Genomic DNA, 55,331 nt, shown 5'->3' on the forward strand with positions numbered 1-55,331 from the left:
CGAGGATGCGCCGACTCGAGGCGCTGGTGGTGCGAGGATGCGCCGACTCGGCGTGGGCGGTCAGGCCCAGGCGACAGCCTTGTCGACGTCGACACGAGGAAGCCGGTCGAACCAGGCGCCGTCGCCCGGGTGACCGATGTTGACGACCATCAGCGTGGTCCAGTCGCCCTCGGGGAAGAACGCGGCGTCGATGGCGTCCTTGTCGTAGCCGGCCATCGGACCGGCGGCGAGGCCGGCGGCGCGGACGGCGAGGATGAACGCGCCGGCCTGGAGCGCGGCGGAGAAGTTGCCGGCGCCGTGACGGGCGGCCTCGTCGGAGGCGAAGTAGTCCTTCATCTCCGGACGGATCGGGAAGACGTTGGGGATCTCCTCGTGCCAGTTCTGGTCGTAGGCGACGATCGCGGTGACCGGGGCGGACGCGGTCTTGGCGCGGTTGCCCTCGGCCATGTGCTCGACGAGCCGGTCCTTGCCCTCCGGCGTACGCACGAAGACGACGCGCATCGGCTGGGTGTTGGCCATCGTCGGGGTGAAGCGGGTCAGCTCCCAGATGTCGCGGAGCTGCTCGTCCGACACCGGCACGTCGGCGAAGGTGTTCACGGTGCGGGCGTGCGTGAAGACGATCTCGCGCCCGCGGGCGTCGAGCGGCTCGAGGACGATGGGGCTGGTCGTGGACGCAGTGGTGGCGGTCATGCTGCTCTCAACTTCCGGGTCGCTCTGGACATTCCCGTAACTACGGAAATAAAAGTGACCCGGAATATCGGGGCCACGCCGTACGCTCTTCAGTCATGACCGCCGGTGACGTCCGTCACGAGACCCGAGAGTGTGCCGGGGCCCTGGCGCGCGCCTTCGGCTTCCTCGGCAAGCGGTGGAACGGCGTCCTCCTGGGGGTGCTACTCGGCGGCCCGGCGGGGTACGCCGAGCTCAAGCGCGCCGTACCCGGGATCAGCGACTCCATGCTGTCCGAGCGGCTCTCCGAGCTGACCAGGGCCGGGCTCTTCGAGCGCACCGTCGATGCCGGCCCGCCGGTGTCGGTGACCTACCAGCTCACGCCGTCGGGCCAGGCGCTCGCGCCGGCCTTCGAGGCCATCACGACGTGGGCCGAGGAGAACCTCGCCTCCGGCGAGTGCGCCCAGTAGCACCGATCACGGCACCCGTTCCCGGCACCGGCGAGACGCCCGGCGCGAGGCATCCGGTCGGCCCACTAGGCTGGCGGGCGGTCCCACCGACCTCACCGACCTAGGAGTGCATCAGTGTCTGCGATCGAAGCTGTCGGCGCCCGCGAGATCCTCGACTCGCGCGGCAACCCCACCGTCGAGGTCGAGGTCCTCCTGGAGGACGGCACCTTCGCCCGTGCCGCCGTCCCGTCCGGCGCCTCCACCGGCGCGTTCGAGGCCGTCGAGCTGCGCGACGGCGGCGAGCGGTACGCCGGCAAGGGCGTCGAGAAGGCCGTCGAGGCCGTCGTCGAGACGCTGGCCCCCGTCGTGGAGGGGCTCGACGCCGACGACCAGCGGCTGGTCGACCAGGCGATGATCGACGCGGACGGCACGCCCAACAAGGCCAACGTCGGCGCCAACGCGATCCTCGGCGTCTCGCTGGCCGTCGCCCGCGCCGCGGCCGACAGCTCGGGCCTTCCGCTCTACCGCTACGTCGGCGGGCCGAACGCCCACCTGCTGCCGGTGCCGATGATGAACATTCTCAACGGCGGCGCCCACGCCGACACCAACGTGGACATCCAGGAGTTCATGATCGCGCCGATCGGCGCGCCGACCTTCCGTGACGCCGTCCGCTCGGGCGCCGAGGTCTACCACGCGCTCAAGTCGGTCCTGAAGGCTCGCGGCCTGGCGACCGGCGTCGGTGACGAGGGTGGCTTCGCACCCGACCTGCCGTCGAACCGCGCGGCGCTCGACCTCATCGCCGAGGCGGTCGGGAAGGCCGGCTACGAGCTCGGCAAGGACGTCGTCCTCGCGCTCGACGTCGCGGCCTCGGAGTTCCACGCCGACGGGGGCTACACCTTCGAGGGCGCGTCCAAGACTTCCGACGAGATGATCGCCTACTACGCCGACCTGGTTGCGTCGTACCCGATCGTGAGCGTCGAGGACCCGCTCGACGAGGAGGACTGGGACGGCTGGAAGGCCATCACCGACTCGCTCGGCAGCAAGACCCAGCTCGTCGGCGACGACCTGTTCGTCACCAACGTCGAGCGCCTCGCCCGCGGCATCCAGGGCGGCCAGGCCAACGCGCTGCTGGTGAAGGTCAACCAGATCGGATCCCTGACCGAGACGCTCGACTCGGTCGAGCTGGCCCACCGCAACGGCTACCGCTGCATGATGAGCCACCGCTCCGGCGAGACCGAGGACACCACGATCGCCGACCTGGCCGTCGCGACGAACTGCGGCCAGATCAAGACGGGTGCCCCGGCACGGTCCGAGCGCGTCGCGAAGTACAACCAGCTCCTCCGCATCGAGGACGAGCTCGCCGAGGCCGCGCGGTACGCCGGTCGCGGCGCGTTCCCGCGCTACCAGGGCTGACGCTCTCGGGACGTCATACGGGCTGGCTGCTCAAACAGCCGGACCGTATGACGTCCCTGCGTTTCACTCCCCGGATCGGGCAGGGGCATCGGGGAGAATCGGCCCATGGCCGATCAGCGACGCAGCTCCACGCGGGGGCCCCGCGGTCGCACCGGCCCAGGACGTACGCCGGCAGCGCGCCGCGCCGCGGAGGCCCGTGCGGCTGCCGCGGCCGCCGCTGACCGGATCGCGAAGATCGACCCCCGGTCCCATCCCAAGCTGACCGGCCGCGCCGCCGTGCTCGTGCTCGTCGTCGCCGTGCTGGTCGTGTCGTTCGCGTCCTCGCTCAAGGCCTACCTGCAGCAGCGCGACCACATCGACGCGCTCCGGGCCCAGATCGCCCAGCGCTCGCAGACGATCGACCAGCTCCGGACCGAGAAGGAACGCTGGCAGGACCCGGCCTTCGTCGAGAAGGAGGCGCGCCAGCGGTTCGGCTACGTCATGCCGGGGGAGACCTCGTACGTCGTCCTCGACGCGAGCGGCAACCGCATCCAGCCCGAGTCGGAGCTGACGTCGCCTGACGCGATCGGCTCGCACAAGCCGAAGGCCTGGTGGGAGGATGCGTGGGCGTCGGTCCAGCTCGCCGGTGACCCGCCGGCCCTCGACGAGCGTGCGCCCGCGCGGAAGATCAACGGACTGAAGGGAACGCAGTGATCGATCCTGCCGACGAGGCGGCCGTCGCCGCTCAGCTCGGTCGGCTGCCCCGGGGCATCCACGAGATCGGCCACCGCTGCCCGTGCTCGTTGCCGGACGTCGTCACGACCGAGCCTCGACTGCCCGACGGCACGCCGTTCCCGACGACGTACTACCTGACCTGCCCGCGCGCCGCCTCCCGGATCGGCACGCTCGAGGGCGAGGGCGTCATGAAGGAGATGCAGGACCGGCTCGGCACCGACCCGGAGCTGGCCGCGGCCTACAGCAACGCGCACGAGCGCTACCTCGCCGCACGGGCCGAGCTCGGCAGCGTCCCCGAGATCGACGGCATCTCCGCCGGCGGGATGCCCGACCGCGTCAAGTGTCTGCACGTGCTGGCCGGCCAGGCCCTCGCCCAGGGTCGCGGGGTCAACCCGCTCGGCGACGAGGTGCTCGACGCGCTGGGCGCGTGGTGGGACAGCGGGCCGTGCGTCGACGTCTCCCAGGCATGAGGGGATGACGGTCGTCGCCGCGATCGACTGCGGCACCAACACGATCAAGCTGCTCATCGGCAGGCAGGAGCCGGAGGGCCTCGTCGACCTCGTGCGCGAGGCCCGGATGGTCCGGCTGGGCCAGGGCCTGGACGCCTCGGGCGTCATCACCGAGGAGGCGCTCGGGCGGGCGTTCGCCGCCATCGAGGAGTACGCCGGCCTCATCCGTGACCACCGTGCCGAGCGTGTCCGCTTCGTGGCCACGTCGGCCACCCGGGACGCGGAGAACTCCGGCGTGTTCACCTCGGGCGTGCGCGACCGGCTCGGGGTCGAGCCGGAGGTCGTGTCGGGGGCCGAGGAGGCCGCGCTGGCCTTCGAGGGCGCCGTCCGGCACCTGCGTCACGAGCCCGACCTCCCGGTGCTCGTCGTCGACATCGGGGGCGGGTCGACGGAGCTGATCCGTGGGGCCTCGCTCACGGCGCCGCCCTCGGCCGCCCATTCGATGGACATCGGCTCGGTCCGGCTGCACGAGCGGCATCTGCGCTCGGACCCGCCGACGATGACCCAGGTCGCGGCGTGCGTGCGCGACATCGACGACCACCTCGACCAGAGTCCTGTCACGCCGACACGGGCGGCCGCGGTCGTCGGCGTGGCCGGCACGATCACGACGCTGGCGGCGGGGGTGCTCGACCTGCCGGCGTACTCCCGTGAGGCCATCGACCAGGCCGTGCTCGCCGTCGGCGACGTCCATGCGCTCGTCGACCGGCTGGTCGCGATGACGGTCAACGAGCGGCTCGCCCTGCCGTGGATGCACCCGGGGCGCGCCGACGTGATCGCCGCCGGCGCGCTGATCCTGAGCCGGGTGCTGCGCCGCGCCCCCGTCGAGCACCTGGTCGTGTCCGAGAGCGACATCCTGGACGGCATCGCCTGGTCGCTCCTCGACGAGGGCCCCCACTAGCCTCGGGGCGTCATACGAGTCGGCGGTCAGGGCAGCCGTACCGTATGACGCCCTGAGGCCCCCGTATCCCAATCGGCAGAGGAAGCCGCCTTAAAAGCGGTTCAGTCTGGGTTCGAGTCCCAGTGGGGGCACCTGGATCGATCGATGATCGATACAAAAGTCAGATCTTTCTCGGCGTGGGGGCGGAACGTCCCGGCCCGACCGGACGTTCCACCCCATGAGAGGTGCCTAGGATGGCGCCATCAGGTGTCGTCAGAGCGACGGCCCTCGGCCTCCAAGGAGAGACCATGCAGAGCAACAACCCGGTGTTCCGTCGATCCGAGGGCTTCAACAAGAACGCCTACGGCAACGCGACGTACGCCGGCAACGGGCAGGCCTACTCGGGCTACGGCTCGGGCTCCGGCTACTCCGACCCCAGCACGTGGGGGACGGGCACGCCGGGCGCACCCGCCCGTGTCGGCGGCCCCATGACCATCGACTCCGTCGTCCAGAAGACCGCGATCGCACTCGGCGTCGTCATCGTGACCGCCTTGGTGACATGGATCCTGACCCCGTCGCTCGACGCCGCGACCGTGAACCTCGGCCCGATCATGGCGGCCGTCACGATCGGCTCGCTCGGCGCCTTCGCGCTGTCGATGGTCAACTCGTTCAAGCGTGTCATCAGCCCGGCGCTCGTCATCGCGTTCGCGGCGTTCGAGGGTGTCGCGCTCGGCGGCATCAGCAAGCTGTTCGACGCGACGTACGGCGGCGGCGTCGTCTCCGGCGCCGTCATCGGCACCTTCGCGGCGTTCGCCGGCACGCTGGCCGCCTACAAGTTCTTCGACATCAAGGTCGGGTCGAAGTTCCGTACGTTCGTCATGGCGGCTGTCTTCGGCCTCATCGGCCTGTCGCTCATGGAGCTGGTGCTGAGCCTGTTCAACGCCGACCTCGGCCTCTTCGCGGTCAGCGGTCTGGGCATGCTCACCGCCGTCGGTGGTCTGGTGCTCGGCATCTTCATGCTGATCCTCGACTTCGACTTCGTCGAGCAGGGCGTCCGCAACGGTCTCGACGAGCAGGAGTCGTGGCGCGCGGCGTTCGCGATGACGGTCAGCCTGGTCTGGATCTACACCAACCTGCTGCGGATCCTCGCCTTCTTCAGCGACAACTGACATCAGCGACGAGCGGCCGCCGGGACTCCCGGCGGCCGCTTCGTCGTCTGCGGCCGCCGACCGTCTCGGTGATACTCCCGTGCGCCGCCCAACTATCACCGTGACACTTCGAGCGGTCGGTGATAGATCGCAACTATCACCGGTCGCGCGAACTATCACGGTGATACTTGGGCGCCCCCGGTGCAGCCCGGACACCGGTCGCGCCAACCATCACCGTGACACTTCGAGCGGTCGGTGATAGATCGCAACTATCACCGGTCGCGCGAACTATCACGGTGATACTTGGGTGCCCCCGCTGCAGCCCAGGCACCGGTCGCGCCAACTATCACCGTGACACTTCGAGCGCTCCCAGCCGAGACCGGCCGGACGGGCAGCCGCCTCAGTCCGCCGCGGCCTCGACCTCGGGCGCCTCGGGATGTACGGCGCGGCGCCGGCGCCGGCGCAGAGTGACCCACAGACCCCGTACGCCGAACCGGCGCGGCGGCATCTCCGTCGGGTCGAGCTCGGTGCCCTGCCGGTTGACGGCGCGCAGCGCAGCGGCCGCGATCGGAAGGACCACCCGGCCTCGGATCACCTCGAGGTCGGCCTCCTGGTCGCCGACCAGGCCGATCGCGGCCAGCGTCGAGGGCACCAGCACCGCCGCGAGCGCCGCGTAGCCGTGCGCGCTGGGATGGAACTTGTCCGGTCCGAAGAAGAAGCCCGGCTGCGCGCGGAACTCCGCGCCGAGGATGTCGGCGAGAGACAGGGTGCGACCGCCCGCGCGGATCGTGTGCACCGTCTGCTCGGCCGCGATGCGTCGCGACCAGGCACGGGCGATCTGGCGCAACGGGGGCAGGATCGGCTGGATGGTGCCGAGGTCGGGGCAGGTGCCGACGACGACGCCGATGCCCGCCTCGCGCAGCCGGCGCACACCGCGTGCCAGGTGGCGGACGGACACGGACGGGCGCTTGAGCCGCACGACGTCGTTGGCGCCGATGAGGATGACCGCGACGTCGGGCTTCAGCGCCAGCGCGCGGTCGACCTGCAGGTCGAGGTCCGCGGAGAGGGCGCCGACCACCGCGATCTCGTCGAGGCGGACGGGTCGCCCGGTCTGCTCGGAGATGCCGCCGGCGAGCATGGCGCCGGGCGTCTCCTTGACGTCCTCGAGCCCGTAGCCGGCGGCGGAGGAGTCACCGAGCAAGGCGACCTTGATCGGCGTGCCACGCCGGCCGTGGCCGTACCACCCGGTCGCGTCGGGGGGCGGCTTCATCTCGACGGCGTGCACGGTCGCGTGTGCGAACTTGGCCTCGGCGGCCAGCAGCGCGACCAGCCCCACGGCGGTGGCACCGAGGCCGCCGGCCGCAAAGGTGGCGGCCTTGGTGGGGAGGCCTCGGCTGCGTGAACGCACGTCCACACCATAGGAGAGCGCGCAGATGGGCCTGGCAGGGGCCCGTCGCCGTACGCTGGCGATGTGGAGTATGTGAACTCGCTCATCGACCTCATCGGCAACACCCCGCTGCTGAGGCTCGGACGCACCCTCGACCTGCCGTCCGGCGACACCCAGGCCGGCCCGCTCGTCCTCGCCAAGGTGGAGTACCTCAACCCAGGTGGCTCCGTGAAGGACCGGATCGCCACCCGGATGATCGAGGCCGCCGAGGCCTCGGGTGCGCTCCAGCCAGGCGGCACGATCGTGGAGCCGACCTCGGGCAACACCGGCGTCGGCCTCGCCATGGTGGCCCAGCAGAAGGGCTACAAGTGCGTCTTCGTCTGCCCTGACAAGGTCAGCGAGGACAAGCGCAACGTGCTGAAGGCGTACGGCGCCGAGGTGGTCGTCTGCCCGACGGCCGTCCCCCCCGAGCACCCCGACAGCTACTACAACGTCAGCGACCGGCTCGCGAGCCAGCCCGGTGCGTGGAAGCCGGACCAGTACTCGAACCCGAACAACCCGCGCTCGCACTACGAGGACACCGGTCCGGAGATCTGGCGTCAGACCGAGGGTCGGATCACGCACTTCGTCGCGGGCGTCGGCACCGGCGGGACGATCAGCGGCATCGGCCGTTACCTCAAGGAGCAGAACCCGGACATCCAGGTGATCGGCGCCGACCCGGCCGGCTCGGTCTACTCCGGCGGCACGGGCCGTCCCTACCTGGTCGAGGGCGTCGGCGAGGACTTCTGGCCGGAGACCTACGACCGCGGCGTCGCCGACCGGATCATCGAGGTCTCCGACGCGGACTCGTTCGCCTTCACGCGGCGGCTCGCGCGGGAGGAGGCGCTGCTCGTCGGCGGCTCGTCCGGCATGGCGGCGTACGCCGCGAAGCAGCTCGCCCACGAGCTCGCCGCGGCGGGACGCACCGACGCCGTGATCGTCGTGCTGCTCCCCGACTCGGGGCGTGGCTACCTGACCAAGGTCTTCAACGACGCCTGGCTGGCGCAGTACGGCTTCCCGACGGGCGGCGAGACCCCGTCCCAGACGGTGGGGGAGGTGCTGCGCGGCAAGAGCGGCCAGCTGCCCGACCTGGTGCACACGCACCCGAGCGAGACGGTCGCGGAGGCGATCCACATCCTGCAGGAGTACGGCGTCAGCCAGATGCCCGTCGTCCGTGCCGAGCCGCCCATCGTCGCCGCCGAGGTCGCCGGCTCGGTCTCCGAGCGGAGCCTGATGGACGCGCTGTTCACGGGCAACGCGCGGCTCACCGACTCGGTCGACGAGCACATGTCGCCGGCGCTGCCCACCATCGGCTCGACCGAGGACGCCGGCGCCGCGGTCAAGCTGCTCGAGTCCGCCGACGCCGTGCTCGTCCACGAGGACGGCAAGCCCGTCGGCGTACTCACCCGGCAGGACCTGCTGGCCTTCCTCAGCGCCAAGTAACGACCACCCACAGCGGGCCGCAGCCGATCGGCTGCGGCCCGCTGTTGCGTTCTGCCATCAGTGGCTGACGAACAGGTACGCCGTGTAGGCGAGGCCGAAGAGGAAGCCGGTCAAGGCGAGGCAACCCACGAGAGCACGCCACCATCGTGGTGCCTGCGACAGGGTGAATGATGCGATGAGAGCCACCGCAAACGTGCCGCCGAACGGCATGCTCCAGGTCAGCAGCGCGAACACGGCCAGGAACCCGAGGACGACGGCGTGACCGCCCGCGCGCGAGTCGTTGCGCGGACCGGCGGCGGGTTCGGCTGAGGACTTGGGGATCGGTTGCATCGACATCACGCCAACTTCTTCGAGCCGTCCCAGTACCCGACGATGCCCATCCGGTAGGTGTACGACTGAATGCAACCCACTTTGCCAACGAGGTTGTGGCACAGCTTCACCTTGAACCAGGAGATGTGTCCCCATCGCGGATACTGGGGATGTGTCTTGCCGTCCGGCCCGGCTGATGTGTACCGCGCGTCCGAGTCGATGATCTCCCAACCCCATGCGGCCGCTCACCTGCCCAGTTGTGGGCGGACTGCGAGGCTCGAGTAAGACCCGAGCCGGGCGCCCGATGTGCAGACGCCGCTGGCGGCGTCGGCATGTGCGCGTGGACTCAGGCACGCGGCGCCTATCAGCGCGAACGCGAAGAGCGCCATCGCAAGGACGGACCTCATCTCTCGACTCCGATTCTCCTCATGTGTGAGCAAGTCGACCGAGTGGCCGCTCGCTCGTCATGATACCCAATCAATTGGGTTGGAGGCTGAAGGACAGATAGAGGGCGAAGATCGCTGCGGGCGAGCGGGCCGGCGCACGGGGCGAAGGCGTGCCGACGTTGCGCCCAAGTCGGCCTGAGCCGGCATGGGCCGGCTGCCGGTCTCACGTGCTTGTGAAGAGATTCACAAAGTGACTATAGTCCCACGGATCGAGGCCCTTTGCGTCCTTGTGAATGGATTCACAAGGAGTATCGTGCCCCGAGTGGACAGCGTCTTGGATCTCGCGCGGTGGCAGTTCGGCATCGTCACCGTCTATCACTTCTTCTTCGTCCCGCTCACGATCGGGCTCAGCTTCATCGTCGCCCTCATGGAGACGCTCTGGCTGAGGACGAAGCGTGAGGAGTGGCTCCGGATCACGAAGTTCTTCGGCAAGCTCTTCCTCATCAACATCGCGATGGGGGTGGTGACCGGCATCGTGCAGGAGTTCCAGTTCGGCATGAACTGGTCGGACTACTCCCGCTTCGTCGGTGACGTCTTCGGGGCGCCGCTCGCCATCGAGGCGCTGCTGGCCTTCTTCCTCGAATCGACCTTCATCGGCCTGTGGATCTTCGGCTGGGACAAGCTGCCGCGCGGCCTGCACGCGGGGTGCATGTGGATCGTGCACCTCGGCACGCTCGCCTCCAGCTGGTTCATCCTGGCCGCCAACTCGTGGATGCAGCACCCCGTCGGCTACCGCTACAACCCGACGTCCGGGCGGGCCGAGCTCACCGACTTCTGGGCCGTGATGTTCAACAAGGTCCAGCTCGGCACGTTCCCGCACGTCATCGGGGCGGCGTACATGACCGGCGCCGCCTTCGTGATCGGCGTGAGCGCGTGGCTCTACGTCCGCGGGCGTCGCGACGACCAGTCGCTGCACCGGCGCTCGACGCGCCTGGGCGCCTGGGTGCTCCTCGGCTCGGGTCTCGTCGTGGTCTTCACCGGCGACGTCCAGGGCAAGATCATGACCGAGGTCCAGCCGATGAAGATGGCCGCCGCAGAAGCGCTCTGGAACACCTCCGACACGTGCGCGCCGTTCTCGCTCTTCACCATCGGCACCCGGGACGGCAAGGAGAAGAAGTGGGCGCTCGAGGTGCCCTGCCTGCTGTCGTTCCTGGCCACCGGCCACTTCGACGAGAAGGTCGACGGCATCAACCAGCTGAGTCAGCAGTACCGCGAGAAGTACGGCTCCGACCCGAACGCCCGCACCTACTCCCCGGGCGACTACACCCCGATCATCCCTGTCACGTACTGGTCGTTCCGCTGGATGATGGGGCTCGGCTTCGCCGGCGCCGGCGGAGCGGCGCTGATCCTGTGGCTCACCCGCAAGGGGCGTACGCCGACGTCGCGCTGGTTCCCGGCGCTCACGATCTCGGTGCCGCTGTTCGTGCTCCTCGCCAACTCCGTCGGCTGGATCTTCACCGAGATGGGGCGGCAGCCGTGGGTCGTCTTCGGCCTCATGACGACCCGCAACGCAGTGTCGCCGGGCGTCTCGGCGGGCGAGGTGTGGACCTCGATGCTGTCCTTCACGCTGCTCTACCTGGTCCTCGCCGTGATCGAGGTCGGGCTGCTGATCCGTGTCATCCGCAAGGGACCGGAGGAGTTCGTCGAGCCGCCGTCACCGAGCCTCCGGCCACCGGAGGACGACGCCGACCGCCCCCTGACCTTCGCCTACTGAGGAGACTGACCCGTGTTCGGACTCGACCTGTCCACCGTCTGGTTCTGCCTCATCGCCGTCCTCTGGATCGGCTACTTCACCCTCGAGGGCTTCGACTTCGGCGTCGGGATGCTGCTGCCGGTGCTCGCCCGTGACGACCGCGAGCGCCGCGTCATGATCAACACGATCGGCCCTGTCTGGGACGGCAACGAGGTCTGGGTGCTCACCGCGGGCGGTGCCACCTTCGCGGCCTTCCCTGAGTGGTACGCGACGCTCTTCTCCGGCTTCTACCTGCCGCTGCTGCTCATCCTGCTGGCGCTCATCGTGCGCGGCGTCGCGTTCGAGTACCGCCACCAGCGGCCCGGCGCGACCTGGGCCGGCTGGTGGGACCGGGTGATCATCGTCGGGTCGTTCGTGCCGTCGCTGCTGTGGGGCATCGCCTTCGCCAACATCGTGCACGGTGTGCCGATCGACGCCGACAAGGAGTTCACCGGCAACCTCTGGACCCTGCTCAACCCCTACGCGATCCTCGGCGGACTGGTCACGCTGACGCTCTTCCTCACCCACGGTGCGATGTTCGTGGCGCTCAAGACGGAGGGCGACATCCGGCACCGTGCCCGCGTGTTCGCGGTCCGTGTCGGCCTGGTCGCCGCGCTGCTCGCGGTGGTGTTCCTGGCCTGGACGCAGGCGCACACCGGCGACGGTGGCTCGGCCGTGCTCTTCGTCGTGGCGGCCCTGGCGCTCGTCACCGGCCTGCTGATGGCCACCCGCGCCCGGGAGGGCTGGGCCTTCCTCGGCACCTTCGTGGCGATCGCGTGCGCAGTGGCGGGCCTCTTCGTGGCGCTCTTCCCCGACGTCATGCCCACGACGTTGGCCGACGGCGTCTCGCTGACCACGTCGAACGCCTCGGCGACCGACTACACCCTCAAGGTGATGACGATCGTCGCCCTGATCTTCACTCCGCTGGTGCTCTGCTACCAGGCCTGGACCTACTGGGTCTTCCGCCGCCGCATCGGTGTCCACCACCTGCCGGACGCCGACCTCGAGCACGGCGAGCTGCGGCCGAAGCCTGCAACCGCATGAGGCCGACCGACCCCGCCGTACGCCGGCAGCTCGCCGTCGCCGCCCGGCCGCTGACCGTCGTCCTGCTCTGCGGGGTCGCGGGCGCGCTGCTCCTCGTCGGGCAGGCGTGGGCGGTGACCGAGCTGGTGCTCGCGGCTCTGGCGTCCACCTCGCTGACGGGCTGGGCCGCGGCGGTCGTGGCCGTGTTCGCGGCCCGGGCGCTGGTCGGCTGGGTCTCCGACGTCGCGGCCGCGCGGGCGGCGGCGCTGGTCGGAGCCGACGTACGCCGGCGGGTCGTCCGCGCCGCCCTCCGCGGTGAGGTCTCCGGCTCGTCGGGTGCCGTCACCGCGCTGGCCACGCGCGGTGCGGCGGCGACCGAGCCGTACCTCACCCGCTACGTGCCCGCGCTCGTGCTCGCCGGCGTGCTGCCGACGCTCGTGGTGGTCGCCATCGCGGTGCTCGACCCGCTCTCCGGCCTCATCGTGCTCGCCACCCTGCCGCTCATCCCGGTCTTCGGGATCCTGGTCGGGCTGGCCACGCGCGAGCGTGCCGAGTCGCAGTGGCGGGCGATGGCCGATCTCGCGGGCCACTTCCTCGACGTCATGCGCGGACTCCCGACGCTCGTCGCGTTCCGCCGGGCGCGGGCGCAGTCGTCGGTGATCGCGGCGGTCACCGACCGCTACCGCCGTCGCACCATGCGCACGCTGCGCATCGCCTTCGCCTCCTCGGCCGTCCTCGAGCTGGTCGCGACCCTGTCCGTGGCGCTCGTGGCGGTCACCGTCGGCCTGCGGCTGGCCGGCGGCTCGCTCTCACTGCAGACCGCGCTCGTCGTGCTCCTGCTCGCCCCCGAGGCCTACTGGCCGCTGCGCCGCGTCGGTGCGGAGTTCCACGCGGCCGCCGAGGGAGCCGCCACCTTCGCCGAGACGTCGATCCCCACGGCCCGAGAGGTCGATCCCCACGGCTCGAGAGGTCAATCCCTCGCGGTCGTCGACGCTGGCGTCACCTATCCCGGACGGCTCGCACCGGCCCTCGCGCCGATCTCGCTCGATGTCCCCGCCCGCGGCGTCACCGCCATCGTCGGCCCGTCCGGCTCCGGCAAGTCGACGCTGCTGGCGGTGCTGGCGGGTCTCCTCCCGCCCACCACCGGGTACGCCGACCTGCCGGCGCCCGACCGGATAGCACTGCTGCCCCAGCGTCCGGTGTTCCTGGCCGGCACCGTGGCGGACAACCTCCGACTTGCTCGCACGGACGCGACCGACGACGAGCTGAACGCGGTGCTGCGCCGGGTCGCGCTCGACGACCGGGTCGCCCTCGACGACCAGCTGGGCGAGGACGGGCTGTCGCTGTCCGCGGGGGAGCGGGCGCGACTGGCGCTGGCTCGGGTGGTGCTCTCGGACCGGCCATGGGTGCTCCTCGACGAGCCGACGGCGCACCTGGACGGCGACACCGAACGGCTCATCGCCGACACGGTCGCCGAGCTCGGGCGGTCGCGGGCCGTCGTACTCGTCGCGCACCGGCCGGCCCTCGTCGCCCTCGCCGACAACGTCGTCGAGCTGGCGGCCGCGCGTGTCACGCGCCCGGAGAGGTCACCCCGGATCGACGTCTCGGGCCGTGGGGATCGACCTCTCGCACCGGACGGATCGACGTCTCGGGCCCCACGGATCGACGTCTCGGCGGTGGTCGGGGGGCTGGCGAGCACGGCGGGGGTGGCCCTGACGGCGACCGCGGGATGGCTGATCGTGCAGGCGTCGTACGAGCCCGCCGTGCTCACCCTGCTGGTCGCGATCGTGGCCGTGCGGGCGTTCGGGATCGCCCGGCCTGCGCTGAGGTACGCCGAGCGGCTGATCTCCCACGACCGCGCGCTGCGGCTGCTCGCGGCGCGGCGGGTGCAGGTCTACGACGCGGTCGTGCCGCTCACGCCGGGGCGGCTGGGCAAGCGGCGCGGTGACGTGCTCGCGGCGATCGTGGACGACGTCGACGCCGTGCTCGACGACGAGCTGCGGGTCAAGCTGCCGGTCCGGTCCTTCCTCGTGATGGGGGCTGTCGCGGTCGGGGTGACGGCGCTCCTCGACCTGCGAGCGTCCGCGGTCGTGGCCGCACTGTGCGCGGTCGGCGGGCTCGCGTTTGCGATCGCCCGGGTCGGCGCGAGAAGGGCCGAGCAGGCGGCGGTGACCGGGCGCGCCGCCGTGTCCGAGCGGGTCGCCGAGGCCGTCCAGGCAGCGACCGAGCTCCGCGTGTGGCAGGCCGAGGAGCGGGCGGTCGCCGGGATCGACGAGGCCGGTCGGGAGGTCGCGGCCGCGACCGTCGCCACTGCGCGCCGGCTCGGACTCGCCCGTGCTCTGGTCCTGCTCGCCGCCGGCTTCGGCGTCGCGGCCGTCGCCAGCCTCGCCGCCGGCCACGTCAGCGGACCGGTCCTCGCCCTGCTGATCCTCACCCCGCTCGCGCTGGCCGAGCCGGTCGGGACGCTCGCCGACGCCGGCGCCCTGGCCGCGCGCACGGCCGCCGCGCAACGCCGCCTGCACGACCTCGAGACCCGCGAGCCGGCCGTCGCCGACCCGGTCGAGCCCGAGCTCGTCGACGGCGCGAGGGTCGAGGCCACCGATCTGACGGTCAGATGGGGGGACCGGCACGTGCTGGGCGGGCTCGACCTCAGCCTCGCCTCCGGCGATCGGGTCGGCGTGACCGGCCCGAGCGGCTCGGGCAAGAGCACGCTGGCCGCCCTGATGCTGCGTTTCGTCGACCCGGACGCCGGCGAGGTCCGGCTCGGCACGCGCCCGATGCCGGCGCTCGCGCTGGACGACGTACGACGCACCGTCGGGCTCGTCGACGACGACCCGCACGTCTTCGCCTCCAGCGTGGTCGAGAACATCCGCCTCGCCCGGCCGGCCGCGGACGACGCCGAGGTCGAGGCCGCGCTGCGCCAGGCGCACCTCGGCGACTGGCTCGACGACCTCCCGGACGGGTTGGGGACCCGGCTGGGCGACGGTGACGCCCAGGTCTCCGGCGGTGAGCGGGCCCGGCTCGCGGTCGCGCGGAGCCTGCTGGCCGACCACGACGTCCTGGTGCTCGACGAGCCGACCGCTCACCTCGACACCGCGACGGCGGATGCGCTCGCCCGCGAGGTGCTGCAGGCAGACGGCCGGAGCGTCCTCTGGATCACACACGACACGGCCGGGCTCGACATGGTCGATCGTGTGGTCGAGCTGGCAGGGGCGCGAGAGGGGCGATGATCAGGACCGCCGAGTCGGCGCAACCTGGCGTTCTAGGACCGCCGAGTCGGCGCAACCTGGCGCTCTAGAACCGCCGAGTCGGCGCAACCTGGCGTTCTAGGACCGCCGAGTCGGCGCAACCTCGCAGGCTTGCGTGCGAGGATGCGCCGACTCGGCACTCTCACGGTGCGAGGATGCGCCGACTCGGCACTCACGGTGCCAGGGCAGCACGCGGCGCTCAGTCCCGCGCGAGACGCCGCCGCTGCACCTGCTCGGCCATCAGCGCCCGGCGCAGGTCACGTGCCTGCGGCTCGCTGAGGTCGAGCACCACGACGACGTCGGCGGCCGGGTCGCCGTTGGCGCGCTCGCTCGGCCAGCTGCGCAGCACGGTTCCCTCGACGTCGAACCGCTCCTGCCGGATCTCGAACACCGCCGAGACACTCGACCCGGCGGGGCACGCTTCGGCCTCGCGCGGCGCGACGCGGACGCGCAGCGCCGCCTCGCTCACGTCGACGAGGTGGCCGTCCAGGACCCCGCCGACCGCGCCGGCCACGGTCAGAGCGACGTCCCCGTCGAGCGGGAGCCGGAAGTGGGCGCGCCGCTGGGCGCGGGTCGTCTCGCCCTGAGGTGTGACGACCCACATCGCGACGAGCCCTTCGCGGACCGTCTCGACCAGCTGCGTCGGCAGGCTGTAGGCGCCGCCCTCACACGTCCAGGTGACCTCGATGGTGGCTCCGGGCGCGGGTCCGTCCTCCAGCGGGAGGTCGAACGGGCGGGCGACGGTCAGCGCGTACGGGTCGATCGCCTCCGCCCGGCTCTGCCAGGTGCGTCCCTCGACGTCGCGCAGGACGAGCAGGGAGTGCAGAGGAGGAAGCATCGGTGTCATCTGGCGATCGTCGGAGGGGATCGGACACTCGATTGTCCGCGATCGGGGCACGCCGCGCTGGGGAAGGGACCAGGAGAGGACCATGGGCCCAACCCGGTCAGCCCAGGTCGCCGTCCACGTAGACCCACCGCCCGGCCCGCTGCTCGAACCGGCTCCGCTCGTGGAGCTCGCCGGCCCCGCTGCGGGACAGGTACGCCGCGCTGAACTCCACCCAGTCCTCGCCGTACCCGTGGACCTCCAGCCCGGTCCAGGTCAGCTCCGGATCGAGGGTGACGTCCTCGGGCCGGGTGCGGGGATGCCAGGTCGCGAAGACGAAGCCCGGGTCGCCGACGGCGTACGCCGAGTAGCGCGCCCGCATCAGCTCCACCGCGGTCCCGGCCTGCGCGGCCCCGCGATGCAGCCGCCCGCAGCACGCGTCGTACGTCGCTCCTGAGCCGCACGGGCAGGTCTGGCCGAACACGCCGGAGACTCTATCCGCTTGCGCGCCGGGCGTAGCGTGAGACCGTGCCCGAGACCCCCACGCAAACCACCCTCGGAGAGCTGCGCGCGAGCGGCCACGTCCACCGCACCCTGCGCCAGGAGATCCGCCACAACCTGCTCGCGAAGCTGCGCAGCGGAGAGGATCCGTGGCCCGGCCTGCACGGGTTCGAGGACACCGTGATCCCGCAGCTCGAGCGCGCGCTCATCGCGGGCCACGACGTGGTCCTGCTGGGCGAGCGCGGCCAGGGCAAGACCCGGCTGCTGCGCACCATGGTCGGCCTGCTCGACGAGTGGACGCCCGTCATCGCCGGCAGCGAGCTCGGCGAGCACCCGTACGATCCGATCACGGTCCCGTCGCGCCGGCGCGCCGCGGAGCTCGGTGACGAGCTGCCGATCGAGTGGCGCCACCGCGACGAGCGGTACGCCGAGAAGCTGGCGACCCCCGACACCTCGGTGGCCGACCTGATCGGCGACGTCGACCCGATGAAGGTGGCGGAGGGCCGCTCCCTCGGCGACCCGGAGACGATCCACTTCGGCCTCGTCCCGCGCAGCCACCGCGGCATCGTCGCCATCAACGAGCTGCCCGACCTCGCCGAGCGGATCCAGGTCGCGATGCTCAACGTGATGGAGGAGCGCGACATCCAGATCCGCGGCTACGTGCTGCGGCTGCCGCTGGACGTGCTGGTCGTGGCGAGCGCGAACCCCGAGGACTACACCAACCGCGGCCGCATCATCACGCCGCTCAAGGACCGCTTCGGCGCCGAGATCCGCACCCACTACCCGGCCGAGCTCGAGGCCGAGGTGGCCGTGGTCAGGCAGGAGGCCGAGCTCGTCGCCGACGTGCCCGACCACCTCGTCGAGATCCTCGCCCGCTTCACCCGCAACCTGCGGGACTCCTCGGCGGTCGACCAGCGCAGTGGTGTGTCGGCGCGGTTCTCGATCGCGGGCGCCGAGACGATCGCGGCCGCCGCGCTGCACCGTGCGACGGTGCACGGCGAGGAGCCCGTCGCCCGCGTCGTCGACCTGCACACCGCGGTCGACGTGCTCGGCGGCAAGGTGGAGTTCGAGTCGGGAGAGGAGGGGCGTGAGGCCGAGATCCTCACCCACCTGCTGCGCACGGCGGTCGCGGAGACGGTGCGCATGCACTTCCGCGGCCTCGACTTCGCGCTGCTGGTCGACGCGATCGAGAGCGGCGCCATGGTGACCACGAGCGGTCGCATGACGGCGCTCGACTTCCTCACGGGCCTGCCGCGGCTGGGGGAGTCGGACATCTACGACCAGGTCTGCGACCGGCTCGGCGCGACCAACGACGGCCAGCGCGCGGGCGCGATCGAGCTCGCCCTCGAGGGCCTCTACCTGGCCCGCAAGATCGGCAAGACGGAGTCGGACTCCGGGTCCGACGGCGCCGAGGTCGTCTATGGCTAGGTACAGGAAGTACGCCGGCGGCGACCCGCTCGCTCCGCCCGTCGACCTCGCCGAGGCACTCGACGCGATCGGTCAGGACGTCATGGCCGGCTACAGCCCCGAGCGGGCCATGCGGGAGTTCCTCCGCCGCGGCGGCCGCGACCAGCAGGGGCTCGACGACCTGGCCCGCCGGGTCGCGGCGAAGCGTCGCGAGCTGACCCAGCGGCACAACCTGGACGGCACGCTCCAGGAGGTCCGCGAGCTGCTCGACCGCGCCGTCCTGGAGGAGCGCAAGCAGCTGGCCCGCGACGCCATGATGGACGACGCCGACCGTGCCTTCCGGGAGATGCGCCTGGACTCGCTGTCGCCCAACACCGCGGCGGCGGTGACCGAGCTGTCGTCGTACGACTGGCAGAGCCGGGAGGCCCGCGAGGCCTACGAGCAGATCAAGGACCTCCTCGGCCGGGAGATGCTCGACCAGCGCTTCGCCGGCATGAAGCAGGCGCTCGAGGGCGCCACCGACGAGGACCGTGCGGCCGTCAACGAGATGCTCACCGACCTCAACGGCCTGCTCGAGAAGCACGCGATGGGCGAGGACACCCCCGAGGACTTCGCCGACTTCATGGACAAGCACGGTGACTTCTTCCCGGAGGACCCGCAGGACATCGACGAGCTGCTCGACGCGCTCGCCCAGCGCTCCGCCGCCGCCCAGCGGATGCTCAACTCGATGTCGCCCGAGCAGCGCGCGGAGCTGATGCAGCTCTCGCAGCAGGCGTTCGGCTCGCCGGCGCTGATGGAGTCCCTCGCGCGGCTCGACTCGAACCTGCAGATGCTGCGGCCCGGAGAGGACTGGGGCGGCTCGGAGGAGTTCGAGGGCCAGGAGGGGCTCGGTCTCGGCGACGGCACCGGCGTGCTGCAGGACCTCGCCGAGCTCGACCAGCTCTCCGAGCAGCTCTCGCAGTCGTACGCCGGCAGCCGGCTCGACGACGTCGACCTCGACGCGCTCGCACGGCAGCTGGGCGAGGACGCTGCGGTCGACGCCCGCACGCTGGCCGAGATCGAGCGCGCCCTGCGTGACACCGGTCAGCTCGAGCGCGGCTCCGACGGCGACCTGCGGCTCACCCCGAAGGCGATGCGTCAGCTCGGCAAGGCCCTGCTGCGAGACGTCGCCGAGCGGATGAGCGGGCGGCAGGGTCAGCGCGACCTGCGGCGCGCCGGCGCCGCGGGCGACCTCTCCGGTGCGACGCGGCAGTGGGCGTTCGGCGACACCGAGCCGTGGGACGTGCCGCGGACGATCACGAACGCCGTGCGGCGTACTGCCGGGGAGGGCGGGCTCGGCGCCGGGGTCAGGCTCACCGTCGACGACATCGAGATCCAGGAGACCGAGGACCGCACCCGGGCGGCGGTGGCCCTCCTGGTCGACACGAGCTTCTCGATGGCGATGGACGGACGATGGGTGCCGATGAAGCGCACCGCTCTGGCGCTGCACACGCTCATCCGGTCCCGGTTCCGCGGCGACGACCTGCAGCTGATCAGCTTCGGTCGTGCCGCCCGCACGATGGAGATCGAGGAGCTCACCGCCCTCGACGCCATGTGGGACAAGGGCACCAACCTGCACCACGCGCTGCTGCTCGCCAACCGGCACTTCCGCAAGCACCCGACCGCGCAGCCGGTGCTCCTCATCGTCACCGACGGTGAGCCGACGTCACACCTGGAGCCCGACGGCGAGGTCTTCTTCGCCTACCCGCCGCACCCGCTGACCATCGCGTACGCCGTCCGCGAGCTCGACAACGCCCGCCGGCTCGGTGCCCAGACGACGTTCTTCCGGCTCGGCGAGGACCCGGGCCTGGCGCGGTTCGTCGACTCGATGGCCGCGCGGGTCGAGGGCCGGGTCGTCGCGCCGGAGCTCGACGACCTCGGCGCGGCCGTGGTCGGCTCCTACCTCGGCTCGCGCTCGGACCGCCCCGGGTTCGACGGGTACGGCGGCTGGGGCGGCCGCGGCTGGTGGGCCGGCTAGCCGGACGTCATACGAGCCGGCTGTTCTGACGACCACCCCGTATGACGTCCGGCTCGCCCATGAGCACATCGGAGCATCACTCCGGCAGCGGCTGCATGATCCGGAACGAGTTGCCGGACGGGTCCCGGAAGCCGGCGTCGATTCCGTACGGCCGACGCTCCGGCAGGTCGGTGAACTCGACACCCTTGGCCGACATCTCCTCGTAGGCCTTCTGCACGTCGTCGGTCTCGAGGAAGATGCCGCCGGAGTGCCCCTTCGCGAGCAGCGACTTGATCTCCGCGACCGTCGAGTCCGGGAAGACCGGCGCTCCGGGGATGTCCATCAGCACCAGCGTCGGGAAGTCCTGCCCGGGGGCTCCGACGGTGACCCAGCGGAAGCCGCCCAGCTCCGGGAAGGACGCGTCCTCGCGGATCTCGAAGCCGACCTTCTCGGTCCAGAAGGCCACCGCCTCGTCCTGGTCGAGCACCCACACCTGGGCGGTGTTGATCTTGATCATCTGCCTGCTCCTCACGTGTTCTCGGACCCGGGCGGGTCCGTCGTGGACGACGCTACGGACGCGGCGGGGGCACCGTCTTCTCGAAACGTGCGCCGTTGCGGACGGCCGTGCACCCGTACGACGCAGCTCGGCAGCGTCACCCGGTCGGCGATCGCCGGGTACGCCGCGCGGTACTCCGTCGGTGTGCTGCCGAACATGCGCTTGAAGCTCGTCGTGAAGCTCCCGACCGAGGCCAGGCCGACCAGCATGGTGATGTCGGCCACGCTGCGGTCGGTGTTGCGCAGCAGCGCGGCGGCCCGCTCGAGCCGCCGCGTGAGCAGGTAGCCGTGCGGGCTCTCGCCGAACGCCTGCTTGAAGAGCCGGCTGAAGTGCGCGGGGGACAGCCCAGCCGCGCGGGCCAGGGCGGCGACGTCCAGCGGGTCGGCGTACCGCGCCTCGATCTGGTCCTTCGCCCGCAGGAGGTGACGCTCGACCGGCTGGGTCATGACAGCCTCACCCGAGGCTGTCCAGGTTCACGACGATCGCCTCCTGCGTCGTCCGCGCGATCACGACGACGGCCTCCTCGGAGGGGTCGGGGTTCTCCTCGCGGTGCGGGACGTACGGCGGCACGAACACGTAGTCACCCGGTGAGGTCTCGATCCGGCGCTCGACGGGTGGCTCGGCGTCGGTGTCCAGGAAGACGAAGACCGGGTGACCGGAGACCACGTAGATGGCCGTCTCCGACTCGCCGTGGTGGTGGTCGCCCGACGACGTGGCCGCGGGGACGTGCGTCTGGCCCATCCACAGGTGCTCGGCGCCCACGCTCCTGCCGCTGATCGCCTCGAGCCGACGCATGCCACTGGTCTGAGCGGTCTCACTGGAGAGGCCGCCGACCAGTCCGCTCGCGGCGATGTGGTGGAGGCGCTGGTGGAAGGGGTCGGCCACGGTCGAAGTCTGCACCCCCCTCGTGCCGCGCGGCGACCCCCTTGCACAATGGCGCGGTGTCCGACCCGAGCACGATCGCCCTCACGTTCCTCGGGATGGCGGCGGTGGCGGCGGGCTTCGTCGACGCGGTGGTGGGCGGTGGGGGGCTGATCCAGCTGCCGGCACTGCTGCTCGGCATGCCGGGCGCCGCGCCCGTTCAGGTCCTCGCGACCAACAAGCTGTCGTCGGTCTTCGGCACGACGATGGCGTCGACGACGTACTACCGCCGGGTGCGGCCCGACCCCCGGACCTTCGTGCCGTTGATGATCGCGGCCTTCGCCGGCTCGACCGCCGGCGCGACCGTCGCTTCGCACCTCCCGGCCAGCGTCTTCGAGCCGATCGTCCTGATCGCGCTCATCCTGGTCGGCGCGTGGGTGCTGCTGCGGCCGAGCCTGGGCGAGGTGACGGAGCTGCGCTTCGCCGGCCACCACCACACGCTGGCGGCGATCGCCGTGGGCCTCGGGGTCGGGTTCTACGACGGCGCGCTCGGTCCGGGCACCGGCAGCTTCTTCGTGATCAGCCTCGTCGGGCTGCTCGGCTACAACTTCCTGGAGGCCTCCGCCAAGGCGCGCATCGCGAACGTCGCCACCAACCTCGCCGCCCTCCTCGTCTTCATCCCGCAGGGCGCGGTCGTCTGGCACGTCGGCCTGGTCATGGCCGCGTGCAACCTGCTCGGCGGCTGGATCGGCGCGCGGGTGGCGGTCTCCCGAGGGACGCGGTTCGTGCGGATCTTCTTCATCGTCGTGGTCTCGGGGTTCATCGTCCGGATCGGCGGCGGCCTGCTCGGGCTGTGGTGATGTCCGGCTACCTGACGATCGCCCGCGACGGCGAGGCCGAGATCGAGGTCAAGCGGTCCCGCTTCCTGGTGACCCTGCAGCGCGTCGAGGCCGAGGCCGAGGCGCGGGCCCTGGTCGAGCGGCTGCGGCGGGAGCAGTGGGGCGCGCGGCACCACTGCTCCGCCCTCCGGCTCGGGCCGCCGCAGCAGCCGGTCGAGCGGTCGAACGACGACGGCGAGCCGGCCGGCACGGCGGGCGCGCCGATGCTCGAGGTGCTACGCGGGGCAGGGGTCTGCGACGTCGCCGCGGTCGTCACCCGGTGGTTCGGCGGCACGCTGCTCGGCGCCGGCGGTCTCGTCCGCGCCTACTCCGACGCCGTACGCGCCGGGCTGGACGAGGTCGGCACCCTGCGTCGCGAGCTCGTCCGCGAGTTCACCCTGGCGGTGCCTCACGACGTGGCCGGCAGGCTCGAGACGGACCTGCGCGCGGCCGGGGTGACGGTGCTCGGGTCGACGTACGACGCCTCGGTGCTGCTCACCGTCGCCGCCCCACCCCTGGACGAGCCGCGGCTGGCCGCGCTCGTCGCCGAGCTCACGTCCGGCGCCGGCGTCCTGGTGCCCGGGGAGGACCGCTGGGTCGACCGCCGCTGACGGACGCGCTCCTGTGCCTTGTCGTGCAGTGACGCGCGGCAGCCGTGCACCCCGGTGAGGATGTGCGCACCAGGGACGCGTGGTGCCACACTCCGAGGCGTGCTGGGCGTGACCGATCTCGGGACCTATCTGATCGGGACGATCCTCATCGTGCTGCTGCCCGGCCCGAACTCGCTCTACGTCCTCTCGGTCGCCGCGCGGCGCGGGGTCCGCAGCGGGTACGCCGGCGCCGCCGGTGTCTGGACCGGCGACGCCGTGCTGATGACGCTCTCGGCGGGCGGGGTCGCCTCGATGCTGCAGGGCAACCCGCTCCTCTTCGGGATCGTGAAGTTCCTCGGCGCCGGCTATCTCGGCTGGCTCGCGCTCAACATGCTGCGCGGCGCCTGGGCCATGTGGCGGGCACGGCGCTCGCCGGTGGAGGAGGCCGTGTCCGAGCAGCCCGCCGTCGCGGGGGAGAGGCCCTACCGGCGCGCGCTGGTGATCAGCCTGCTCAACCCCAAGGCGATCCTGTTCTTCGTCGCGTTCTTCGTGCAGTTCGTCGACCCGCACTACGGCACGCCGGCGCTGTCGTTCCTGGTGCTCGGCGCGATCGCCCAGGTCGCCAGCGCGACGTACCTCTCGATCCTCATCGTGTGCGGCGACCGGCTCGCGGGTGCGTTCCGGCGCCGCCGCCGGGTCTCGGCCGCGGCGACGTCGAGCATCGCGGCGATCTTCCTCGCGTTCGCCGTCAAGCTCTCCCTGGCCAGCGGAGGCTGAGGCGATCTAGCCTCGGCGCATGAGCTACCCGGTCTCACAGGCCGATCTCGGCCGCGCCCTGGAGCAGTACGCCGAGGGCTACCTGCTCACCGTCACCGCCGACGCCACGACGCGCGCGGTCGCGGTGCGGCCACGGCTCGTCGACGGCCGCGTGGTCGTGGGCGCGGGCCGGTCGAGCAGCGCCAACGTCGCCCTCCACCCCCAGGTCACGGTGCTGTGCCCGCCGACCGGGGAGAAGGGCTTCACGCTGCTGGTCGACGGCGTCGCCACTGTCGAGGGCGACGAGATCCGGGTCGAGCCGACGAGCGTGGTGCTGCACCGGCCGCCCTACCACTCCGACGGGCCGCCGCCGCCCGACTACGCGGGCGGCAAGGCCGTCTGCTGACGGCGAAGGGCACCGTCTCCAGTGGAGACGGTGCCCTTCGCGTGAGACGGGTGCTGTGGCTCAGATCCCGCCGCGGCCTCCACGGACGCGGCCGAGGATGAACAGCACGATGGCCACGATGGCCACGATGACGAGGATGGTCCACAACATGGTGCGACTCCGTTCGTTGGTGATGAAGCGTTCGAGCGGCCGACCGCTCTGATCACTCAGGTGCCCGAGTCGTCATCGGTTCAAACTGCCACCCGGACCGTGCTCAGGCGACCGCCGGCCGGGCGAAGAGCTTGCGCAGCTGAGGGAGCAGGTTGTCGCGGCGCGTCTCGCGCAGCCAGCGGTTCGGGAGCGAGAGCCGGACGACGCGGTGCCATGCGGAGTACACCTGGGGCACCAGGGGCCGGCTGCAGTAGGTGAGGCCGTACTTGTCGAAGAGCGCGCGCACCTGCGGCGCGATCTCCGCGTAGCGGTTGCTCGGCAGGTCCGGGAAGAGGTGGTGCTCGATCTGGTGGGAGAGGTTGCCCGTCATCAGGTGCATCGCGGGAGACCCGGAGATGTTCGCGGACCCGAGCATCTGGCGCAGATACCAGTCGCCCCGGCTCTCGGCCGGGTCGAGCTCGTCGAGCTCGAAGACCTCCACGCCCTCGGGGAAGTGGCCGCACATGATCACCGAGTGCGACCACACGTTGCGCGCCAGGTTCGCGACGGCGTTGGCCGCGAGCGTGGAGCGCCAGGCGCGACCCGAGAGCGCGGGCCAGATGACGTAGTCCTTGAGGGCCTGCTTCCCGGCCTTCTTCAGGGTCTGCTTGGCCTCGCGCCTCTTCTCCGGAGACATCCGCTTCTTGTCCCGGACGTGCTCGCCGAGGTCGAGGTCGTACATCGCGATGCCCCACTCGAAGATGCAGGCGGTGACGAGGTTCCACAGCGGCTGGGCGAGGTGTCGCGGCTTCCAGTCCTGCGCCTCGTCGACCCGCATGATCCCGTAGCCGAGGTCGTTGTCGTGCCCGACGATGTTCGTGAAGGAGTGGTGCACCTGGTTGTGCGCGCGCTTCCACTGCTCCGGCGGCGACGCGTGGTCCCACTGCCAGGTGGAGGAGTGGATCTTGGGGTCGCGCATCCAGTCCCACTGACCGTGCAGCACGTTGTGGCCGATCTCCATGTTCTCCAGGCTCTTGGCCACCGCCAGGCTGGCCGTCCCGAGCAGCCAGGCGGCCTTGCTGCGGCTGCGCAGCAGGGCGAGGCGGCCGCCGAGCTCGAGCAGCCGCTGCACCTTGATGACGCGCCGGATGTACGCCGCGTCGCGCTCTCCCCGGCTGTCCAGGACCTCCTGCCGGATGGCGTCGAGCTCCTTGCCGAGCAGGGTCACGTCAGATCGCGTGAGTCCTCCCGGCCGTGTGGGCTCAGTGGCGACGGCCTCGGCGATAGTCATCCGGCACGGTACCCAGTGGCGAGCACCCGCACCGAATCCCCACAGGCTGGAGATCGGTGCTTGACCTTGACGCAGCGTCAACCCTCCAGGCTGAGCTCATGACCACATCCACACCTGCCATCGAGGTCGCCGGGATCGCCAAGTCGTACGGCGACCAGCCCGTCCTGCGCGGGATCGACCTCACCGTGCCCACCGGCACCGTCTACGCCCTCCTCGGGCCCAACGGCGCCGGCAAGACCACCATGGTCCGCATCCTCTCCACCCTCATCGCACCGGACGCCGGAGGGGCCCGGATCGCCGGGTTCGACGTGGTGACGCAGCCCGACGGCGTACGCCGCTCCATCGGAGTGACCGGGCAGTTCTCCGCGATCGACGAGCTGCTGACGGGCCGGGAGAACCTCCGGCTGATGGCCGACCTGGCGCACCTGCCCGCACGTGAGGCGGCTGCCCGGGTCGACGAGCTGCTCGACCGCTTCGGGCTGGTCGATGCGGCCGACCGGCGCGCGGCGACGTACTCCGGAGGGATGAAGCGCCGCCTCGACCTCGCCATGACGCTGGTGAGCCGCCCGCGGCTGATCTTCCTCGACGAGCCGACGAGCGGGCTCGACCCGCGCAGCCGGCGCGACCTGTGGCGGATCGTGCGCGAGCTGCTCGCGGACGGCGTGACGATCTTCCTGACCACGCAGTACCTCGAGGAGGCCGACCAGCTCGCCCACACCGTCGGCCTGCTCGACGGCGGACGCCTGGTCGCGACGGGCACGCCCGCCGAGCTCAAGGCCCAGGCCGGCGGCGAGACGCTCGACGACGTCTTCCTGGCGCTCACCGGCCATGCCGCCACCCCCACCACCGACGACGACGACGAGACGGAGACGGTCCGATGACCACGACGACCACCACGAGCACGACCACCACGACCACCACGACCGCGGCGTGGACCGAGGGCATCCGCGACTCGGTCACGATGCTGCGCCGCAACCTCAAGCACCTGATCCGCTACCCCTCGCTGACGCTGATGATCATCGGGATGCCGGTCGTCTTCCTGCTGCTGTTCGTCTTCGTCTTCGGGGGCACGATGGGCGCCGGGCTCCCCGGAGGCGCCGGCAGCCTGGACCACCGGTCCGACTACCTGCACTACGTCACACCGGCGATCCTGGTGATGACGGTGGCCTCGGTGGCGAACAGCACCGCGATCGTGGTCGCGAAGGACGCGACGGAAGGCATCATCGACCGCTTCCGGACGATGCCGATCGCCCGGTCGGCGCCGCTGACCGGCCACGTGCTGGCCGCGATGCTGCAGACGGTCTTCGCCGTGCTCGTCGTGCTCGCCGTCGCGATGGTGCTGGGCTACCGCGGTGGCGGCTCGCTGGCCGGCTGGGCCGGTGCCGCCGGCATGATCCTGCTCCTGGGCGTGGCCGTGACCTGGCTCAGCGTCGCGCTCGGCCTGGCCAGCGGCAGCGTCGAGGCCGCCAGCAACGCTCCGCTCCCGCTCATCCTGCTGCCGTTCCTGTCGAGCGGCTTCGTGCCCACCGACTCGATGCCGACCGTGCTGGCGTGGATCGCGGAGCACCAGCCCTTCACCCCGATCATCGAGACGCTCCGTGCGTGCCTCGAGGGGCGCGACCCCGGCTCGGACGCGTGGTGGGCGATCGGTTGGTGCGTGCTGATCGCGCTGGTCTGCTTCCGGTGGGCCTGCCGCGTCTTCGGCCGGGTTCGGGCAGTCTGACCCCATGCTCACCATCAGTCAGCTGTCGGCGTACGCCGGGGTCACCGTGCGCGCGGTGCGGCACTACCACCACATCGGGCTGATGCCGGAACCGGCCCGCGACGCCTCCGGCTACCGGACGTACGGCGCCGGCGACGTCGTCCGCCTCATCCGGATCCGGACGCTGGCCGAGGCCGGCGTACCCCTGGCCCGGGTGCAGGAGCTCCTCGGAGCGACCCCGGCGGAGTTCGGCGAGGCCGTCGCGCAGATCGACGCCGAGCTCCGCGCACGGATCCGCGAGCTGCAGGAGCACCGCAGGCGGATCGCCCGGCTCGCCGACGGTGACTCGCTCGCGCTGCCTGTCGAGGTGGTCGACTACCTCGACAGGCTGCGGGCGAGCGGTGCGTCGGAGGCGATGGTCGAGGGCGAGCGCGACGGCTGGATCCTGATGGCCGCCCGCTGGCCCGAGAAGATCCCCGAGATCATGGCCGACAAGACGGCTCAGCTGGAGGACCCGCGGACGGTCCGTCTCTATCGTCTGATCGATGAGCTGGTCGCGGACGGCGTCGCGGGCAGGAGCCTGGACGAGGAGAAGCTCGGCTCCGTGGCCGACCTGATCGCCGACTTGGCCGAGCAGTCGGCGGAGCGTGGCGAGCTGGAGCGGCAGAGCGCGGAGATGAGCGACGACGCGTTCGTCGGCCTCATCGACTCCTACGCCTTCGACGCCCATCCCCTCGTGGAGCGTCTCCAGGAGATGCTCACCGAACGCGGCTGGACCGGCTGGAGCCGGATGGAGCGGGCGCACTGACCCACCCGCCGAGACGTCGATCCATCCGGTCCGAGACGTCGATCCATCCGGTCCGAGACGTCGATCGCCCGACATCCACCCTTGCCGGGCGCGGCCCCGGACCTCCCGGGGCCGCGTCCGTCTGACGGGCAGCCCCGGGGCGGGCCGTCCGACGATCTCGCGGCAGCGCTCAGCCGACCTTCGCGTCGTCGATGCACATGATGTTGCCCTCGCTGTCCTTGAACCACGCGGCGTGCCCCATGCCCTCGATCGAGGCGATGTCGCCGTCCCAGATGACACCGGGCATGTCGTAGTGCTCGAACGCGAGTCCCTTCGCCTTGAGGTCGCGGACCTCGTCGGCGACGTTCCCGACGTGCCACTGGGCGATGGTGTGGCCCGCCTGACCGGCGAACTCGGTCTCGTAGAGGTAGAACGTGGTCCCGCCGGCGGTGTCGTAGATGAGCCCGCCCGGGTCCCTGCTGGTGGGCGTGAGCCCGAGCGTGTCGGCGTAGAAGGCCTCTGCCCGAGCGAGGTCTGCGGCCGGAACGTTGGCGGTCACCAAGCTGTCGTTCAGCATCGCTGCTCCTTAGGGTCAGGAAGTGCCCGAGCCGCTTCCCTGGCAACGTAGCCCCGTCGGCGCGGGCTGGCCATGACCCGCAGCCGGTGCCTCAGGCGGACTCGGCGGCCACGGTCCCTGCGAGCCGGTCGGTGGCGAGGACGACCAGCAGTTCGGACACCGGCATCGGCCGGTGGAGCAGGAAGCCCTGGGCGAGGAGGTCGTCGCCGTCGGCGGCCAGCGCGGCCAGCTGCGACTCCCGCTCGATGCCCTCGACGACGACCCCGAAGCCGAGCGTGCGACCCATCGCGATGACCGAGCGGAGCAGCGCGAGGGCCCGCTCGTCGGTGTCGATGTCCTGGGCGAGGGTGGCGTCGGCCTTGATGTGCTGCACCGGCAGGTCGTGGAGGTAGCTGATCGAGGAGAAGCCGACGCCGAAGTCGTCGATGGCGATCTCGGCGCCCGCCGCGCAGATCGCCTCCATGGTCGCGAGCACGCGTGGGTCCAGGTCGATGCCCTGCCGCTCGGTCACCTCGAGCACCAGGGTGATCCCGCGCATCGCGGACACCGCCCGGCGCACGCTGTCGACGAAGGTCGGCTCCCGCAGCTGCCTGGCGGAGATGTTGACCGCGAGCAGGAACGGGCCGTCCACGGCCGCTCGCAGCGCACGGGCGTCGGTGGTCGCCGTGGCGAGCACCTGCTCGCCGAGCTCGACGATCAGCCCGGCGTCCTCCGCGGTCGGGATGAACAGGTCGGGGGGTACGGCGACGCCGCCGCGCCGCCACCGCGCGAGGGCCTCGACGCCGACGATCCGGCCGGTGTCGACGGCGACGATCGGCTGGTAGGCGATGTCGAGCTCGGCCCGGTCCAGGGCGCGACGCAGGTCGTCAACCAGCTCGAGCCGCTCCAGGCGGGAGCGGCCCATCGTGTCGACGTACTCCTCGACCTCGCCCTTGCCGGCGACCTTGGAGGCGTACATGGCGAGGTCGGCCTTGCGAACCAGCCCGGTGGCCGTGTCGCCCGGGCTCGCGAACGCGATGCCGGCGCTCGCGCCGATCGACATCGTGTGCCCGTCGACGCAGAGCTCCTCGCGGAGGGCGGCCAGCAGCCGGTCGCACATGACCTCGATCTCGAGCGGTCGGCGCCGCTCGAACAGCACTGCGAACTCGTCCCCACCGAGCCTGGCGACCGTCCCCATGTCGCCGACGCACGACCGGAGCCGCCCGGCGAGCTCGACGAGCACCTGGTCGCCGGCCTCGTGGCCGTAGCGGTCGTTGATCGGCTTGAAGGCGTCGAGGTCGATGAAGAGGAGCCCGACCGGCCGCTCGGTGGCGCTCGCGGTCTCGAGCGCCCGCGTCACCCGGTCGAGCAGGATGCCGCGGTTCGGCAGGTCGGTCAGCGGGTCGTGGCGCGCGATGTGCACCATCTCCTCGGTCAGACCCAGGCGCGACAGGGCCTCGGCGGCGACGGCCGCGAGCGCCTTGAGCCCCTGCTCGTCAGCGTGCGAGGTCGACCGCGCCCGGTCGAGCGCCTTCGCGATCACCCAGGTCGGCGTCCGGCCACCCTCCACGAGCGCTCCGATCTCGGAGCGCCCGGGCGCGGTGGACCGCACGGCGACCTGCGAGAGCCGCAGCAGGCGGCCGGCGTCGTCGACCAGCGCGGCCTCCACCTCGGCACGGGTGGTGAGGGTCTGGGCGCGTACCGCCGCGTCGAAGAGGACCGTGAGCCGCCGGGCGTTCTCCTGGCCGCGCGTCACGGCCCGGGTCGCGACGAGCAGTGTCACGAGCGGTACGCCGAGCAGGCTGAGCCCCCACCACGGCGTCGCCCGGTGCACGACGGCGGCGAGGTATCCCAGCGTGTCGAACGGGACGAAGCATGCGATCGCCACCAGTGTCTGGCGCTGCACCAGGTTGCGCGTGAAGCGGCGGCCGCTGCTGATCGTCACGGACACCGCCGAGAGCACCAGGTCGGTGCTGAAGTACGCCGCCGCGGCGAGGGCGACGGCGGCCAGCTCGCGGGCGGTCCCGATGCTGTCACCGCGGACCTCGGTGAGGACAACGGCGGCGAGCGCACCGGCGATGATGCCGACGCCGACGTTGAAGAGGCGCGACGCGAGCCGCTTGTCGGCGGCCAGCTGCGTCGCGAGCACGCCCAGCGACCACATCACCAGTGCGTCCGTCGCGTGGAACGTGCACAGCATGAAGATCAGGATCGTCGAGTCGAAGCCGATCTCGATCCCGCCCCGGTCCGCCCTGTCGAGGACGATCGGGAAGCGCGCGACGACGACGGTGAGAGCGACACCACCGATCGACATCAGCGCGGGCACGGTGTGCGTGTCCGACACGGCCGCCACGACGCACCCCACTGCGACGGCGATCCCGATGAGGCAGATGACGAGGTTGAACAGCAGGCCCTTGGTGACACGGGTATCAGCAGGCGTGTCCGACATGGCGAGACCCCCGCGATCTGTCCGGGACGACGATGGCTGCTTCATTGTTCGTCCCGCGGGGGCGCGACCTGAGCCGTTCCCTGGAGGTTGACCCGAACGGACCGGGCCCGTGCCGGTGGTCTAGTCATCTCTGACCACCGGCACGTCATCCGGTCAGGCCGGGAAGCGGATCCCCGTCGTGGAGTGGCAGCGGTAGCCGTTCGGCACCCGGTCGAGGTACTGCTGGTGAGCGGGCTCGGCCGGGTAGTAGGCCGGCGCCTCGCGCACCTCGGTGGTGATCGGGTCGAACCCCCGTCGGGCCAGCTCCTCGCCGTACACCTTGGTGAGCTCGCGCGCCGTCTGCTCCTGCTCCGGCGTGGTGAAGTAGATCGCGGAGCGGTACTGCGTGCCCACGTCGTTGCCCTGGCGCATGCCCTGGGTCGGGTCGTGCACCTCGAAGAACGTCTTCACGAGGTCGGCGTAGGACACCACCGAGGGGTCGAACACGATCCTGATCGCCTCGGTGTGGTTGGTGCGCCCGCTGCACACCTCCTCGTACGTCGGGTGGGGCGACGTGCCGCCCTGGTAGCCGACCGAGGTGGCGTAGACGCCGGGCTTCTTCCAGTAGATCTCCTCGGCGCCCCAGAAGCAGCCGAGGCCGAAGTACGCGACCTCGTAGCCCTCGGGCGTCGTGCCGTCGCCGGGCGTCGCATCGAGGGCGGTGCCGAGCACGCGGTGGTGGGCCGGCAGCTCCCACATCTGGGTCTCGTGGCCGGGCAGGGTCTGCTCGGGGGAGAAGAGGGACTTCGGACGACCGAACATGGTGGTCCTCCTTCACAGGGTCTGGTGGTGGCATCCATCCAACACCGGCGAGGCGCCGGACGTTCCCGGTGACTAGGCTCGGTCCGTGACCCAGGAGCACCGGAACAAGTCAGGCTTCGAGACGAAGGCCATCCACGCCGGATACGAGCCCGACCCGACCACGGGTGCGGTGAACCCGCCCATCGTCGCGTCGAGCACCTACAAGCAGGACGGCGTCGGCGGCCTGCGCGGCGGCTACGAGTACAGCCGCTCCGCCAACCCCACCCGCACCGCGCTCGAGGGCGCGCTCGCGGCCGTCGAGGAGGGGGAGCGGGGCTTCGCGTTCGCGAGCGGCCTCGCCGCCGAGGACACCATCCTGCGCAGCCTGCTGAAGCCGGGCGACCACATCGTCATCCCCGACGACGCGTACGGCGGCACCTTCCGGCTCGTCGACAAGGTCGCCAGGCCCTGGGGCCTCGAGCACACCCCGGCCGCCGTCCACGACCAGGCCCTGGTGGCCGAGGCGATCCAGCCCGGCCGCACCAAGCTGGTCTGGGTCGAGACGCCGACCAACCCCCTGCTCAACATCGCCGACATCGCGGCCATCGCGAACCTCGCGCACGCGGCCGGCGCGCTGCTCGTCGTCGACAACACCTTCGCGTCGCCCTACCTCCAGCAGCCGCTGACCCTCGGCGCGGACGTCGTCGTCCACTCGACCACCAAGTACGTCGGCGGCCACTCCGACGTCGTCGGCGGGGCGGTCGTCGTGCGCGACCTCGACCTGGCGACCCGGATCGGTTTCCACCAGAACGCCATCGGCGGCATCTCGGGGCCGTTCGACGCGTTCCTCACCCACCGTGGCCTCAAGACGCTGGCCGTCCGGATGGACCGGCACTGCGACAACGCCGAGCGGGTCGTCGACTTCCTCGTCAACGACTCGCGCGTCGCCGAGGTCATCTACCCCGGCCTCGAGAGCCACCCCGGCCACGCCGTCGCCTCCCGCCAGATGAAGCGGTACGGCGGCATGGTGTCGTTCCGGGTCAACGGCGGCGAGAGCCAGGCGCTGGCGGTGTGCGAGCGCGCCGAGGTCTTCACCCTCGGCGAGTCCCTCGGCGGCGTGGAGTCGCTCATCGAGCACCCCGGCCGGATGACGCACGCCAGCGTCGCCGGCACCGACCTCGAGGTGCCCGCTGACCTGGTCCGGCTGAGCGTCGGCATCGAGACGGCCGAGGATCTCATCGCCGACCTGGACCGGTCGCTCGGATAAGGCTCGCTCGCGTCCGCACCTCGCCGGCGAACACGACGGGCGCCGCTGCCTGTTGGTGATGACTGACGCCCTAGTCTCGGCAACATGACCGACGAGAACCCGACGGACCCGGCGCCGGGCCCACCGCCGCCCGGACCGCAGCCGGACGAGGCGCGATTCGCCGCTCGGCTGTTCCACCAGTGGACGCAGCTGCGCGAGGAGCGCCAGGCGCAGCTGGCCGTGCCGGCCGCGGCGTTCGTGCCGGCCGGCCCGGCCGAGGTGCCGCGGGGCGTCGAGCTGGCCGCGCAGTGGGCCTGGCGGTTCCTGGTCATCGCAGCGGCCGGCTACGTGCTGGTCCGCGCGCTCGGGTTCCTCGAGGTCGTCGTGATCCCGGTCGTGGTGGCCCTGCTCGTCGCTGCGCTCGTCGTGCCCCTCGTCTCGGCGCTCGTGCGGATCGGGCTGCCGCGTGGCCTGGCATCTCTGCTGGTCGTCCTCGGTGGCCTCACGTTCGTCGCCGCTCTGCTCACCTTCGCCGGGCAACAGGTCGCCAACGGCGCGAACGACCTGGCCGACCAGACGGTCCAAGGCCTCGACGAGATCAAGAACTGGCTCAAGACCGGCCCGCTGCACGCGAGCGACAGCCAGATCAACGACTACATCGACAAGGCGCAGCAGAGCATCACGGACCGCAGCAAGAGCGGCGGCATCATCGGTCGTGTCGGCGCGGTCGGCACGGCCGTCACGCACGTCTTCGCGGGCATCTTCATCACCCTGTTCGCGACGTACTTCTTCCTCGCCGACGGCGACCGCATCTGGGCCTGGCTGGTCCGGCTGTCGCCGCGTGCCGCGCGCGGTCAGGTCGACGGCTCGGGCCGCGTCGCCTGGATCTCGCTCACCCAGTTCGTCCGCGCGACCGTGATCGTCGCTGCGGTCGACGCGATCGGCGTCATGATCGTGGCGGCCATCCTCCGGGTGCCATTCGTCGCGGCCATCGGCGTGCTGGTCTTCCTGGGCGCGTTCGTCCCGCTCATCGGCGCCACGGTCGCGGGCAGCGTCGCCGTCCTCGTCGCGCTCGTCGACCAGGGTCCGGTCACCGCGCTGCTGATGCTCGGCGGTGTGATCCTCGTGCAGCAGCTCGAGGCGCACGGCCTGCAGCCCTTCCTGCTCGGCCGCTGGGTGTCGGTGCACCCGCTCGCTGTCATCGTCGCGATCGCGACGGGCGTGGTCGTGGCCGGCGTGGCGGGCGCGCTGGTCGCCGTACCGCTGGCCGCCGCCCTCAACGCCGTCACCCAGCACCTCGCCGCCGGCACCGACGTCGGTGCCGACCCCGAGGAGGAGCTGGCAGAGGACTACACGGAAGATGTCGATCCCGAGGATGCGGAGGTGACCGGTGAGTGAGCCGGCGACGAACACAGGAACGGTCACGCTGGCCGACATCGAGGCGGCCCGCGAGGTGCTCCGCGACGTGATCATCGAGACGCCCGTCCAGGGCGCGCGTTGGCTCGAGGAGCTGACCGGCGGACCCGTGCGTTTCAAGTGCGAGAACCTGCAGCGCACCGGCTCGTTCAAGTCTCGCGGTGCCTACGTGCGGATCTCGCGCCTGAGCGCCGAGGAGCGGGCACGCGGCGTCGTCGCTGCGAGCGCCGGCAACCATGCTCAGGGCGTCGCGCTCGCCGCCCAGCAGCTCGGCATCTCCGCGACGGTGTTCATGCCCGAGGGCGCCCCGATCCCGAAGGAGAAGGCGACCCGCGGCTACGGCGCCACCGTCGTCTTCGAAGGCCGCTACCTGGAGGACAGCCTCGTCGCCGCACGGCGGTTCGCCGAGGAGACCGGCGCCGTGCTGATCCACCCCTTCGACCACGTCGACATCGTGGCCGGCCAGGGCAGCGTCGGCCTGGAGATCCTCGAGCAGGTGCCCGAGGTGCGCACCGTCGTGGTGCCGACCGGCGGCGGCGGGCTGCTCGCCGGTATCGCCCTGGCGATCAAGGCGAAGAACCCGGGCGTCCGGGTCGTCGGCGTCCAGGCCGAGGGCGCGGCGGCGTTCCCGGGCTCGCTGAACCAGGGGCACCCGCTCGCGCTGCCGTCGATGAAGACGATGGCGGACGGCATCGCGGTGGGGCTTCCGGGCGACATCACCTTCGCCGTCGTACGCGACCACGTGGACGAGATCCGCACCGTCTCCGAGGAGTCCCTCTCGCGGGCGCTGCTCGGCGTCCTCGAACGGGCGAAGCTCGTGGTGGAGCCGGCCGGCGCGGCGGCCGTCGCGGCGGTGCTCGACGACCCCGCGGCGTTCCCCGGCCCGACGGTCGTCGTGCTCTCCGGCGGCAACATCGACCCCCTGCTCCTGAACAAGGTGATCCGCCACGGCCTCGCCTCAGCCGGCCGGTACCTGACGCTCCGGGTCGTGATCCCTGACCTGCCCGGGGGGCTGGCCAACCTCCTCGCGGAGGTCGGCGGCGCGGGCGCCAACGTGCTCGAGGTCGCCCACGCCCGCAACAGCCCGATCCTCAGCCTCGACGAGGTGGAGGTGCTGCTGCAGCTGGAGACGCGTGGCGAACCGCATGCCGCCCAGCTGTGTGAGCGACTCCGCTCGCGGGGGTACAGGGTCGACGCCACGTGACGCGTGGCGCCGTCTCGACCACGCCCTGAGGCCCGACTTGCTAGACTGATCGATCTGACAGTCCGCTGGGCCGTCGAGAGAGGATGCGCCCCGCCGACTGAGTCACGTCTCGCGATCGTGTCTTCTCCGTGTCGCCCAGCATCCCGATTCACCCAGGAGTGCCCTCATGACTCAGCAGACCGAGACCACGCCCACCGTGTGGTTGGCGAAGTCCGCCTACGACCAGCTGGCCGCCCAGCTGGCGGACATGAAGGGTCCGCAGCGCCAGGTCGTCGTCGCCGAGATCAGCGCGGCGCGCGACGAGGGTGACCTCAAGGAGAACGGCGGCTACCACGCCGCCCGCGAGGCACAGGGTCGTCTCGAGGGCGAGATCCAGGCTCTCGAGGCGCTCCTTCGTACGGCCGACACCACCGAGCCCGCCGACGACGGCATCGTCGCCGCGGGCAAGGTCGTCGAGTACAAGTACGACGGCGACGACGACGACGAGGTCGAGACCTTCCTGCTCGCCTCCATCGAGATGAAGCCGTTCTACGACGGTGACGTCTTCAGCCCGCAGGCCCCGATCGGTCAGGCGCTCCTCGGCCACAAGGCCGGCGAGACGGTGGAGTTCACCGGTCCGACCGGCCGGACCATCAAGGTCCAGGTGCTGCGCGCCGAGCGCTTCCAGGCCTGAGTCGCCGAGTCGGCGCATCCTCGCAGCTCACAGGGGCCGAGTCGGCGCATCCTCGCAGCTCACAGGGGCCGAGTCGGCGCATCCTCGCAGCTCGCCTGCGCTCGCGTGCGAGGATGCGCCGACTCGGCCTTGCTCGCGTGCGAGGTTGCGCCGACTCGGCCTTGCTCGCGTGCGAGGTTGCGCCGACTCGACGGTCAGCGGGCGTCGTTCTGTGACGCGGTCGTGCAGCCGATCTTCTCCACCGACGTGGCGAGGCGCTCGGTCCTGATCGTGACGTCGTTGCGCCCGCCGGTCGGCACGAACGACGCGTCGCCGACGACCGTGTGGTCCTCGGCGTACGCCCGCAGCAGGCACTGCGGGTCCTTCGCACCGGACCGCAGGTCGACCTGGACCGTCGCGTTCACGGAGTGCTCGTCGACCACCTTCCAGGTGGTCAGGTCCGAGGTGACCTCCGGTGTCGAGTGCACCCAGACGGCCCACGCCAGCCAGACCGCCAGCAGCACCGAGAGTGCGAGCCCGACGGCGAGGAACACCTTCGGCCAGGGGGAGGGCTGTGCGGCGTACCGCTGAGCGATGCGCGGATCCTGCTGAGTCACCGCCCTACTGTCCCACCTAGGATCAACGTATGCCCGAGCACCCCCGCGCCGCAGACTGGCCCGGCCTTCGCCTGATGCACGTCCACGCTCACCCCGACGACGAGTCGAGCAAGGGGGCGGCCAGCACGGCGATGTACGCCGCCAACGGCGTCGACGTCCACGTGGCGACGTGCACCGGCGGGGAGCGCGGGTCGATCCTCAACCCGAAGATGGACCGGCCGGGGATCCTGGACAACATCCACGAGATCAGGCGCCAGGAGATGGAGCGTGCCCGCGACATCCTCGGCATCACCCAGGACTGGCTCGGCTACGTCGACTCCGGCTGGCCCGAGGGCGACCCGTTGCCGCCGCTGCCGGAGGGCTGCTTCGCGCTGGTCCCGGTCGAGGAGGCGGCCGTGCCGCTGGTGCGGCTGATCCGCTCGTTCCGGCCGCACGTCCTGACGACGTACGACGAGCGCGGCGGCTACCCGCACCCCGACCACGTCATGTGCCACAAGGTCAGCGTCTACGCGTTCGAGAAGGCCTCCGACCCCGAGTGGCACCCCGAGCTGGGGGAGGCGTGGCAGGCGCTCAAGCTCTACTACCACCACGGCTTCAATCGGCCGCGGACGCTCGCCCTGCACGAGGCGATGCTGGAGCACGGCTTGGAGTCGCCCTACGCCGAGCGGCTGGAGAGCTGGAAGCCGGAGCCGGAGTGGGACGCCCGGATCACCACCAAGGTGCCGTGCTCGGACTTCTTCGGCGTGCGCGACCAGGCGCTGCTCGCCCACGCCACCCAGATCGACCCCGACAGCTGGTGGTTCGCGGTCCCGCACGAGATCCAGGCGAAGGTCTGGCCGACCGAGGACTTCGAGCTCGTCACGAGCCACGTCGACACCACCGTGCCGGAGGACGACCTGTTCGCCGGCATCACCGCGAAGGAACACCCATGAACAGCCTGATCACCACCGTCGTCACCACCTGGGCGAGCCAGGGCCCGAAGCCCGAGGACGTCAAGGCCGGGTGGACCGCCTTCGTCGTCTTCCTGCTGCTGCTCGTCGCCGTCGCCCTGCTCGGGTGGAGCCTGTCCCGGCAGCTGAAGAAGGCCGAGCGCAACAAGGAGGCCGGCATCCTGCCGTCGTCCAAGAAGGAGCGCCAGGGGCACGCGCCCCAGGCATGATCGGCCTGGCGTGATCGCGTCAGGCGTGATCGCGTCAGGTCAGGCGGACCACCCGCACCAGGCAGTCCCACGCCCGTAGCTCGTGCCCGGGGTGGTCGTGGTCGCCGTGCTCGTGGCCGGGCTCGGCCACCGGCCGCGCGACCCGGCCCGCCTTGACCACGTCGTACGACGCCCCCGCCGATCGACAGAAGGCGTCCAGGTCGCCGAGGACGTCCTCCGCGGTCATCAGCACCTCGGGGTCCTGCGGGCCACCCGTGCCCTCGGTCAGGTTGGTGGTGTCGTGACCCACCAGCAGGAACGTGCCGCCGACCCGCAGCGACCCGAAGGCATGGCCGGTCGTAGCGCGGCGGGCGGCCGGCGGGACGTGCAGGTAGGCCTCCATCGCCAGGTCCACGGGCTCGGGCGCGACCCAGGTCGTGGCGTCCGCGCACACCCAGGAGATCGGCAGGTCCCCGGCGACCGTCAGGCCCTTGTCGAGCGCGACCTGGGAGAAGTCGACAGCGGTCACCCTCCAGCCGAGCCTCGCCAGGTGGATGGCATTGCGGCCCTCGCCGGCGCCGAGGTCGATCGCCAGGCCCGGCTCGAGGTCGGCCACCTCCTCGGCCACGAACCGGTTGGCCTGCGCCGACCAGACCAGCTCGGTGCCGGCGTACCGCTCGTCCCACTCGCTCGCGTCCACGGCGTCACGCTACTCGCGCCCCGCGTTGGGAGGTGGGTGGAGGACCGTGCGACAATGGCCGTCGTATGGAGGGGAGTATTCCTTCGCGGCGGTGTCGTCAATACGGCTCGCTCCTCGGAGCGGACCCGGTGCCGTCGATCCACGAGTCCCGTGGGTGGAAGAGACCTCCGGAGGCCTGCTATGCACTCCGGAGGAGTCACTTCGCATGAACGCTCTCTACGGCGACTCGGTCGCCTCGCCCACCGTCTGGGCGGTCACCACGGTCGTCCTCGTCAGCCTGCTCGCGCTCGACATCTTCGTCATCGCGCGCCGACCGCACGAGCCGACGATGGCGGAGGTCGGTCGTCACCTGGCGCTGTTCGTCGGCCTTGCGGTGCTGTTCGGCATCGGCCTGGCGGTCTTCGCCGAGCCGCACGCGCTCTCGCCCAACCCGTCGGCGGAGTTCTTCGCGGGCTGGCTGACCGAGTACTCGCTGTCCGTCGACAACCTCTTCATCTTCATCATCATCATGGCGAAGTTCGGGGTGCCGCGGCAGTTCCAGCAGACGGCGCTGATGGTCGGCATCGTGATAGCGCTGGTCATGCGGGGTGCGTTCATCCTGCTCGGCGCGGCTGCGATCAACCAGTTCAGCTGGGTCTTCTACCTGTTCGGGCTGTTCCTCGTCTTCACCGCGGTCAAGCTGGCCCGCGAGGGCGGCGAGGACGAGGACGAGTACGAGGAGAACCGTCTCGTCCGGTTCGCCGAGACGCACCTCCCGGCCACGTCCGACTGGCACGGCACGCGGCTCCTCGCCCGGATCGACGGCAAGCGCCTGCTGACCCCGATGTTCTTCGTCGTGCTCACCCTCGGCACGACCGACCTGCTCTTCGCGCTCGACTCGATCCCGGCGATCTACGGCCTCACCAAGGACCCCTACATCGTGTTCACCGCGAACCTCTTCGCGCTGATGGGACTGCGGCAGCTGTACTTCCTGATCGGCGGCCTGCTCGAGCGGCTCATCTACCTGTCCTACGGGCTGGCGTTCCTGCTCGGGTTCATCGGCGTGAAGCTCATCCTGCACGCGCTCCACGAGAACGAGCTGCCGTTCATCAACGGCGGCCACCCCGTCGAGTGGGCACCCGACATCCCGATCTGGCTGTCGCTGGTCGTCATCGTCGGCACGCTCGCCGTCACCACCATCGCCAGCCTGATCGGCTCGCGCTCGATGTCCGACGAGGACCGCGACGCGGCCACCGGCCCGCGGCGGGAGTGGCACCACCACTGACCCGCCCGGACGTCATACGGCTCGGCTGCCAGGACCACCGGCCCGTATGACGTTGCCGTCAGATAGCGGCGCGCAGTACGTCGGCCAGTGGCCGCGCCCAAGTGGCGACGCCCTCGTCGAGGGCCAGCTCGCCGTCGGCCTCGGCCGCGGCCTCGGGGTCGTGGGTCGCCAGGACGACGATCGCACCACGGTGCGCCTCGCCGCGGAGCGCGGAGATCATCCGCTCGCGGTTGCCGGCATCGAGGTCACTGGTCGACTCGTCGGCGAGGATGAGCGCGGGCCGCTGGGCGAACGCACGTGCCAGTGCGACACGTTGCTGCTGCCCGCCCGACAGCTCGTCGACGAGATGGCGTCCCGACTCCGCCAGACCGACCAGCTCGAGCGCCGCGGTCGTCCGGCGCAGCGCGTCGGCCGGCGAGACCTTGCGGGTCAGCAGGGGCACGAGGATGTTCTCCTCGGCCGACAGCGAGCCCGCGAGGCCGTTGCCCTGCGGGATGAGCGCGACACCGAGGGCCGCGGCGCGGTCGCGGCCCGTGAGCGCGTCGTCGCCGAGCGTCACGGCTCCGGTCGTCGGCGTCAGCGCGGCGCCCAGCGCCCACAGGAGGGACGACTTGCCGGCACCCGAGGGTCCGGTCACCGCCAGGAAGGCGCCGGGCGGGAGCCGCAGGTCGAGGGGCTGGACGGCGCGGTGGGGACCGTCGGGCCCGTCGTAGGTCACGGAGAGGCCGTCGGCGATCAGGTCACTCATGGGTCCCCTCCGGGACGATCTCGTAGCGCCCGTCCGCCTGGTGGAAGCGGACCAGCGTCCCCGGCGGCAGGTCGTCGCGGACGTGGGCGGGCAGTGGAAGGAACCCGTCGGCGGTGACGACGGCGTACTCCTCGCCGCTGCGGCCCTCGCCCCCGACGCGACCGTCGCGGATCGTGACGGTGCGGGGGAGGAAGGCCGCGACGTGAGGGTCGTGGGTGACCAGGACGACGGTCGTGCCCTGGCTGCGGTTGATCTCGGCCAGGCGGGTGAGGACGCCGTCGCGCGCCTCGTGGTCGAGCTGGCTGGTCGGCTCGTCGGCCAGCAGCAGACCCGGGCGGGGCGCGAGCGCGACAGCGAGTGCGGCGAGCTGCAGCTCACCGGGGGTGAGCGTGCTCAGTGGCGCGTCCGCATCCGCGTTCAGGCCCACGTCGGCGAGCACCTCGCGAGGCTCAGGCACGTCCTTGCCGGAGCGGCGTGCCGCGCGCTGCGCGAAGCGGACGTTCTCGGCCGGGCTCGCGTAAGGGAGGAGGTTGCGGGCGGCGCCCTGCAGCGTCAGCGAGACCTCGGTCGCCCGGAGCCGGTCGATCTCGCGCCCGGTCGCCGTGGAGAGCTCGGCGTCACCGATGTGGATCTTGCCGGCCGAGGGGCGGAAGACACCGGCGAGCAGGTTCATCAGCGTCGACTTGCCGGCGCCCGACGGTCCGAGCAGGCCCATCAGCTCGCCCGGCGCGACGTGCAGGTCGACGCCCGAGAGCGCCGCCACGTCGTGGCCCTCGGCGCGGTAGATGTGCACCAGGCCGTTCGTGCGCACCATCAGGCCGGTCATGCGGTCTCCCGGAGTCGGTCGAGGGATGCTCGGCGGAAGACGGTCCAGCCGAGGACGGCGCTCCAGCCCGTCAGGACCACGAGGGCGGCCGCCGCGACGACGAGGACGGGCAGCCACGGCGTCGCCAGGTCCAGTGTGGACACGCCCGGCGCCTCGGCGAAGAGCGGCACGATCGGCATCGAGAGCGCCGCGCCGAGGAGGCCGCAGGCGGCACCGGCCACGGCGCCGAGCACGACGGCGGGCAGCTGTGCGGTCCAGGCCAGCGAGCGCACGGAGCGGCGGGGGACGCCGCTCAGCCACAGCGCGGCCAGGTCCCGGGCCCGCACCCGCCAGCTGCTGACCGCGAGCACGGCGAGGAGCAGCAGCGCGACAGCGACGCCGGCGAGGCCGACGAGGAGTCCGAGCCGGACGCTCCATGCGGCGGTGGACTGGTCATATCCGCGGCGTACGTCGGCCAGCGTGGTCGTGTCGACGAGAGCGATGCCCTGCTCGTGGAGCGCCGCGGTCACCTCATCGAGCGCAGCCCGGTCGGAGGCCCAGAGCTCGATCCGCGCGTCGGACGCCACCGTGGCGGCGCGCCGCAGGACGTCGAGATCGACGACCGCGGTGCGCTCGGGGGCACCCGGCACCCGGGCGAGCCGACCGACGACACCCGCGGCTCGGGTGCGGCCGTCCAGACCGGTCAGCTGGAAGCTGTCGCGCGGCGTCGCGTCCGTGATCAGCGCCGGGACCTGGAGCGGCACCCAGCCCTGGGACACGGTGACGCGCTGCTGGCCGTCGGTCCGAGCGGCCAGCGAGATGCCGCCGGGGTCGGTGCTCGGCACCAGGCTCGCGCCGGTCGGGTCCTGGAACGGTCGCCAACCCTGCCCCAGCGGCACGGCCACGCCGTCGGCGGTGACGTCGCTCAGCCCGACCGTGCCGGCCATGCTCGAGCCGACCAGCGTCGACAGGGAGAGCGAGACGAGGGTGCAGCCGTCGACACAGCTCACCGTGGTGGTCAGGCGGCGCGTGCCCGCGCTCGGCAGGGCGCCGAACTCGGTGTGGAAGACGTGGTCACCGGCGGCGAGATCGGCGCCGAGGGTCACGGTCACGGCGCTGCCGTCCTGGGCGGTGCTCGTCAGGCCCCGGTCGGTCGCCACGAGCGAGAGCCGGTTGCCCTTCACGGTCACCGGCGCGGTGTCGGTGCCGGTCAGCCCCGTCCAGGACGCCGCGGTCCGGTCCTCGTCGGGCAGCAGGGCGATCCGGCGGAAGTCGGCGGGTCGCACCGCCAGGGTGGTGACCGCGTCCGCCGCAGGAGCCTTCAGCCGGACGACCGGGGTGACGGCGTGCGACCCGCCTGTCGCGGTCTCGACGGCGGCCAGGTCGTTGGAGTCGACGAGCGCGACGTACGGCGCGCCGGCCTCCTGAGCGGCGGCGGCCGCGCGGTTGCGGTCGGCGACCGCGACCGCGTCGATCGAGAACACGGCGAGCGCCGCCGCGACGGTCACCACGGTGACGGTGCTGCGCAGCGCGGGCCCACGGGCGGCCTCGAGGAAGCCGACGCCGAGGCGGGCGCGGCCTCGGCGCAGCAGCGCTCGGCCCGTGCCGGCCGCGAGCGGCGTCAGGACGTGCGCGAGCAGCAGGCCGACGAGCAGCGCGACGACCGCAGGGGCGATCAGGGCGGCCGGACCGTCGAGACTGCCGCTGAGGAAGGCGGCGACGACGACCGCGCAGCCGGTGATCAGGACGGCGTCGAGGACGCCCACCCGCCAGCCGCGACGCACCGTCGAGCTGCGTCGCAGCAACGCGTCGACGGGGATCCGGGCGACACGGGACGCGGCCAGGAGGGTGGTCCCGACGAGGACGAGCACGGCGGCGGCCAGCGCGATCCAGAACGGCGGCCGGACCTCCACCCCGGCGTCGCCGGGCAGCAGACGGGTCGCGACCAGGCAGCCGACCCACGCGGCGGCGACCCCGGGCACCACGCCGAGCAGGACGGCGGGCAGCAGCTCACCGAGCAGCAGGCGCCGCGCGCCACGCACACCTTCGCCGCGCAGCCGCGCGACGGCGACCTCCGATCGGCGCAGGTCGGTCACCGCCCGCAGCGCTAGCCACAGCACCACGAGCCCGAGCAGCGCCAGCTGGGCCATCAGCAGCGGCACGATGATGCGCGAGTCCTTCTGCTGGGAGCGCAGGTCGTCGGCGATGTCGGTCAGTCCGGTGGTCAGCCGCAGACGCGGTCCGGTCGACGCGTCGAGCCACTTCGTCCGCAGGGCGGTCAGCGTGCTGCCAAGCTGCAAAAGGTCGTCGGCGCCGACGTGGTCGGGGCGCAGCTGCAGGCCGACGTACGACTGGACCTGGGGGAGGCCTGTTCCGCTCGTGAAGGTCTGCTCGGGGGTGAGCCAGACGTCGTGTCGCTGCTGCCTCGGGGGGCCGTCGCTGAACGTGCCCGAGATGCCGGTGAGGGGCTGGACGAACCAGTCGTCGCCCGGCACCTCCTCATAGGCGCCGACGACGGTCAGCTCGCGGGTCGGTCCGAGGACGGTCGGGATCACGCTGGGCTCGGCCACCGTGAGCCGCTGCTTGTCCCTGAGGCCGAGCTTGTGGACGTCGGCCGAGCTGACCAGGATCTCGCCCGGTGCCTCGGGGCACCGTCCGGAGACGACCCGGACGTGCTCGCACGCGCCGGTGCGCCACATGAGCTGGCCGGTGAGGCCGCGGTCGGGCATCACGTCGAGGTTGTCGGTCCATCCCAGCACCGGGGCGCGGTATGAAGCCAGAGCCGATCGTGGGAACTTCGCCAGCAGCTGCGTCGGCGTCGGCGGGGGTTCGGACTGGCTCGCCTGGAACACCGTGCGGTTGTCGATGCGGGAGGACGCCTCGAGCTGGAGGCCGGAGCTGAGCTGGGTCGCCTGCGCGAGCCGCACGTCCACGAGCGACTCGCGCATCGCGAGGTCGTACAGCGGCGCGAACACGGCGCAGGCCGTGACCAGCGCCGCCAGCACCGCGAGGGCCGCGGCCTGGCCCTTCCGGTATCGAAGCGCGGCCCACATGGCCGCATACTCTCGCATGACATCCGGCACATGGGGGAACAGGGGCAGGCGAGGCTCTGTGGGGACCATGACATACTTCGCATCGGCTCAAGCAGTCGGGCCTCGACGCGATCGGCGCCCGGCTGGTGCCGATCGTCCTGTGCGCCACCCGCGCATCGGCGTCCACGCCACGGTCTCCGCGCTCACGCGCGGACCCCGCTTCGGTGTACGTCCGGCCGGGTGAGCATGACTCGAGGAGGATCACCCGTGTATCGACCGGACAGCTGCCGAGGTGGGTCGCGATGACGCAGCAGCAGGCGCCGCTCGACGAGGCGGTCAAGGCGTTCCAGGCGCTTGCCGACCTGATCTACCAGGCGGACTCGTACGAGGAGGTCTACGACTCGATCTGCCGGACGGCCGTCGGCGCTGTCCCGGGTTGCGACCATGCCGCCGTGATGACGATGCGGGCGGGGGAGAGCCCCATCTGCGAGGCGGCGACCGACGAGATCGCGCGGCGGATCGACGAGCTGGAGCGCGAGACCGGCGAGGGGCCGTGCCTCGACGCGATACTGACCCAGAGCTTCGAGTGCGACCCCGACATCACCGACGGGTCCTCGTGGCCGCGGCTCGCGGAGCGTGTCCTCGCAGAGACGCCCGTCCGAGGGATGGTCGGCTACCGGATCCTGATCGGCGACCGGAAGGCCGGCGCGCTCAACCTGTTCTCGGACACCGCGGGCGCGCTGACTCCCGACGCCGGCAGCATCGGCGCGATCATGGCCGCGTTCGCCTCGGTCGCCCTCTCCGCGGCCTCCGAGCACGAGAGCGCCCAGAGCCTGCGCGGCGCGCTCGACAGCAACCGGGAGATCGGCAAGGCGATCGGGCTGCTGATGGCGACGAACGGGCTCAGCGACCAGGAGGCGTTCGGCATCCTGCGGGACGCCTCCAGCAAGCTGAACCTGCGGCTGGCCATCGTGGCCCGCCAGGTCGTCGACCAGCACAACGACGATGCCGGCACTGACGAGGGCTGACGACGCCGCGCGTCAGCCGCGGTCGCTCCGCGTCGTCGTGGCGAGCCATCGCGAGATCGTCGCGCGCGGCCTCGTCTCGATCCTCGCCGACCATCCGGAGGACGTCGTGGTCAGCGTCGCTTCGAGCCTGCGGTCCGTCGGACCGACGGTGGACGTCGTGCTCTACGACCTGGCGCTGCTCGACGACACCGGCCCGACGCCGCTCCAGGACCTGATCAGGGCCGCCGGCGGCCGTGTCATCGGCATCGCGGAGCCGTCCGACGGCGTCCATCGCAACCTCGCCGAGCAGTACGGCGTCGCCGGATGCGTCCCGACAGGTGCTCACGGCGGCGAGCTGCTCGCCGCCATCACCGCGGTGGCCGCCGGACGGAGGCTGCCGCGCCCGGTCGAGGAGCGGGGGCCGCTCACGCCACGCGAGGCCGAGATCCTCGCCCTGATCGTGCAGGGTCTCTCGAACGCCGAGATCGCGCGCGAGCTGGTGATCAGCCCCAACACGCTGAAGAGCCACATCCGGCAGGCCTACCGTCACATCGACGTCACCACCCGCGCGCAGGCGGTCGCCTGGGCGACGCAGCGCGGCGTCGTCTGACGTCGCACACGACTCCGATCCGGTCGTGGGCTCGGCCTCTTGGCTGTCGGTGGTCTGTGCCAGGCTCGGGACATGCCCGATCGCCCGCCCGTGCCACCGGAGTGGGTCCGCAGGATCAGCGATGTGCTCCTGCGGTTCCCCGAGTGCGTGGAGGTCGACGCGTGGACCGGCGTCGCCTGGCGCGTCGGCCAGGCGACGGTCGCGCACGTCTTCGGCGGCGAGGACCAGCTGATCCGGATCACGTTCCGGGCCGAGCCGGACGAGGTGATGGCGTTCGAGCACCTCGGGTCGCCGTACTTCCGTGCCTCCTGGGGGCCGAACGTCGTCGGGCTCCTGCTCGACGACGACACCGACTGGGCGGAGCTCGCCGAGCTGCTGACCGACTCCTACTGCCTCCAGGCGCCCGTGCGTCTGGCCAGTCAGGTGCCGCGACCGGCGTGACGCTCCGTCGGGCGGCTAGGCGGCGACCTCGGCCACGCCTGCGATGAGTCGCTCGACGTCGTCGAGGTTCGTGTACGGCGCGAGCCCGGCCCGCACGGCACCGGCGTCCCCGAGGCCGAGCCACCGTGACGCCTCGAGCGCGTAGAAGTTGCTCGCCGGGGCGTTGACGCCGGCGGCGGCCAGATGCTCGTACACCGTGCGACCGTCCCGTCCGGCGACGGTGAAGAAGACCGTCGGCGTGCGGCGCTTCGGGTCGCCGTGCACCGTCACGCCGCCGATCCCGTGCAGACCCTCCAACAGCCGCCCGAACAGCCGCTCCTCGTGCTCGGCGACCGCCTGCACCGACTCCAGGATGCGGGTGCGGCGGTCGGTCGCGACCGAGGCGAGGCCGGCGATGTAGTCGATCGCCGCCGTCGTGCCGGCCAGCAGCTCGTAGGGCAGCGTGCCGAGCTCGAATCTCTCCGGCACGTCGTCCGTCGACGGCAGCAGCTTGTCGTTGGCGACCCGCGCGAGCAGGTCCGGTGCCGCCACGACGACGCCGTGGTGCGGCCCGAAGAACTTGTACGGGGAGCAGGCGTAGAAGTCGGCCCCGATCGCCCGGACGTTGACCGGTGCGTGCGGCGTCAGGTGCACCCCGTCGACGTACAGCAGAGCGCCGGCGTCGTGCACCGCCTCGGCGATCGCCGGGAGGTCGGGACGGGTGCCGAGCACGTTGGACGCACCTGTGACGGCCACGAGCCTGGTGCGCCGCGACAGCTGCTCGCGGACCTCGGAGACGGCCAGCTCGGCCGTCCCCCGATCGAAGCCGACCCACCGCACGGTCGCGCCGGCCGATGCCGCCGCCTGCACCCAGGGCCGGACGTTCGCGTCGTGGTCGAGCCGCGTCACCACGACCTCGTCCCCCGGACCCCACTCCTTCGCGAGGGCACGTGAGACGTCGTACGTCGCCTGCGTCATCGACCGCGCGAACACCACCCCGCCCGCCTCGCATCCGAGCAGGTCGGCCACCGCCAGCCGCGCCTCGACCACGACCCCGTCGGCGCGACGCTCCGCCTCCGTGACGCGACCGCGGTTGGAGATCCCCGAGGTCAGCGTCCGCGCCACCGCCTCCGCCACCTGGCGGGGCACCTGCGTTCCGCCGGGACCGTCGAAGTAGGCGATGCCGGTGTCCAGCGCAGGGAAGTCACCACGGATGCGCGTCAGGTCCAGAGCCATGGGGGTCATCTTGCTCCAGGCACCCCCGAGGGGAGCACCACCATGAGCCGGGTCGGCGCGCGCGTGGCGGCCTTGCGCGTCCCGTCGACCGGGCAGACGATGAAGGATCGCGGCGCGCAGGGGGCCGTGCCCGCGGGCTCAGATGAGGAGGGAACACATGAACACCGCACGCCTTCACCTGCCCAAGCAGTCGGTCATCGCGCTGACTCTGGCCCTCGTCACCATGCTGTTCGTGGTGCCGTCGGCAGCGGCCGGCGGCCAGCACGGCCGCCACACCCGCGTCGAACGGTTCCTGCTGGTCAGCACCAATCCGGACTCGCCGGACAACCAGCCGGTCCTGGGATTCGGGCCGATCCACGCGAAGGGCGTCGATCACGTCGTGAGCGACACCCAGGACGTCTTCCAGTTCCCGGCCGGGTCACTGTCGGTGACCCACACGCCGAAGAAGACGCACGACTCCTCGGACCCGGTGACGTGCCTGTTCACGTTCTCCGAGCGGGGGACCTACGAGATCACCGGCGGGACCGGCGCGTACGCCGGTGCGTCCGGCCACGGGAACTACCGAGTGGCCGGGACCGGGATCGGCTGCGACGAGAACGCCGCCCCTGAGGTGTTCACGCTCACCATCAACGCGATGGGGCCCTTGCACCTGATGTAGGACGCCCGAGGGGGTGGAACGGTCCTGGACCGCTCCACCCCCTCCGGGAGGCCTTCGCAGGCCTACCGCTCCTCACGTCGTCGGAACAGCCGCGCGAGCGGAGAACGCACCTCGCTGATCGGGTTGCGCCAGTCGGAGTCGGCCGGAGAAGGGTCCTCGCCCACGGGTGAGGTGTCGCCGGCCGGTGCGGCGTCCGCGGTGCTCGCGACATGTCCGAGCAGGGAGTCCACGTCGCCCATGTCGTAGCCCTCGCGGAGCCGGACCGGGGTGAATCGAGCCTCGGCGATGTACCGGGCGACGCTCTCCCCGGCGCGAAGCCGTACGCACAGATCATCGAGGAACCGGTCGACCTCGGCCATGTCGTAGCCCTCGCGGAACCGCGTCGGCGTGAAACGGGCATGCTCGACCTCGGTCGCAAGTGATTCGTTCACCGGCCCAGTGTGGCCGACGTACGCCTCTCAGCCGGTCTGCTCGAACAGGGACACGACGATTCCTTCGGGCCCGCGCACGTACGCCATCCGAACGCTGCCCTGGTACTCGCCGATGCCGCCGACGAGCCCGTACCCCTGGGCAGCCACCGCATCGACCGCGGCCGTGAGATCGCCGACCTCGAAGGACACGTTGCGCAGGCCGAGCTCGTTGGCCATCGCCGACGGCGATCCGGGCACGTGGTCGGGAGTGACGAAGCTCGAGAGCTCGACCCGGAACCCGCCGCCGGGGGCCCGCAGCATCGCGATCTCGCAGCGCGCGCCCGGGATGGCACAGACGGTCTCCACGAACTCGCCCTCCACCGACCCGGTGCCCTCGACCTCGAGGCCGAGCCCGACGAAGAACGCCGTCGCCGAGTCGAGATCGGCGACCGTGATACCGACGTGGTCGAAACGTTGTATGTGTGCCATGGGCTCCATTCTCGTGCGAAGAGGGCGCTCGATGCCTCTTGCGCCGCGGATCCGAGTCACCAGGTGACTCCGTTCTCGATGACCACTCCTGAGTCACCTACAGGTCGCATCTGTGGCGTGACGCCTGCGCCAACCTCGGCACCACCCCGAAACGGACCCGGCCCTGCCGACCGCAGACCACAGGCTGGAACGGTTCCACCGCACCCTGGCCGGCGGCTGGGCCTTCAAGAAGTTCTACAACTCCGAGTCAGCCCGCCGGTCTGCTCTGCCTGCATGGTTTCGAGTACAACCCCCACCGGCCCCACACCGCGATCGGCAGATCAACGCCCATTCAGTCGCTTGACCAACCTCCCCGATGAGTACAGCGAGGAGGCGGGTTGGTTGTAGCGGCAGGGTTCCCCGTGAGCGCTGTGCCGGTGCAGGCGGCCGTGATGACGTCGTCGATGCCGGTGACGGAGATGGATGCCCCGGCGTGGTCGAGCAGGAAGTCCATGTGGCTGACGTCTGCGACGGTGTGGCGGGTGTTGGTCGACAAGGTGGCCAGCTGGTCCTGAGCGGTCTTCCATCCCGGAGTCTGTTCGGAAGTCTCGCGTGAGGTCAGCACGACGAGCGGGATGTGACCGAGGCTGGTGGCGGCCTGGGACTCCATGAACGCTGTGGGCAGGGTCGCGAACTCAGCACGCTGGTTGGCCCACCCGCGAGGACTGTCGGCGAAGGCGGCGGCCTGTCGACGGGGACGGCGCGGCAGTGCCGGCGCACTGAGAATGTCTCTCAGGTGTCCGACCCCGAGGCGTGCGAGGGTTGGTGTCGCAGCGAGGACCCGTCGCATGAGCCGGTACTCGCCGTAGAACGACTTCATCAGCTCGGCCTGGTGTGGGCTGGAGCTGTCCAGCAGCACGACGCCCGCGACCTGCTTGCGGTAGAGGTGGGCGTAGGTGAGGGCGTGGATGCCTCCCAGTGAGTGCCCGGCCAGCACGTAGGGGCCCGGCTCGCCGGCTTCGGCGAGAAGGCGGTGCAGGTCGGTGGCGGCCTGAGTGGCATCGGCTGGGTTCGGGGAGTCGTCGCTCCAGCCCTGTCCTGCGCGGTCGTAGGTGCACACGCGGGTGGACCGGGCGATGGGTGCGCTCACTCGCGCCCACTGCGGGGACGTCTCGCCAAGACCGTTGAGGAGCACCACGGTCGGCGACCCGGTTCCGACACAGTCCAGGTGCAGGCGGTAGCCGCCGACGTCGACGAGGCGGCCAGGCATCGGACCGGCAGCGGTCCGCGGATCGCCGGCAGCAGCCTGAAACAAGCCACCCACACCCGCGGCCAGTGTGGCAGCGACGACGAGGTAGACGGGCAGAGCACGCAGCCCACGGATGCCGCGGTGGCTCTGCCAACCGATGAAGCAGGCCAAGGCGACGAAGCCCGGCGCCCAGATCCACGTCAGGTCTGCCATGGCCCCGTCGCCAGGCCTCAACGCGACGAGCGCGACCCCGGCGGTCCCGAGGATTGCCGCCGGCAGATAGGCCCATCGCTGGGGGCGGTTGGTGAAGCGGGTCGTACCCCAGCCGAGGAAGGCCCAGCCGAGAGCGAACCCGATCAGGGCTCCGCCGGTGACGACGGCCTCGGATCCGGTGACGAAGATGCCGAACACGGCCACTGCTGCCGCGGCCAGGCCGATGAACATCGCCCCGACTGTGATGCGTCCGAGCGGCCCTCGGGGAGCGGCGTCGACGTGGCGTCTGAGGGTGGGGATGGTGCTGGCGCTCACGACTGTTCCTTCTGGGTCTGCGTCTGCGCGGTCGGGTCTTTTGAGGCCGACTGTCGTCGGCTGGGAGCGTCCTAGCCCCGGTCAGATGACCGGTATGTGCTCTTGGCCCGGTCGACCGGACCACCGGTCGGGGTGCGCCCCTGCCAGCGGTCCAGTCGATACCTCCGTGGTCAGTCGCGGCGGCGGGTGTGCTCGGTGATGGCGTCGAGCAGTGCCGGCCACAGCGCAGGCGGGCGGTCGTGCCCCATGTCCTCGAGCAGGAGGAGTTCGGCGCCCGGCACGAGCTCGGCGGTGCGGCGGCCGCCGCTGGGGTCGATGAGGGTGTCGTCGAGGCCGTGGATGACCAGCGTCGGCACGTCGAGGCCCTTGAGTGCCTCGGCGCGCGAACCGTCGAGAATCATCGCGGCCAGCTGCCGAGGCACGCCGGCCGGGAAGTAGGCGCGGTCGTAGCTCGCGGCCGCCAGAGAACGCAGCTGTGCTGCGCTGCCGTAGCGGCGGGACGCCCAGACGAGCTCACACTCGGCAGCGTCCACGTAGCCGTTGCGGTCGGCCGGCCGTCCGGAGAACAGCACCTGCTGCGCCTCCGGGGTCGGCTGGCCGTACTCCTGCTCCCCGGTTGACGACATCATCGACGTCAGCGACAGCACCCGCCGCGGGAACTCGATCGCCATCTTCTGCGCGATCATCCCGCCCATCGAGGAGCCGACCACGTGCGCCTGCTCGAGGCCGAGCGCGTCCAGGACGTCCATGCCGTCCTGGGCCATGTCGCGCAGCGAGTACGGCGCCATCGCGAGTGCTCGCTCGAAGTCGCCGGTCGTCACCGCAGTGATGAAGTCCATGAGGTCCACCGGGCGGTCGTCGAGCTTGGTCGACAGTCCGCAGTCGCGGTTGTCGTACCGGATCACGTATCGGCCACGAGAGGCCAGCAGCGCGCAGAAGTCGGCATCCCAGCCGAGCATCTGGGTGCCGAAGCCCATGACCAGCAGGACGGCCGGGTCGGACGGATCTCCGAAGGTCTCGTACGCGATGGCGATGGGGTCGCCGTGTTCGGTAGTCGGGTGGGGGTCGGTTCGGGGTGCCATGTCGTGCTTTCTCGTGTGACGTTGTGACTCGAAGGGGGGATCGCACGGACGCCCCACCGGCTCTGACGGCAAGAGCCCCCGCCCGGGTACGAGCCTGAGCGGGCGGGTGAGCATGTACGTGGCTCGAATGCGCGAGCAGTCACATCATGAACTTTACATGTCAAATACGACATGTCAAGCACGACAATCGTTCGCTAGGATGCTGCCATGTCTTTGCGTTACGCGGTGCTCGGGCTTCTCGCCCGCCGCCCTTCGACCGGGTACGAGCTCACTCAGACGTTCGACCGTTCGCTCAGCACCTCCTGGCACGCCGGTCACAGCCAGATCTACCCCGAGCTCGCCAAGCTGGAGGCCGCCGGCCTCATCAACCTGGTCGGTGAAGGAGCACGCCGCAGCAAGACCTACGGCATCACCGACACGGGTCGTGCCGAGCTGAGGCGTTGGCTGGTCGAAGCCGAGCCGGACCGGTCTCAGCGCAGCGAGAGCGGCTTGCGCCTGTTCCTCACACCGCTCCTCGACCCGGCCGACAGGATGCAGACTTTCGAGCGCGACCTCGCCCACGTCGAACATGAACTCGCCGCCCTGGAGGCACTTCAAGCGGACCAGGCGGACACCGCGGAGCCGGAGGTGTTTGCGCCCCAGGTCGATCTCGGCATCCGCGTCAACACGGTGCTGCGGGACTGGCTGCGTGAGCAGATCGAATCGGCGTCGGCATGACCGCCGAGGCGACGAGGACCTATCGAGTGCAGGCGACTGGCCAGTTCACCAGCCTGTCGGCGGACGTCACTGCCCAGCTTCGCGCCGAGCAGTCCGAACACGACCTGCTCCTGTCCGCCTTCACGTCTGAGGGCACCTTCACCTACGCGCCCTCGCTGACGCGCTTCATGCTGCGCTACTTGCTTCAGGTCTGCGAGGAGTCCGCTGCTGAAGCCGATGAAGCCGCCTTGATTGAGGGCGAGCTCTTGGCCACGCAGTTCCTCGAGTCCAGAGGCATCACGCACACGCCGTTGACGATGACCGCCACCTGCCTGGACGACGTCAAGGTCAAACGCCGCCGTTGACGCGAACTCGAGCCCGCGCCGGCCCGAAGGTTGATACCCCTCGGGTCGGCGCGATGCAGAACGGCTGATGCTGCGCGTGCCAGACGAGCGGCGACCGGCTAACGCTGAGCGATGGTCCTGCTGAATCGGCGGCCTTTGCCGAGCCAGTCAACGATCGTTCCACCCTCGCCGTCTTGGCCCGAGGTGCGGACCTCGACCCGGACGGTTCCGTTACCCGAGGAGGACAGGCATGCCTTGGAGAACCGTACTCGTGCGGTGTTGGTCGCGTAGTCCAGCCACATCCGGTAGGAACAGTTGACCATCTCGCCCGGCTTGCGAACGTTCCACGAGTTGGTCGTCGCGAGCTGGTAGTCGGTCCCGTCGAACAAGCCGGCATTGAAGACGAAGTCAGGGCGCTGGTCCAGGTCGGTGTTCAGGAACAATGAAGCGCCGGCGACCTCATCAGGGGCGAGGTCACGGAACGACATCTTGATCCACACATTGCGGGCGTTGTTGCGCACGTCAACCCGGTGAAGGTCCCAGGGCTGGGAGATGTCACCGGCGCGGTCGCGGATGACGGCCGCCTCGGCGTGGACGGGAAGCACGGGGGAGAGGCATACCCCGGCAACAGCGGCCGCAAGTGGCGGCGCGGTACGGCGTAGCAGGACGGTCATGGCGAGAAGCTCCTGTGGGTCAGATCGGCTGAAGGAACGACTCGAGGGCCCTTCCAAGATCAAGACGCACTCAAGCGATGAACGGTTGCTTCGAGCCGCCCCGTATCCCCAGGCCGAGGCCGTGCCTGCCTCGTCAGAGCATGTCTGGCAGAGGCAGGAGGAAATCGCCCGCGCTGCGGCGGAATCCTGGTGGTGCAGCGAGGCGGGCGTGCGAAAGCCTGCTCACTGGCTCGGTGTACTGCTCGGGCATGTTTGAGGCGGCTGCCTCGTGAAGGGGGAATCAGGCGGCGCTGAGCACATGACGACTCAAACGTGTAGTCCGTGACATGTCGATAGCGGACGGTTTGTCGTAAGGTGCGGGTATGACACAGGCACTGCCCCCCGTTCTTGGCACCATCGGGTGGACCGAACGCACTGGGGGCGTCCTGACCCGCCGTGAGCGTTTCGCTCTCGCTCGGCCGTTGTCCCGCGGGCATCGCGACATCGTGCTGGGGCACCTCGCCCTCGCCGCCCGCCGTCACCGGGGCCGTCACGCCCACCTCGATCCGACCGCTCTGTCAGCCCCCGACTCGACGACGGCGCGCGACGCGGCGGCCGCGGCCCACGACCTCCTCAGCCCCGCCGTGCTGCAGCACTCCCACCGCGCCTACGCCTGGGGCGCAGCGCTCGCCGGTGTCGATGGGGTCGACTTCGACCGCGAGCTGCTCTACGTCGCCTCGATGTTCCACGACACGGGCCTGCCTAGTGGCATACGTGATGTCGACTTCACCGTCCGAAGCGCCGCCCTCCTGCGGCTGTTCGCAGACCGTCACGGACTGTCGGCAGCCCAGCGGGAAGTCATGACCAACGCCATCGCCCTGCACCACACCCCGGGGGTTACGCTGGAGGCAGGCCCCGAGGCCTACCTGCTCTCGGCGGGCGCGGGCGTCGACGTGTTCGGACTCCGCGCCGGCGACATCCCCGACGCCGTCCGTCGACGAGTCGTTCACGAGCACCCGAGGCTCGGGTTCAAGCGGGAGTTCACCCGCCTGTGGCGAGCCGAGGCGCGGCAGGTGCCCCGAGGACGAGCCGCGTACCTGCGCCGGTACGCGGCGACCGACCTGACCATCCGACTCGCACCGTTCCGCGGATGACCACTGGCGACGCGTAGGGGCTCACGTCCTCACCGCCGGGTCGGCCTCCTGCCTCTCGGTGTGAGGCAAAGGAAGCCTCGTCGGCCGCGGCATGCGTGCTTGCCCGACATGAGAGCTCGGAAC

At 71.2% G+C, this 55,331-nt stretch carries 56 protein-coding genes, 1 tRNA gene and 1 pseudogene; 35 read left to right on the forward strand and 23 right to left on the reverse strand.

Annotation, left to right across the window (positions count from 1 at the left end):
• Positions 1–60 precede the first annotated feature (60 nt).
• Positions 61–690, reverse strand: a complete 630-nt coding sequence (locus ABD205_RS16510; protein WP_344046631.1) for a malonic semialdehyde reductase — start codon at positions 688–690, stop codon at positions 61–63.
• Positions 691–785: 95 nt separating this feature from the next.
• On the opposite strand from ABD205_RS16510, the gene ABD205_RS16515 reads away from it, so the two are divergent.
• The 7 genes from ABD205_RS16515 (at position 786) to ABD205_RS16545 (ending at position 5,797) form a co-directional block, all read left to right on the forward strand.
• A complete protein-coding gene (locus ABD205_RS16515; protein ID WP_344046633.1) occupies positions 786–1,136 on the forward strand; it encodes a winged helix-turn-helix transcriptional regulator in 351 nt (116 codons plus the stop codon).
• A gap of 114 nt (positions 1,137–1,250) precedes the next feature.
• Positions 1,251–2,528 (forward strand): phosphopyruvate hydratase, encoded by a 1,278-nt coding sequence (gene eno / locus ABD205_RS16520; RefSeq protein WP_344046635.1) that lies wholly within the window; start codon positions 1,251–1,253, stop codon positions 2,526–2,528.
• Between the two features lie 105 nt (positions 2,529–2,633).
• Positions 2,634–3,221 carry an FtsB family cell division protein gene (locus tag ABD205_RS16525; protein ID WP_344046637.1) on the forward strand — a complete coding sequence of 196 codons (588 nt, stop codon included), beginning with the start codon at positions 2,634–2,636 and terminating at the stop codon, positions 3,219–3,221.
• Entirely contained in the window at positions 3,218–3,712 is a 495-nt protein-coding gene (locus tag ABD205_RS16530; protein WP_344046639.1) for a DUF501 domain-containing protein, read from the forward strand. The genes ABD205_RS16525 and ABD205_RS16530 overlap by 4 nt, the downstream gene beginning before the upstream one ends.
• Positions 3,713–3,716: 4 nt before the next feature.
• Entirely contained in the window at positions 3,717–4,649 is a 933-nt protein-coding gene (locus tag ABD205_RS16535) for a Ppx/GppA phosphatase family protein (RefSeq protein ID WP_344046641.1), read from the forward strand.
• Positions 4,650–4,706: 57 nt separating this feature from the next.
• Positions 4,707–4,780: transfer RNA gene (locus tag ABD205_RS16540), tRNA-Leu, on the forward strand.
• 156 nt (positions 4,781–4,936) lie between these two features.
• Positions 4,937–5,797 (forward strand): Bax inhibitor-1/YccA family protein, encoded by an 861-nt coding sequence (locus ABD205_RS16545; protein ID WP_344046643.1) that lies wholly within the window; start codon positions 4,937–4,939, stop codon positions 5,795–5,797.
• A gap of 379 nt (positions 5,798–6,176) precedes the next feature.
• Here the strand turns inward: ABD205_RS16545 and ABD205_RS16550 are convergent, their stop codons facing one another.
• Positions 6,177–7,184: an SGNH/GDSL hydrolase family protein gene (locus ABD205_RS16550; protein ID WP_344046646.1), complete on the reverse strand. Its 1,008-nt coding sequence runs from the start codon at positions 7,182–7,184 to the stop codon at positions 6,177–6,179.
• A 63-nt stretch (positions 7,185–7,247) separates the two neighbouring features.
• On the opposite strand from ABD205_RS16550, the gene ABD205_RS16555 reads away from it, so the two are divergent.
• Entirely contained in the window at positions 7,248–8,645 is a 1,398-nt protein-coding gene (locus tag ABD205_RS16555) for a cystathionine beta-synthase (protein ID WP_344046648.1), read from the forward strand.
• A gap of 57 nt (positions 8,646–8,702) precedes the next feature.
• Here ABD205_RS16555 and ABD205_RS16560 read toward each other — a convergent pair whose 3' ends face one another.
• Entirely contained in the window at positions 8,703–8,981 is a 279-nt protein-coding gene (locus tag ABD205_RS16560; RefSeq protein WP_344046649.1) for a hypothetical protein, read from the reverse strand.
• A 681-nt stretch (positions 8,982–9,662) separates the two neighbouring features.
• Here ABD205_RS16560 and ABD205_RS16565 point away from each other — a divergent pair.
• From ABD205_RS16565 to cydD, 3 genes are read left to right on the forward strand one after another with little or no spacing between them, the layout of a single operon-like run.
• Positions 9,663–11,114: a cytochrome ubiquinol oxidase subunit I gene (locus ABD205_RS16565; RefSeq protein WP_344046650.1), complete on the forward strand. Its 1,452-nt coding sequence runs from the start codon at positions 9,663–9,665 to the stop codon at positions 11,112–11,114.
• 12 nt (positions 11,115–11,126) lie between these two features.
• Positions 11,127–12,176, forward strand: a complete 1,050-nt coding sequence (gene cydB, locus ABD205_RS16570; RefSeq protein ID WP_344046652.1) for a cytochrome d ubiquinol oxidase subunit II — start codon at positions 11,127–11,129, stop codon at positions 12,174–12,176.
• Positions 12,173–15,385, forward strand: a complete 3,213-nt coding sequence (gene cydD, locus ABD205_RS16575; RefSeq protein WP_344046654.1) for a thiol reductant ABC exporter subunit CydD — start codon at positions 12,173–12,175, stop codon at positions 15,383–15,385. Before cydB ends, cydD begins: the two co-directional genes overlap by 4 nt.
• 217 nt (positions 15,386–15,602) lie before the next feature.
• On the opposite strand, the gene ABD205_RS16580 is transcribed toward cydD, so the two are convergent.
• Both ABD205_RS16580 and ABD205_RS16585 read right to left on the reverse strand, forming a co-directional pair.
• Entirely contained in the window at positions 15,603–16,250 is a 648-nt protein-coding gene (locus tag ABD205_RS16580; RefSeq protein ID WP_344046656.1) for a PilZ domain-containing protein, read from the reverse strand.
• A gap of 97 nt (positions 16,251–16,347) precedes the next feature.
• Positions 16,348–16,710: a YchJ family protein gene (locus ABD205_RS16585; protein WP_344046658.1), complete on the reverse strand. Its 363-nt coding sequence runs from the start codon at positions 16,708–16,710 to the stop codon at positions 16,348–16,350.
• 44 nt (positions 16,711–16,754) lie between these two features.
• On the opposite strand from ABD205_RS16585, the gene ABD205_RS16590 reads away from it, so the two are divergent.
• Positions 16,755–18,155, forward strand: a complete 1,401-nt coding sequence (locus ABD205_RS16590; RefSeq protein ID WP_344046660.1) for a magnesium chelatase ATPase subunit I — start codon at positions 16,755–16,757, stop codon at positions 18,153–18,155.
• The gene (locus ABD205_RS16595) at positions 18,148–20,151 is read left to right on the forward strand and encodes a VWA domain-containing protein (RefSeq protein ID WP_344046662.1); all 2,004 of its coding nucleotides are present in this window, start codon (positions 18,148–18,150) and stop codon (positions 20,149–20,151) included. The genes ABD205_RS16590 and ABD205_RS16595 overlap by 8 nt, the downstream gene beginning before the upstream one ends.
• 76 nt (positions 20,152–20,227) lie before the next feature.
• On the opposite strand, the gene ABD205_RS16600 is transcribed toward ABD205_RS16595, so the two are convergent.
• Genes ABD205_RS16600 through ABD205_RS16610 form a run of 3 tightly spaced genes read right to left on the reverse strand, consistent with a single transcriptional unit; the run spans position 20,228 to position 21,571 of the window.
• Positions 20,228–20,647: a VOC family protein gene (locus ABD205_RS16600; RefSeq protein ID WP_344046664.1), complete on the reverse strand. Its 420-nt coding sequence runs from the start codon at positions 20,645–20,647 to the stop codon at positions 20,228–20,230.
• A gap of 11 nt (positions 20,648–20,658) precedes the next feature.
• Positions 20,659–21,132 carry a helix-turn-helix domain-containing protein gene (locus tag ABD205_RS16605; protein WP_344046666.1) on the reverse strand — a complete coding sequence of 158 codons (474 nt, stop codon included), beginning with the start codon at positions 21,130–21,132 and terminating at the stop codon, positions 20,659–20,661.
• A gap of 7 nt (positions 21,133–21,139) precedes the next feature.
• Positions 21,140–21,571, reverse strand: coding sequence for a cupin domain-containing protein (locus tag ABD205_RS16610; protein WP_344046668.1), 432 nt, complete (start codon positions 21,569–21,571; stop codon positions 21,140–21,142).
• A 56-nt stretch (positions 21,572–21,627) separates the two neighbouring features.
• Between ABD205_RS16610 and ABD205_RS16615 the strand changes: the two genes are divergently transcribed.
• The 4 genes from ABD205_RS16615 to ABD205_RS16630 all read left to right on the forward strand — a co-directional run bounded on the left by ABD205_RS16615 (position 21,628) and on the right by ABD205_RS16630 (position 24,177).
• On the forward strand, positions 21,628–22,407 hold the full coding sequence (locus ABD205_RS16615; RefSeq protein WP_344046670.1) for a TSUP family transporter: 780 nt from the start codon (positions 21,628–21,630) through the stop codon (positions 22,405–22,407).
• Positions 22,407–23,036 carry an IMPACT family protein gene (locus ABD205_RS16620; RefSeq protein WP_344046672.1) on the forward strand — a complete coding sequence of 210 codons (630 nt, stop codon included), beginning with the start codon at positions 22,407–22,409 and terminating at the stop codon, positions 23,034–23,036. Before ABD205_RS16615 ends, ABD205_RS16620 begins: the two co-directional genes overlap by 1 nt.
• Before the next feature lie 99 nt (positions 23,037–23,135).
• Positions 23,136–23,792 carry a leucine efflux protein LeuE gene (leuE, locus tag ABD205_RS16625; protein WP_344046674.1) on the forward strand — a complete coding sequence of 219 codons (657 nt, stop codon included), beginning with the start codon at positions 23,136–23,138 and terminating at the stop codon, positions 23,790–23,792.
• A gap of 19 nt (positions 23,793–23,811) precedes the next feature.
• Entirely contained in the window at positions 23,812–24,177 is a 366-nt protein-coding gene (locus tag ABD205_RS16630; RefSeq protein WP_344046676.1) for a hypothetical protein, read from the forward strand.
• Positions 24,178–24,430: 253 nt separating this feature from the next.
• Here the strand turns inward: ABD205_RS16630 and ABD205_RS16635 are convergent, their stop codons facing one another.
• Complete coding sequence (locus ABD205_RS16635; RefSeq protein ID WP_425573066.1) at positions 24,431–25,534, reverse strand: fatty acid desaturase family protein; 1,104 nt, start codon at positions 25,532–25,534, stop codon at positions 24,431–24,433.
• Between the two features lie 161 nt (positions 25,535–25,695).
• Here ABD205_RS16635 and ABD205_RS16640 point away from each other — a divergent pair, with 161 nt between their 5' ends.
• The 3 genes from ABD205_RS16640 to ABD205_RS16650 are packed head-to-tail and all read left to right on the forward strand — an operon-like array spanning position 25,696 to position 28,107.
• Positions 25,696–26,478 carry an ABC transporter ATP-binding protein gene (locus tag ABD205_RS16640; protein ID WP_344046680.1) on the forward strand — a complete coding sequence of 261 codons (783 nt, stop codon included), beginning with the start codon at positions 25,696–25,698 and terminating at the stop codon, positions 26,476–26,478.
• Positions 26,475–27,320: an ABC transporter permease gene (locus tag ABD205_RS16645; RefSeq protein WP_344046682.1), complete on the forward strand. Its 846-nt coding sequence runs from the start codon at positions 26,475–26,477 to the stop codon at positions 27,318–27,320. Before ABD205_RS16640 ends, ABD205_RS16645 begins: the two co-directional genes overlap by 4 nt.
• Before the next feature lie 4 nt (positions 27,321–27,324).
• The gene (locus ABD205_RS16650; RefSeq protein WP_344046684.1) at positions 27,325–28,107 is read left to right on the forward strand and encodes a MerR family transcriptional regulator; all 783 of its coding nucleotides are present in this window, start codon (positions 27,325–27,327) and stop codon (positions 28,105–28,107) included.
• 169 nt (positions 28,108–28,276) lie between these two features.
• Here the strand turns inward: ABD205_RS16650 and ABD205_RS16655 are convergent, their stop codons facing one another.
• From ABD205_RS16655 to msrA, 3 genes are all read right to left on the reverse strand, one after another.
• Positions 28,277–28,663, reverse strand: coding sequence for a VOC family protein (locus ABD205_RS16655; RefSeq protein WP_344046686.1), 387 nt, complete (start codon positions 28,661–28,663; stop codon positions 28,277–28,279).
• A 91-nt stretch (positions 28,664–28,754) separates the two neighbouring features.
• On the reverse strand, positions 28,755–31,091 hold the full coding sequence (locus ABD205_RS16660; RefSeq protein WP_344046688.1) for a putative bifunctional diguanylate cyclase/phosphodiesterase: 2,337 nt from the start codon (positions 31,089–31,091) through the stop codon (positions 28,755–28,757).
• 153 nt (positions 31,092–31,244) lie between these two features.
• Complete coding sequence (msrA, locus tag ABD205_RS16665; RefSeq protein ID WP_344046690.1) at positions 31,245–31,892, reverse strand: peptide-methionine (S)-S-oxide reductase MsrA; 648 nt, start codon at positions 31,890–31,892, stop codon at positions 31,245–31,247.
• An 85-nt stretch (positions 31,893–31,977) separates the two neighbouring features.
• Between msrA and ABD205_RS16670 the strand changes: the two genes are divergently transcribed.
• From ABD205_RS16670 to greA, 4 genes are all read left to right on the forward strand, one after another.
• The gene (locus ABD205_RS16670; protein WP_344046692.1) at positions 31,978–33,138 is read left to right on the forward strand and encodes a cystathionine gamma-synthase; all 1,161 of its coding nucleotides are present in this window, start codon (positions 31,978–31,980) and stop codon (positions 33,136–33,138) included.
• 84 nt (positions 33,139–33,222) lie between these two features.
• Positions 33,223–34,515 (forward strand): AI-2E family transporter, encoded by a 1,293-nt coding sequence (locus ABD205_RS16675; protein WP_344046694.1) that lies wholly within the window; start codon positions 33,223–33,225, stop codon positions 34,513–34,515.
• Complete coding sequence (gene ilvA, locus ABD205_RS16680) at positions 34,508–35,737, forward strand: threonine ammonia-lyase (protein WP_344046696.1); 1,230 nt, start codon at positions 34,508–34,510, stop codon at positions 35,735–35,737. Before ABD205_RS16675 ends, ilvA begins: the two co-directional genes overlap by 8 nt.
• A gap of 166 nt (positions 35,738–35,903) precedes the next feature.
• A complete protein-coding gene (gene greA, locus ABD205_RS16685) occupies positions 35,904–36,410 on the forward strand; it encodes a transcription elongation factor GreA (protein WP_344046698.1) in 507 nt (168 codons plus the stop codon).
• Between the two features lie 194 nt (positions 36,411–36,604).
• Here the strand turns inward: greA and ABD205_RS16690 are convergent, their stop codons facing one another.
• Positions 36,605–37,006, reverse strand: coding sequence for a DUF4307 domain-containing protein (locus ABD205_RS16690; protein ID WP_344046700.1), 402 nt, complete (start codon positions 37,004–37,006; stop codon positions 36,605–36,607).
• A 29-nt stretch (positions 37,007–37,035) separates the two neighbouring features.
• On the opposite strand from ABD205_RS16690, the gene mca reads away from it, so the two are divergent.
• Both mca and ABD205_RS16700 read left to right on the forward strand, forming a co-directional pair.
• On the forward strand, positions 37,036–37,938 hold the full coding sequence (gene mca, locus ABD205_RS16695; RefSeq protein ID WP_344046702.1) for a mycothiol conjugate amidase Mca: 903 nt from the start codon (positions 37,036–37,038) through the stop codon (positions 37,936–37,938).
• Positions 37,935–38,165, forward strand: a complete 231-nt coding sequence (locus tag ABD205_RS16700; protein WP_344046704.1) for a hypothetical protein — start codon at positions 37,935–37,937, stop codon at positions 38,163–38,165. Before mca ends, ABD205_RS16700 begins: the two co-directional genes overlap by 4 nt.
• Before the next feature lie 34 nt (positions 38,166–38,199).
• Here the strand turns inward: ABD205_RS16700 and ABD205_RS16705 are convergent, their stop codons facing one another.
• Positions 38,200–38,844: a class I SAM-dependent methyltransferase gene (locus ABD205_RS16705; protein WP_344046706.1), complete on the reverse strand. Its 645-nt coding sequence runs from the start codon at positions 38,842–38,844 to the stop codon at positions 38,200–38,202.
• Between the two features lie 205 nt (positions 38,845–39,049).
• Here ABD205_RS16705 and ABD205_RS16710 point away from each other — a divergent pair, with 205 nt between their 5' ends.
• Positions 39,050–40,108 carry a TerC/Alx family metal homeostasis membrane protein gene (locus tag ABD205_RS16710; RefSeq protein WP_344046708.1) on the forward strand — a complete coding sequence of 353 codons (1,059 nt, stop codon included), beginning with the start codon at positions 39,050–39,052 and terminating at the stop codon, positions 40,106–40,108.
• 58 nt (positions 40,109–40,166) lie between these two features.
• Here the strand turns inward: ABD205_RS16710 and ABD205_RS16715 are convergent, their stop codons facing one another.
• The 3 genes from ABD205_RS16715 to ABD205_RS16725 are packed head-to-tail and all read right to left on the reverse strand — an operon-like array spanning position 40,167 to position 44,714.
• Positions 40,167–40,856, reverse strand: a complete 690-nt coding sequence (locus ABD205_RS16715; RefSeq protein ID WP_344046710.1) for an ABC transporter ATP-binding protein — start codon at positions 40,854–40,856, stop codon at positions 40,167–40,169.
• A complete protein-coding gene (locus ABD205_RS16720; protein WP_344046712.1) occupies positions 40,849–41,682 on the reverse strand; it encodes an ABC transporter ATP-binding protein in 834 nt (277 codons plus the stop codon). The genes ABD205_RS16715 and ABD205_RS16720 overlap by 8 nt, the downstream gene beginning before the upstream one ends.
• The gene (locus ABD205_RS16725) at positions 41,679–44,714 is read right to left on the reverse strand and encodes an FtsX-like permease family protein (protein ID WP_344046714.1); all 3,036 of its coding nucleotides are present in this window, start codon (positions 44,712–44,714) and stop codon (positions 41,679–41,681) included. Before ABD205_RS16725 ends, ABD205_RS16720 begins: the two co-directional genes overlap by 4 nt.
• Positions 44,715–44,995: 281 nt before the next feature.
• On the opposite strand from ABD205_RS16725, the gene ABD205_RS16730 reads away from it, so the two are divergent.
• The 3 genes from ABD205_RS16730 to ABD205_RS16740 all read left to right on the forward strand — a co-directional run bounded on the left by ABD205_RS16730 (position 44,996) and on the right by ABD205_RS16740 (position 46,751).
• Positions 44,996–45,721: a GAF and ANTAR domain-containing protein gene (locus ABD205_RS16730; protein ID WP_344046716.1), complete on the forward strand. Its 726-nt coding sequence runs from the start codon at positions 44,996–44,998 to the stop codon at positions 45,719–45,721.
• Positions 45,699–46,310, forward strand: coding sequence for a LuxR C-terminal-related transcriptional regulator (locus ABD205_RS16735; protein WP_344046718.1), 612 nt, complete (start codon positions 45,699–45,701; stop codon positions 46,308–46,310). Before ABD205_RS16730 ends, ABD205_RS16735 begins: the two co-directional genes overlap by 23 nt.
• 72 nt (positions 46,311–46,382) lie before the next feature.
• Positions 46,383–46,751, forward strand: coding sequence for an MmcQ/YjbR family DNA-binding protein (locus ABD205_RS16740; RefSeq protein ID WP_344046720.1), 369 nt, complete (start codon positions 46,383–46,385; stop codon positions 46,749–46,751).
• A 15-nt stretch (positions 46,752–46,766) separates the two neighbouring features.
• On the opposite strand, the gene ABD205_RS16745 is transcribed toward ABD205_RS16740, so the two are convergent.
• A complete protein-coding gene (locus ABD205_RS16745) occupies positions 46,767–47,966 on the reverse strand; it encodes a cysteine desulfurase-like protein (protein WP_344046722.1) in 1,200 nt (399 codons plus the stop codon).
• Positions 47,967–48,123: 157 nt separating this feature from the next.
• Between ABD205_RS16745 and ABD205_RS16750 the strand changes: the two genes are divergently transcribed.
• Positions 48,124–48,624: a hypothetical protein gene (locus tag ABD205_RS16750; protein WP_344046724.1), complete on the forward strand. Its 501-nt coding sequence runs from the start codon at positions 48,124–48,126 to the stop codon at positions 48,622–48,624.
• A gap of 62 nt (positions 48,625–48,686) precedes the next feature.
• Here ABD205_RS16750 and ABD205_RS16755 read toward each other — a convergent pair whose 3' ends face one another.
• Together ABD205_RS16755 and ABD205_RS16760 are read right to left on the reverse strand one after the other, a co-directional pair.
• Positions 48,687–49,055, reverse strand: coding sequence for a DivIVA domain-containing protein (locus tag ABD205_RS16755; protein ID WP_344046726.1), 369 nt, complete (start codon positions 49,053–49,055; stop codon positions 48,687–48,689).
• Between the two features lie 27 nt (positions 49,056–49,082).
• Positions 49,083–49,523 (reverse strand): VOC family protein, encoded by a 441-nt coding sequence (locus tag ABD205_RS16760; protein WP_344046728.1) that lies wholly within the window; start codon positions 49,521–49,523, stop codon positions 49,083–49,085.
• Positions 49,524–49,621: 98 nt separating this feature from the next.
• Between ABD205_RS16760 and ABD205_RS16765 the strand changes: the two are divergent.
• A pseudogene (locus tag ABD205_RS16765) lies at positions 49,622–49,864 on the forward strand (integrase core domain-containing protein); the annotation flags it as partial.
• Here ABD205_RS16765 and ABD205_RS16770 read toward each other — a convergent pair.
• Together ABD205_RS16770 and ABD205_RS16775 are read right to left on the reverse strand one after the other, a co-directional pair.
• Complete coding sequence (locus ABD205_RS16770; protein WP_425573076.1) at positions 49,855–51,195, reverse strand: alpha/beta fold hydrolase; 1,341 nt, start codon at positions 51,193–51,195, stop codon at positions 49,855–49,857. The pseudogene ABD205_RS16765 and the gene ABD205_RS16770 overlap by 10 nt on opposite strands.
• Positions 51,196–51,449: 254 nt before the next feature.
• Positions 51,450–52,361, reverse strand: coding sequence for an alpha/beta fold hydrolase (locus ABD205_RS16775; RefSeq protein ID WP_344046732.1), 912 nt, complete (start codon positions 52,359–52,361; stop codon positions 51,450–51,452).
• Positions 52,362–52,568: 207 nt separating this feature from the next.
• On the opposite strand from ABD205_RS16775, the gene ABD205_RS16780 reads away from it, so the two are divergent.
• Positions 52,569–53,078 (forward strand): PadR family transcriptional regulator, encoded by a 510-nt coding sequence (locus ABD205_RS16780; protein WP_344046734.1) that lies wholly within the window; start codon positions 52,569–52,571, stop codon positions 53,076–53,078.
• Positions 53,075–53,422, forward strand: coding sequence for a DUF6204 family protein (locus ABD205_RS16785; RefSeq protein ID WP_344046736.1), 348 nt, complete (start codon positions 53,075–53,077; stop codon positions 53,420–53,422). The genes ABD205_RS16780 and ABD205_RS16785 overlap by 4 nt, the downstream gene beginning before the upstream one ends.
• A 98-nt stretch (positions 53,423–53,520) precedes the next feature.
• On the opposite strand, the gene ABD205_RS16790 is transcribed toward ABD205_RS16785, so the two are convergent.
• Positions 53,521–54,075, reverse strand: a complete 555-nt coding sequence (locus tag ABD205_RS16790) for a hypothetical protein (RefSeq protein ID WP_344046738.1) — start codon at positions 54,073–54,075, stop codon at positions 53,521–53,523.
• A gap of 461 nt (positions 54,076–54,536) precedes the next feature.
• Here ABD205_RS16790 and ABD205_RS16795 point away from each other — a divergent pair, with 461 nt between their 5' ends.
• A complete protein-coding gene (locus ABD205_RS16795; protein WP_344046740.1) occupies positions 54,537–55,208 on the forward strand; it encodes an HD domain-containing protein in 672 nt (223 codons plus the stop codon).
• Positions 55,209–55,331: the final 123 nt, after the last annotated feature.

The sequence above is a fragment of the Nocardioides panacihumi genome (assembly GCF_039530925.1).
Classification (GTDB): domain Bacteria; phylum Actinomycetota; class Actinomycetes; order Propionibacteriales; family Nocardioidaceae; genus Nocardioides; species Nocardioides panacihumi.

Excerpts from the sequence above, each read along its gene's own strand:
- ABD205_RS16510 (WP_344046631.1), bottom strand. The coding sequence starts at position 690 with ATGACCGCCACCACTGCGTCCACGACCAGCCCCATCGTCCTCGAGCCG.
- ABD205_RS16515 (WP_344046633.1), top strand. The coding sequence starts at position 786 with ATGACCGCCGGTGACGTCCGTCACGAGACCCGAGAGTGTGCCGGGGCC.
- ABD205_RS16525 (WP_344046637.1), top strand. The coding sequence starts at position 2,634 with ATGGCCGATCAGCGACGCAGCTCCACGCGGGGGCCCCGCGGTCGCACC.
- ABD205_RS16535 (WP_344046641.1), top strand. The coding sequence starts at position 3,717 with ATGACGGTCGTCGCCGCGATCGACTGCGGCACCAACACGATCAAGCTG.
- ABD205_RS16545 (WP_344046643.1), top strand. The coding sequence starts at position 4,937 with ATGCAGAGCAACAACCCGGTGTTCCGTCGATCCGAGGGCTTCAACAAG.
- ABD205_RS16560 (WP_344046649.1), bottom strand. The coding sequence starts at position 8,981 with ATGTCGATGCAACCGATCCCCAAGTCCTCAGCCGAACCCGCCGCCGGT.
- cydD (WP_344046654.1), top strand. The coding sequence starts at position 12,173 with ATGAGGCCGACCGACCCCGCCGTACGCCGGCAGCTCGCCGTCGCCGCC.
- ABD205_RS16580 (WP_344046656.1), bottom strand. The coding sequence starts at position 16,250 with ATGACACCGATGCTTCCTCCTCTGCACTCCCTGCTCGTCCTGCGCGAC.
- ABD205_RS16595 (WP_344046662.1), top strand. The coding sequence starts at position 18,148 with ATGGCTAGGTACAGGAAGTACGCCGGCGGCGACCCGCTCGCTCCGCCC.
- ABD205_RS16600 (WP_344046664.1), bottom strand. The coding sequence starts at position 20,647 with ATGATCAAGATCAACACCGCCCAGGTGTGGGTGCTCGACCAGGACGAG.
- ABD205_RS16605 (WP_344046666.1), bottom strand. The coding sequence starts at position 21,132 with ATGACCCAGCCGGTCGAGCGTCACCTCCTGCGGGCGAAGGACCAGATC.
- ABD205_RS16620 (WP_344046672.1), top strand. The coding sequence starts at position 22,407 with ATGTCCGGCTACCTGACGATCGCCCGCGACGGCGAGGCCGAGATCGAG.
- ABD205_RS16630 (WP_344046676.1), top strand. The coding sequence starts at position 23,812 with ATGAGCTACCCGGTCTCACAGGCCGATCTCGGCCGCGCCCTGGAGCAG.
- ABD205_RS16640 (WP_344046680.1), top strand. The coding sequence starts at position 25,696 with ATGACCACATCCACACCTGCCATCGAGGTCGCCGGGATCGCCAAGTCG.
- ABD205_RS16645 (WP_344046682.1), top strand. The coding sequence starts at position 26,475 with ATGACCACGACGACCACCACGAGCACGACCACCACGACCACCACGACC.
- ABD205_RS16650 (WP_344046684.1), top strand. The coding sequence starts at position 27,325 with ATGCTCACCATCAGTCAGCTGTCGGCGTACGCCGGGGTCACCGTGCGC.
- ABD205_RS16655 (WP_344046686.1), bottom strand. The coding sequence starts at position 28,663 with ATGCTGAACGACAGCTTGGTGACCGCCAACGTTCCGGCCGCAGACCTC.
- ABD205_RS16660 (WP_344046688.1), bottom strand. The coding sequence starts at position 31,091 with ATGTCGGACACGCCTGCTGATACCCGTGTCACCAAGGGCCTGCTGTTC.
- msrA (WP_344046690.1), bottom strand. The coding sequence starts at position 31,892 with ATGTTCGGTCGTCCGAAGTCCCTCTTCTCCCCCGAGCAGACCCTGCCC.
- ABD205_RS16675 (WP_344046694.1), top strand. The coding sequence starts at position 33,223 with ATGACCGACGAGAACCCGACGGACCCGGCGCCGGGCCCACCGCCGCCC.
- greA (WP_344046698.1), top strand. The coding sequence starts at position 35,904 with ATGACTCAGCAGACCGAGACCACGCCCACCGTGTGGTTGGCGAAGTCC.
- mca (WP_344046702.1), top strand. The coding sequence starts at position 37,036 with ATGCCCGAGCACCCCCGCGCCGCAGACTGGCCCGGCCTTCGCCTGATG.
- ABD205_RS16700 (WP_344046704.1), top strand. The coding sequence starts at position 37,935 with ATGAACAGCCTGATCACCACCGTCGTCACCACCTGGGCGAGCCAGGGC.
- ABD205_RS16710 (WP_344046708.1), top strand. The coding sequence starts at position 39,050 with ATGAACGCTCTCTACGGCGACTCGGTCGCCTCGCCCACCGTCTGGGCG.
- ABD205_RS16715 (WP_344046710.1), bottom strand. The coding sequence starts at position 40,856 with ATGAGTGACCTGATCGCCGACGGCCTCTCCGTGACCTACGACGGGCCC.
- ABD205_RS16720 (WP_344046712.1), bottom strand. The coding sequence starts at position 41,682 with ATGACCGGCCTGATGGTGCGCACGAACGGCCTGGTGCACATCTACCGC.
- ABD205_RS16725 (WP_344046714.1), bottom strand. The coding sequence starts at position 44,714 with ATGTGGGCCGCGCTTCGATACCGGAAGGGCCAGGCCGCGGCCCTCGCG.
- ABD205_RS16730 (WP_344046716.1), top strand. The coding sequence starts at position 44,996 with ATGACGCAGCAGCAGGCGCCGCTCGACGAGGCGGTCAAGGCGTTCCAG.
- ABD205_RS16735 (WP_344046718.1), top strand. The coding sequence starts at position 45,699 with ATGCCGGCACTGACGAGGGCTGACGACGCCGCGCGTCAGCCGCGGTCG.
- ABD205_RS16740 (WP_344046720.1), top strand. The coding sequence starts at position 46,383 with ATGCCCGATCGCCCGCCCGTGCCACCGGAGTGGGTCCGCAGGATCAGC.
- ABD205_RS16745 (WP_344046722.1), bottom strand. The coding sequence starts at position 47,966 with ATGGCTCTGGACCTGACGCGCATCCGTGGTGACTTCCCTGCGCTGGAC.
- ABD205_RS16750 (WP_344046724.1), top strand. The coding sequence starts at position 48,124 with ATGAACACCGCACGCCTTCACCTGCCCAAGCAGTCGGTCATCGCGCTG.
- ABD205_RS16760 (WP_344046728.1), bottom strand. The coding sequence starts at position 49,523 with ATGGCACACATACAACGTTTCGACCACGTCGGTATCACGGTCGCCGAT.
- ABD205_RS16770 (WP_425573076.1), bottom strand. The coding sequence starts at position 51,195 with ATGTTCATCGGCCTGGCCGCGGCAGCAGTGGCCGTGTTCGGCATCTTC.
- ABD205_RS16775 (WP_344046732.1), bottom strand. The coding sequence starts at position 52,361 with ATGGCACCCCGAACCGACCCCCACCCGACTACCGAACACGGCGACCCC.
- ABD205_RS16780 (WP_344046734.1), top strand. The coding sequence starts at position 52,569 with ATGTCTTTGCGTTACGCGGTGCTCGGGCTTCTCGCCCGCCGCCCTTCG.
- ABD205_RS16785 (WP_344046736.1), top strand. The coding sequence starts at position 53,075 with ATGACCGCCGAGGCGACGAGGACCTATCGAGTGCAGGCGACTGGCCAG.
- ABD205_RS16790 (WP_344046738.1), bottom strand. The coding sequence starts at position 54,075 with ATGACCGTCCTGCTACGCCGTACCGCGCCGCCACTTGCGGCCGCTGTT.